The sequence below is a fragment of the Kineococcus vitellinus genome, from assembly GCF_009906315.1.
Lineage (GTDB): Bacteria > Actinomycetota > Actinomycetes > Actinomycetales > Kineococcaceae > Kineococcus > Kineococcus vitellinus.
Genome location: NZ_JAAALL010000003.1, coordinates 1 through 43,462, shown reverse-complemented (window position 1 = coordinate 43,462; position 43,462 = coordinate 1). Strand labels below are relative to the sequence as shown.

Genomic DNA, 43,462 nt, shown 5'->3' with positions numbered 1-43,462 from the left:
GGGTAGAACCGCCGCGGGTCGGCGTGAGGAGCCGGGCGTCGGCCCAGTCGCCGTGGTCGCCGGTCTTGCCGTTGCCGGCGTCGGTGACGACGAGGCGGATCTCGGTGGCGCCGGAGACGTCGACGCTGAGGGCCTTCGCGGCCTGCCCACCGCGCAGCACGCCGCTGTCGGCGAGCTTGGTGGTGCCGTTCCAGACCTGGAAGACGACCGAGCCGCTGGTGCCCACCTCGTTGTCGACGCCGACCTTCGCGGTGAAGGTCTTCGCGCCGCGGGTGGGGACGACGACCTCGGAGCCGGCGTGCACGCCCAGGCCCTTGGCGTAGGTGATGGCGCCGACCTTCAGCTGGCGGCCGTCGCCGGCCGCGATGTCGCCGTTGCTGCGGTCGCGCTCGACCGGGCCCCAGCCGTTGCGCACGGTGCGGAACTCGGCGTCGGAGACGTAGGTGACGTCCATGTCGTCGGGGTCGTGGTCGGTCCAGACCCCGCCCGCGCTGCCGTCGAGGACCTCGGGCTTGCCGTGGTCCTTGGGCAGCGCCTGCAGGGAGGCCCACGGGAAGCCCTTCATGATCGAGTAGCTGGGGGTGCTGCCCATGAGCGCCTTCCACGGGTCGACGCCGGTGGTGGCGATCGCGGCGGCGGGGCTCTCGGCGACGACGGCGGTGCAGCCGGCCTTGTCGGTGACGATGAAGCCGTACTTCTGCGCGGCCTTGGCGACCATCTTCGCGATGGGGTGCATCTTCAGGGCGTCCACGTCGATGCTCGGGTCCAGGCGCAGGCGGGTTCCTTCCGGAACCCTGTTCTCCGAGGTGTCGAACCCGTCGCTGCGCTGGGCGGGGTAGCTGAACTCGTCGGCACGCCCGGGTGCCTGCAGGTGCAGGGCGAGGGCGTGGTCGATGACACCGGACTGCACGTCCTCGATGCCGATGGTGCCGCCGGCCAGGGCCAGGCCGCTGGCGCTGGCGCCGAAGCTCCCGGCGAAGTACCCGTGGCTCTTGGAGACCTCGTCGATGCGCCCGCCCCAGCAGGCGCTCCAGGCGCCGTCGACCTTCTTGGTGACCCAGAACTCCCACAGCTGGTCGGTGGCGGGGGAGTAGATGGTCAGCTGGCTGTCGGTGCCCTTGGCGGGCACGGCGTCGGCGGGGATCGGCACCTGGGTGAACTGCCCGCCCTCGCCGAGCAGGCCGGGCGGCGTGGACGCCTTGCCCTGGCAGTTGTTCCACTGCACGTCGACGCGGGGCTGGTCCGCCGGGACGGTGTAGAAGCTGGTGCTGTACTGGTAGGCGTTGAAGGCCGCGACCCCGTCGTACTGGGCGGCGGTCTGCTGGGCGACGTTGCTCACCATTCCGGCACTGTTGGCGTGCAGCGGAGCAGAGCTCACGTCGAGCTTCCACGCCGTCCCGCTGGTGAAAACGCCACCGGCGGGCATCCCGATCTCCACCGCCGACGGCGCGACGGTGCTGCTCGTGGCGGACGAAGCGGTCACTGCTGCGGCGGTTCCGGTGCCCGTGACGGGCACGGCGCAGGCGGTGGTGATGAGGAGGGCGGCGGTGAGGCGCTTGCGGATCACGAGGGCTCCAGGTGACGAGTTCTCTTCGACACCCGACCCATCGGGCCCGCCACCACCCCGCCTTCAACTCCGCGCCGCGGGTTCACCCGGCTGCGGGGTTTGGCGCAGCCGATGTCACGCGCCGTCCCCCGGGACCGGGGGGACGGCCGTCCCAGGCCCCCACTCCTTCGGGTGAGCCGTAGTCGTCGCCCAGCGTGACCGTGCGCCCGAACGCCCGGACTCCTGCCGCAGACCCCTCGCGCTGGGTGATCTGCACCTGTTCCCGGGTCCCGCGGAAGGTTCCTGCGACGACATCGCCGGCCGGGGTGGAGGTGTTTCACACCGCGTCCCGATCGGGCGCGCGCGGGCTCTCGCAGCCCCGGCCGCCGGCCTCAGCCGGGGGCGAGCAGGCGGGTGCGGACCTCCTCGAGCACCTGCGGGTCGGCGTCGAGGTCGAACTTGCGGGCGAAGAACGCGTCCGCCCGCGCCAGCGCTGCGACGTCGGCCGTCGTGAGCGTGTCCGGGCTGAGCCGGTCCGACGAGGTCCAGCGCGTGTACGTCAGGCCGGGGCGCACGTCCCAGTCCGTCGGCAGGGCCTTCACGACCGTCTGGAAGAAGACCTCGTCGGGCACCCGGACGTGGTGGAAGAAGCGCACGAACCGGGGGGAGGCGTCGACGAAGTCGAGCACCTGCTCGGCGCACCCGTGCGGCATCGACCACCACTGCGAGCCCGCGTGCGGGCGGGCCGGGCCCAGGGCCGCGGCGACGTCGCGCCGCGGCAGCCGCTCCAGCAGCCGGTTCAGCCGGGCCGCGACCCTGCTGCCCCGGTGCCGGGGTGCGACGTACCAGCGCTCCAGGCGCGACATCGGCTTGCCGCGCCGCTCGTCCGGCATCGGCCAGCAGTTCATCCGCACCTGACCGGCGGCCAGTTCGCGGTGCAGGGCCGCGATCGGCTTGATCGGCAGGTCGACACCGCTGAGGAGCACGTAGTGGTCCGCCGGGACGGAGCGCACGGCCTGCCGCAGCGCGCTCAGCGTGGCGGCGACCATCCCGAACCCGCCCCAGCGCACCCGGTGCCGGGCGGTGGTGAGGACGGCCGAGGGGCCGAGGTCCGCGGTGGCGCGGCGGAAGGGGGCGTCGTCGACGTTCGCGTCGACGTGGACGACCGCCCGGTCCCCCTCGGCCAGCAGCAGGTGCAGCAGGGACGCCAGCTGCTGCGGCTTGTGGTGGGCCAGCACCAGGTAGGTCACCCGCATGCCGGTGATCCTGGCACGCCGGGCGTGGCGGCAGCCACGACCGCCGCCGGCGGGCCGGGCCTAGACCCAGCTGGGCAGCCACATCCGGCGCTGCCAGCTCTCGTACGGGATCACCTGTGCCGTGTAGACCGGCCAGAAGAAGGCGAAGCAGGCCACGCACGCCACGACGACCGCGCCGGCGACCAGGGCCCCCCGGCGCCGGCGCCGCACGGTGGCCTCGAGGCGGACCCCGCCGCGCAGGGCTACCGAGCGCGGGTCCGGGCCCAGCACGAGCCCCAGCACGTGCACGAGGGCCAGCACGACGAAGGGGGCGAGCACGACGGCGTAGAAGGTGAAGATCGTGCGGTGCTGGTACTGGAACCAGGGCAGGTAGGTCGCCGCGTACCCGGCCAGCACGGCGCCGGCCCGCCAGTCGCGCACGAGCGCCCAGCGGACCAGGACGACCAGCAGCGCCAGCGCGGCCGCCCACCACAGCACCGGGGTGCCCAGCGAGGTGATCGCCTTCGCGCAGTCGGCGACGTCGCAGCCCTCCTGGCCCTGCGCCTTCGACTCGTAGAAGAAGGACGTCGGGCGGCCCTGCACGAGCCAGGACCACGGGTTGGCCGAGTAGGGGTGGGGGCTGTCGAGGCCGACGTGGAAGGCGTACGCCTGCTGGTGGTAGTGCCACAGGCTGCGCAGCGCGTCCGGCACGAGGCGGCCGGCGCCGTCGGCGGGGTGCTCGGCGCCCCAGGAGCGGTCCCAGCCGGCGTCGGAGGCGAACCAGCCCGCCCAGGTGCCGACGTAGACGACCACGGCGGTCGGCACGAGCGCGACGAAGGCGGGCAGGCCGTCGCGCCAGGCCGCGGCGGGCAGCCAGGCCCGCACGCCGGCCGCGCGCCGGGCGCCGGCGTCCCACAGCACCGTCAGCAGCCCGAAGACGGCCACCACGTACAGGCCCGACCACTTCACCCCGCACGCCAGGCCGAGGCTGACCCCGGCCGCCAGCCGCCAGCCGCGGAAGCCCAGCCGGGGGCCGAGCCCGTCCACCGGGCCGGAGGCCACCGCCCGGGCCAGCCGCTCGCGCGCCCGGTCGCGGTCGACCAGCAGGCAGGCGAAGGCCACCAGCACCCAGAACATGAGGAAGACGTCGAGCAGGCTCGTGCGGCTCTCCACGAAGTGCTGGCCGTCGACCGAGAGCAGGACGGCGGCGGTGACCCCCAGCAGCGTCGAGCGGAACATGCGGCGCGCGACGCGGCCGATGAGCAGGATCGACAGGGTCCCCACGACGGCGGCGGAGAAGCGCCAGCCGAAGGAGGAGTCGACCCCGAAGATCCACTGGCCGACGGCGATCATCCACTTGCCCACGGGCGGGTGGACGACGAAGTCGCCGGCGGTGTCGAAGACGTCGGGGGTGCCGGCGGTGAACAGGGCGTCCGGGGTGCTGCCCAGCGCGGGGTCGTTGCGCAGCTCGACGCCGTGCTGCAGCAGCGACCACGCCTGCTTGACGTAGTACGTCTCGTCGAAGACGAGCTGGTGGGGGCGGCCGAGCTGGAAGAAGCGCAGGAAGCCGCCGATCGCGGTGACGAGCAGCAGCGGGAGCCAGCCGCGCCGCCAGGACTCCCCGTCGATCTCCGAGGGCCCGCCCAGCAGCCGCTCGCGCAGGTCCTCGGCCGGCGGGGACGGGGCGCGCAGGGTGGTGCTCACCCTCGGCATCGTAGGTGCGGCTCCTGGCGCCCGGTCGGTGCACGGCCGGCAGCGGCCTCGCTGTTTGCCACCGAGCGTGCACGTGCGGTTGCATGGCTGCGCCGACCAGGGGTGACAATGCCGTCCGTCCGGTCCATCAGGTCGGTCCGCCGCCCACCGGGTGGCGGAGTCAGCACGGACGGAAGGCAGTCACCTCGGATGCACGTGCACATCCTCGGCCTCGTCTCGCTCAACGGCGGCGACGCGGCCATCCTGGTCGCACAGCGCCGAGTGCTGCAGCGGCAGTGGCCCGGTGCCCGCGTCTCGGTGTCCGACACCCACCCCGGGCCGGCGGCGACGTACCTGCCGGACGTCCCGTTCGCGCCCTTCCTGCTGCCCTCGCTGGCGCCGGGCGGCCGGCTGCCGACGAGGGTGCGCGCCCTGCTCCACCGGGTGCGCTGCGCACGGGTCAAGGCGGCGGCCTCGCTGCTCGGCCGCGGGGTGGGCGCGCCGGCCGCGCTCCTAGTGCCGGCGGCCGCGGCGCCCGCCTTTCGGGAGATGGCCCGGGCGGACGTCATCGCCTACACCGGGGGCACGACGCTCACGGACAACTACAACTTGACCGACAAGGTCTTCGACCTCGACGTGGCGCGCCGGCTGCGCAAGCCGCTCGTCTTCCTCCCGCAGTCGGCCGGTCCCTTCCGCAAGCCGGAGAACCGGCAGGCCCTGCGGCCCGTGCTGGAGACGGCCGACCTGGTGCTGCTGCGCGACGAGCGCTCGCTGCAGCACGTCGTCGAGATCGGCGCCGACCCCGCCCGCTGCCGCGTCGTCCCCGACGTCGTCTTCGCCCTGGCCCGCCCGGAGCTCCTGGCCGCCGAGCGCGCCGAGGGCGCCGGGCCGCCGCGGCTGGCCGTCAGCGTGCGGGACTGGGCCTTCTTCCGCGACAAGGACCGCGAGCGCGGCATGGCCGACTACGCCGAGGCCCTGCGCGCGGCGGTGACCAGCGCGGTGCGCGAGCGCGGCGCCGAGGTGACCTTCGTCTCGACCTGCCAGGGGCGGCCGGAGTACGTGCGCGACGACTCCGAGTTCGCCCTGCGGGTGGCCGAGGGTCTGCCCGACGACGTCCGCGAGCACGTCGTCGTCGACCGCGCCGCGCACCACCCCGAGGAGCTCATCGACCTGCTGGGCACCTTCGACGCCATGCTGTCCACCCGCCTGCACGGCGCCATCAGCGCCGTGTGCACCGGGGTCCCCACGCTGACGATCGCCTACGAGTACAAGACGAGCGAGGTGTGGGGGCAGCTGGGCCTGCCGGAGTGGACCGTCGACATCGACGACGTCACGCCGCAGGTGCTGAGCGAGCGCGTCCTCGCCCTGCTCGACGAGGCCCCGCGCGTGCGCGAGCAGGTGGCCGCCGCGGTGCCGGCGATGGCGGCGGGTGCCGAGGAGGTCGGCGCCCTCGTGGCGGGCGTCCTGCAGCGGAGGCCCGCGTGACGCACGGCGTGGAGCCCGCGGCGGGCGAGCAGGCGGCGGGCGAGCAGGCCGCCGCCGCCGACGAGCGCACTGCGGCGGCCGCGGCGGCCGCGACGGTGGACACCTCCGGCTCCATGAAGGGCGCGGTCGTCTCCGGCGCCAAGTGGGCGGGGATGAGCAAGCTCGGCACCCAGGGCCTGCAGTTCCTGGCCGGTCTGGTGCTGGCCCGGCTGCTGGCACCGGCGGACTTCGGCCTGCTGGCCAGCATCTACGTCGTCACGGGCTTCGCCACGCTGTTCTTCGAGATGGGGCTCGGGGCCGCCCTGGTGCACCAGCGCTCGCCCAGCGAGCGCGACCTGTCGACGGTCTTCTGGATCAACGCCGTGAGCGGTGTCCTCTACGCCGGCCTCATGTGGGCGATCTCACCGTTGATCGCCGAGTTCTTCGACGCCCCCCGGATGACGAGCCTCATGCCGTTCGTCGCGCTGGCGTTCACGCTGTCCCTCGGCGTGGTGCACTACTCGATCCTGCAGCGGCAGCTGCGCTTCCGCACGATCGCGGCCGTCGACCTGTCGTCGGCCCTGGTGGGGCACGTCACCACCGTGGTCGCGGCCCTGCTGGGCGCGGGGACCTTCGCGCTGGTCTCCGGGCCGCTGGTGTCGACCGCGCTCACCTCCGTCGTGCTGTTCTGCGTGGTCCGCTGGCGGCCCCGCCACTTCGTCGACCGCAGGAGCCTGCGGGAGCTGTGGCGCTTCTCCGGCGGCATGCTCGGCTTCAACGTCGTGAACTACTGGGGCCGGAACGCGGACAACCTGCTCATCGGGCGCTTCCTCGGGGCCGCCCCGCTCGGCCTCTACGGGCGCGGGTACAACCTCATGCTGCTGCCGGTCACGCAGATCACCGGGACGCTGGGGCGGGTGATGTTCCCCGCCCTGGCCGCCGTGCGCGACGACCACCCGCGGGTGCGCTCGATGTACCTGCGCTCGCTGGGGACCATCAACTTCGTCACCATCCCGGTGCTCGTCGGCCTGGCCGCCACCGCGGAGGGCCTCGTGCCCCTGCTGTGGGGCGAGCAGTGGACCGCGGTGGTGCCGGTCCTGCAGGTGCTGTGCATCGCGGGCGTCCCGCAGTGCGTCAGCACGAGCGTGGGCTGGCTGTACCAGTCGCAGGGGCGCACGACCACCATGTTCGTCATGGGGATCGTCGGCTCCGTCGTGGGCGTGGTCGCCATGGCCGTCGGCCTGCGTTGGGGGATCGTCGGCGTCGCCTGGGGGGTCCTGGTGAAGTCCTGGGTGATGGCGCCGGTCGCCCTGCACGTCTCCGGCCGCGTCGTCGGCCTGCGCGTCACCCAGACCCTGCGCGGTGCCGCGCCGACCCTGCTGACCGCCGCGGTGATGGGCGTCCTGGTCTGGTACCTGCCGCGCGTGCTCGGCTGGGACCCGGCGTCGAGCGGGACGGTCCTGGTCCAGGTGGCGCTCGGCGTGCTCCTCTACGGCGCCGGCTCGCTGCTGCTGCAGCGCCCCCGGCTGCTGGAGACGCTGCGGCTCGCCCGGCGCCGCCGCGGCTGAGGCGCGGACCTCAGGTCTGCGCGGGAGGACGTTCCAGCACGCGGGCCGGCGGCGAGACGACGGTCGCGCCGGCCGCCACGTCCTTGACGACGACGGCGTTCGCACCGATCTTGCAGCCCGGCCCCAGGTCGACGGGCCCCAGCACGGCCGACCCGGCGCCCAGGTAGACGCCGTCGGCGATGTGCGGGGGACGGGCGTTGTTGCGCACGCCGATCGTCACCCGGTGGTGCAGCGTCACGTTGGCGCCGATGCGCGCCTCCGGGTGCACGATGACCCCGCGTCCGGCGTGCGGCAGCTTCATCGCGGGACCGACGACGACGCTGCGGGGCAGTTCGGCACCGATGGTGTTGCGCACCCACAGCTGGTCGACGACCCCGTGGACGCGGCGCAGCGCGAACGCGACCGCACCCGGGCGGTCGTGCAGGACCTGCCCGAAGCGCCAGATCGCCATCGTCGCGATGGACTCGCGGGAGGGGCGGTTCAGCGGCAGGTCGCTGCGGGTCAGGTCCAGCCACTCGCGCCACCACGATCTGCTCACGGGTGTCCTCCCGCTCGATGTCACCGTCGAGCGGGAGGTTACCGCGCGTCCGCAGTGGAGTCACCGACCGTCAGGACGGCTCCCGCGACCCGTCAGCGCTTCGGCGAGGACGGCTTGCCCCAGTCCTTCGGCAGCGCCTGCAGCTTCCCCCAGGGGAAGCCCTCCATGATCCGGTAGTCCGGCTTGCCCTGCATGAGCGCCTTCCACGGGTCGACGCCGGTGGCGGCGATCGTGGCGGCCGGGCTCTCCGCCGTCACCGCGACGCACCCGGCCTTGTCGGTGACGATGAAGCCGTACTTCTGCGCGGCCTTGGCGACCATCGTCGCGATGGGCGTCAGCTTGAGGCTGTCCACGTCGATCGAGGGGTCCAGGCGCAGGCGAGTGCCCTCGGGGACCCGGCCGGCGGACTTGTCGTAGCCGTCGCTGCGCTGGGCCGGCCAGCTGAACTCGTTCCAGTTGCCCGGCGCCGGGATCGCCAGCGCGAGGGCGTGGTCGATGCGACCGGCCTGGGCCTCCTTGATGCCGATCGTGCCGCCCACGATGGCCAGACCGCTGGCGCTGGCGCCGAAACCGCCGGAGAAGTACCCCGGGTCGCTCGACACGCGGTCGATGCGACCGCCCCAGCACGCCTGCCAGGTGCCACCCACCTTCTTCGCCTGCCAGAACTCCCACAGCTGGTCCGTGCCGGGGGAGTAGATCGTCAGCTCGCCGTCGGTGCCGGGGGAGGGCACGGCGTCGTCGGGGACCGGGACCTGGGTGAACTGCCCGCCCGGACCGGTGAGCCCGCCGGGGGTGTAGGTCTTCTTCTGGCAGTTGTCCCAGCGGACGTCCACCTTCGGCGTGCTCGCCGAGACGGTGTAGACGCTCGTGTTGTAGCGGTAGGCGTTGAAGGCCGCGATGCCGCCGTAGTACTTCGCGGCCTGGTCGGCGACGTTGCTCACCATCGCGGCCGAGGAGGCGTGCAGCGGAGCGCCGCTGACGTCCTGCTTCCACACGCTGACCGCGCTGAACGGGGTCCCCGCGGGACCCCGGAAGTCGGCCATCAGGTTCTGCCCGGCCGTGGCCGAGACGCTGCGGCGGCCCGGGGACACGTGCACGTCGGCGGCTTGCGCGGCCGCGCCGGTCGAGACGACGCCGCCGGCCAGGACGGCCGTGGCGGCGAACGCCGCGGCCAGGCGGCGGGACGTGCGGGACATCGGAGCTCCTCGTGCGTCGGGTGCGTGCCGAGCGGGGCGTCGGCTCGCACTCCAGAGATCGGTGCCGGCGGCACCGGCTCAAGCCGCACCGGCAGATCCTCCGCCGCGCTCACCCGTACGGAAGTTGCGCGCCGCACCAGGTGCCACGGTGCGTAGTCACCGTCGGGCTCTCGGCCCGGTCGGCTGTCACCCGGTTGCCCGTCCGGTGAGCCTCACCGTCCGTGGTCTACTGGCGCGGGGTTGCGCCGTTCGGGGCGCCCCCGGCCCACCGCCGCCACGACCGGTGACACCGGTCGCACTCGAGGAGGACCGTGACCTCGCCCACCGCCCCCCGCAGGAGCCGCCGCAGGCTCGCCGCGCTGGTCGCTGCGGCGGTCGTCCTGCTGCTCCTGCTCGCCCTCGCGGTGCATCGGCTCACCACCGAGGAACCCGATCCGCAGCCCGGTCCCGCCCGGGTCGCCGCCGACTACCCGTTCGGGCCGCGCAGCGTCTGGCGCACCAGCGTGCGCGAGGCCCCGGTGCACGAGGACTCGGCCGCGATGGTCGACGGACTGGTGGAGCAGGTCAGCGAGCACTGGGGGGGTGTCGCCTCCTTCAACGTCGACCAGTTCACCGCCAGCTGGTACACCGTGGACGCCGACCAGCCGACCGTCGACGTGGCGTGGACCAACTGCCAGGACAAGGACTGGACCCCGGACGGCCTGCTCGGCGAGGGAGGCCAGTTCACCGACGTCCCGATCCCCGACGACGCCCGCCCGTCCCCGGGCAGCGACGGGCAGCTGACGATCTACTCACCCGCCACGGACCGGCTCTGGGAGTTCTGGCGCGTGGAGCGCGACGACGACGGCTGGAGCGCCTGCTGGGGCGGCCGCATCGACGACGCGTCGAAGAGCCGCGGATACTTCCGCAACGGGTTCGGGGCCAGCGGCAGCGGGCTGGCGATGTCCGCGGGCACGGTGTGGGTCGACGACGTCCGCCGCGGGCGCATCGACCACGCGCTCGGCCTGGCGGTCATGTGGCCGGCGAAGTGGGACCGGGTGAGCTGGCCGGCGCAGCGCAGCGACGGGAACAACGACGACGAGCACGCGCTGCCGGAAGGCGTCCGGCTGCGCCTGCCGGCGGACGTCGACGTCGACGAGCTGGAGCTGACCCCGCTCGCCTCGATGATCGCCGAGGCGGCGCAGGAGTACGGGTTCATCGTCACCGACCAGGCCGGCGCGGTGAACGTCGGCGGCCAGATCGGGCAGCCGGTGGCCGACGACCCGGGCTTCTGGGAGCGCGAGATGGACGGGGTGCCGCCGTACCAGGTGCTGGAGGGGTTCCCCTGGGACCGCCTGGAGGTCCTGCCCGAGGACTGGGGCAAGCCCGCCCCGAAGCCCAGCCCGTCGGGGTCCGGCCCGTCGGGGTCCCGCTCCTCGGGGAGCTGATCCCGGCGCGCCACCGTGCGCGCCGGGGAGGGTCAGCGGCGCAGCAGGCGCGCGGCGCGGGTGCCCAGCGCCAGGCGCTCGCGCGTGGACGCGACGCCGGTGCGCAGGGCGTCCGGCCAGCCGCGCGGTCCCGGTGCCCGCTCGTAGGGCAGGTCCGCCAGCTCCGGCCAGTTGAGCCGGATCGCCGGGGGGTGGGGGCGCTGCTGCACGCGCAGGGCCGGCGGCAGCCGCAGCATCGCGGTGAAGACGGAGCGCTGGGCGACCGGCATCGTGCTGAGCGCGAACGGCGCCGCCCCGTAGAGCTGGGGGCTGGCCCAGCAGCCCACGCGCAGCTCCAGGTAGGCCAGGTCCAGCAGCTCGAGCACGTCCTGGTGCGGTGCCGCCGCCCGCCAGGCCGCCAGCGCCTCGATGTGCGCCGGCTCGTGCGGCAGGCGGATCAGCTGCAGCAGCTCCTCGGCGGTCGGCTCCGGGGGGATCACCGACGCCTTCCAGTACGCCCCGCGGCCGACCTCGCCGGCGAAGCCGGTCAGCCAGGCGTGGTCCAGCGGCAGGGCGCGGGCCGCCAGGTCGAAGTCGCCGGCCTTGCCCTCGTTGGCGTCGTAGCCGACGCGCTCGAGGTAGGAGCGGGCGGCCGCCTCGTCGACCTCCCGCAGCGGCAGCACCTGCAGGCGCAGGCCGAAGCGGCGGGCCACCTCGCGGGCGTAGGCCACGTCGGCGCGGCGCTCGTCCTCGTAGGCGAAGACGGCGAAGGTGCAGCGGTCCAGCACCCGGCGGGCCGCGGCCATGAGCATCCGGCTGTCGCGGCCGGCGGTCAGCGGCAGCACGAGCCGGTGGCGGGCGGCCAGGGCCTCCACGTGCTCGCGCAGGCCCGCGGCGATCACCTCCTGGCACTCCTGCAGCCCCGCCGCGTCGGCCGCGTCCACGCGCTGCACCGGTCCCGGCGGCCAGTGCCGCACCGCCTCCCAGGTGCCGAGGTCCAGGCGGTGGTTCGGCAGCAGGCGCCGCGCCTTGGGGTCGCTGGTGATCCCGGCGGGGTGGTACTGGCCGGGACCGAGCACGCGCTGCGCGTAGCGGTCCTCGCGCGCGGCGTCGCCGAAGGAGAGCGCGGTCGTGGTGGAGGCCAGCGCCTGCTCCTGCTCGGAGTAGACGGCGGCCAGCGAGCCGGCGGGGTCGAGGTGGACGCGGGGCCGGTCCCCGAGCAGCACGCACGCCCAGCGGCCGGAGAAGCGGTACAGCCGCTCCTCGACGTCCCCGCCGGGATCCTCGACGGCCTCCAGCGCCAGCTCCGCGCGCTCGTGCAGCAGCTCGCCGCCCGGAGCGACGACCCAGCCCAGCAGCCAGCCCGCGAGCCCGCCGTCCCCGCTCCGCAGCGGGGTCACCGGCAGCGTCGGGCTGGTGGCCAGGACCCACGGGCCGCTGCTCCGCTCCGCCCAGCCGGAGGGGTGCGGGCGCGAACCCCGCGAGAGCACGAACTGGTCGTAGAGCTCCACGCGCCGGACGTTAACAGCGTGTTACGCGGCGTGTCTGCCCCCGGGGCGGGCCCCGTCGCCGCCGACCGCACCCGGCCCGGGCGGCCGCGGCCGCGCCGCTGAGGCATCATCGGAGCCCGTGACCGCCTCGGAGGACGCGTCCGGCGTCCTGCTCATCGCCGCGACCCCCATCGGCAACCCCGGTGACGCCTCCACCCGGCTCGTCGAGGCGCTCGGCAGCGCCGACCTCGTGGCGGCCGAGGACACCCGCCGCCTGCACCGGCTGTGCCAGGCCCTGGGCGTCACTCCCCGCGGCCGGGTCGTCAGCTGCTACGAGCACAACGAGGAGGCGCGCGCCGCCGAGGTCGTCGAAGCGGTCGCGGCCGGGCGCACGGTCGTGCTCGTCTCCGACGCCGGCATGCCGTCGGTGTCGGACCCGGGCTACCGGCTGGTGCGCGCCTGCGTGGCCGAGGGGCTGCGCGTCACCGTGCTGCCCGGCCCCTCGGCGGTGCTCAGCGCGCTGGCGCTGTCCGGGCTGCCCACCGACCGCTTCGCCTTCGAGGGCTTCCCGCCGCGCAAGCCCGGCGAGCGCGCCCGCTCCTTCGCGGCGCTGGCCGCCGAGCCGCGCACGACGGTCTTCTTCGAGTCCCCGCACCGCACGGCCGCGACGCTGGCGGCGATGCGCGACGCCCTGGGGGCCGAGCGCCCCGCGGCCGTGTGCCGGGAGCTGACCAAGACCTACGAGGAGGTCGTGCGGGGTCCGCTGGCCGAGCTGGTCGCCTGGGCGGAGCAGGGCGAGGTGCGGGGGGAGGTGTGCATCGTCGTCGGCGGCGCCCCGCCCGCGCCGGCCGCTGACCTGGGCCGGCTGGTCGCCGAGGTCCACGAGCAGGTGGCCGCCGGCGGCCGGCTGAAGACGGTCGCCGGCGAGGTCGCCCAGCGCGGCGGGGTCAGCCGCAAGCTGCTCTACGACGCCGTCCTCGCCAGCCGCGGTTGAGCGCACCGCACCGTCCTGGTCACCCCTCGTGGTCCTCGTGTACGGTCCACGCGGAGCGGCGAGGGCGCCCGAACGGAGTTCGAGAACGAACCGACGGGGAGGCGTCCGTGGCAGCCGACGGGCAGGTGCGCGGGTTCGCGCGGCGCCTCGCGTCCCCACCGGGACGCGACTCCTCCATCGACACCCTGCGCGGCCTGGCCTGCCTGCTCGTGGTGCTCTACCACGTGCGCGGCGGTGGACCCGGTGACGGGCTGCGCCTGGACCGGGGCAACCCCTGGTCGTACCTGGTCGACTCCCTGGTCTACCTGCGGATGCCGCTGTTCAGCTTCCTGTCCGGCTACGTGTACGCGCTGCGGCCGCTGCGCGAGCGCTGGCCGCGCTTCGCGCAGGGCAAGGTCCGCCGCCTGCTCGTGCCGATGCTCGTCGTCGGCACGGCGTTCGCCCTCGTGCGCGCCTCGGCCGGCGGCGTGGCCAACGGCGGCGAGCAGACCCCCTGGTACCTGTGGCACGTCTTCCCGGTCGCCCACTTCTGGTTCCTCGAGGCGGTCTTCTGGGTCTTCCTGCTCGTCGGCCTGGCCGACCGCTTCCGCCTGCTGGAGCGCGGGTCCGCGGTCGTGCCGCTGATCGCCCTCGCGGTCGTGGCCGACGAGCTCGTGCCCACCCCGACGAACGTCCTGGCGCTGCGCGACGCCCTGTTCCTGCTGCCGTTCTTCCTCTCCGGCCTGGCGGCCCGGCGCTTCGAGTGGCGGGCGGCCCCCCGCGCCGCCCGCGGCGCGGTCGTCCTCGCGGCCCTGCTGCTGGCGCTGTGGTCCCAGCTCGGCCTGCAGGGCGTCGTGGCCCGCCTGCCCGAGCGCCACGACGCCGTGGCCGCGCTGCTCGGCGTGACCGCCTGCCTGAGCCTGCTGCTGGTGCGCCGCACCTGGCGCCCCCTGGCCGTGGTCGGCGGGTTCTCGTTCTCGATCTACACCTGCCACGTCTTCGGGACCTCCGCCGCCCGGATCGTCCTGGAGCGCCTGGGCTTGTCGTCGGTGACGCTCAACGTGCTCGCCGGGCTGCTGGCGGGCATCGCCGTCGGCGTCCTCGTCGAGCTGGTGGCCCGCCGCTCGGCGTGGGGGCGCGCGCTCGTGCTGGGCGGGCGCTGGCCCCGCCGCGCGAGGCCGGGCGCGCCGCGCCCGGCGACCTCACCGGCGACCTGAGCGGCGTCCGCCACCATCGAGGCGTGAGCCCCACCCCCCGCGCCGCCCGCCTGGCGCGCACCGCGCTGCAGCAGGGCGTCGCCGCGGTCCGCCGCCCGCAGGGCCTGGACCGCTACCGCCCGCCCGGCACCCGCCGCCGCTACCGCGCCCTGGCCGTGGCCGACGTGGACCTCGACACCGCCACGGCCGTCCTGCGCGCCCCGCTGACGCCTCCCGAGCACGAGGCCGAGGGGGTGCACGCCCTGGTGTGGCTGCACGGCGTGCCGGTCGGCGACCTCACCGTCCCGGGCCCGCCGGACGTGGTGCTCGGCGCCCTGCCCGCCCGCGCGGCCCGCGAGCTGGAGCAGCAGGTCCTGGAGCACCTGCTGCTGGACGCCCTGCTCGTGCCCGGCGGGCTGCGGGCGGCGCTGGCGGAGGGCCTGGAGCACGTGCCGCACCCCGCGCCCCCGGCCGACCCGCCGACGCTGACGGTGGCCGTCTGCACCCGCGACCGCCCCGAGGACCTGCGCCGCTGCCTGGCCTCGATCGCCCGGCTGCAGGGGCCGGTGGCCGAGGTCCTCGTCGTCGACAACGCCTCCCGCGACGAGCGGACGCGGCTGGTCGCCGAGGAGTTCGGCGCCCGGTACGTGCGCGAACCGCGCGCCGGGCTGGACTGGGCCCGCAACCGCGCGCTGCTGGAGGCCCGCGCGGAGGTCGTGGCCTTCGCCGACGACGACGTCCTCGTGCACCCGCGCTGGGCGGCCGAGCTGGCCCGCACGTTCGCCGAGGAGCCCGACGCCGTCGTCGTCACCGGCCTCGTCGCCCCGGCGGAGTTCAGCACGCCCGCGCAGGTCCTCTTCGAGGCCGTGGGCGGCTTCGGCCGCGGCTACCGGCGGCGGTGGTTCTCCGCGGCGGTCGACAGCGGGGAGGTGGCCGCCCGCCGCCACCCCGGCACCGGCGGCGCGGGCACCGGGGCCAGCACGGCGCTGCGGCGCGAGCGGGCCCTGGCCCTCGGCGGCTTCGACACCGCCCTCGACGTGGGCACGCCCACCGGTGGCGGCGGCGACCTGGAGGTGTACTTCCGCGTGTTGGCCGCCGGCGGGCTCGTCGTCTACGAGCCCGCGGCCGTGGTGCTGCACCGCCACCGCACCGGGATGGACCAGCTCGCCCGCCAGCTGCGGGGCAACGGCACGGGCGCCTACAGCATCTTCGCGGGGGCGTCGGGCAACTACGGCGGCGTGCAGGCCGCCGAGCTGGGGGCCTTCGCCGCCCGCTGGTTCGTGCGCCAGCACGCGCGCGCCCACCTCCGCAGCCTCGTGTGGCCGCAGCTGTACCCGCCCGAGCTCACCCGCGCCGACACCCGCGGCGCGGTGGACGCCGTGCTGGGCCGCTACTACCGCGCCGCCCGGCGGCAGGCCGCCGCCGAGGCCGCCCGCCACCCCGGCGAACCGCCGGCGCCCGCGCTGGTGCACCGCCCCGCGGAGCGCCGCCGCCCGCGCCGGGCCGACCCGGTCGTGCGGGTGGACCTGCTGGAGGGCGGGCCGGCGGCCGCGCGGCTGCCGGACGGCCCGCCCTCGCCGGGGCAGCGCCGGCTGCGGGTGCTCGTCGAGCGGGCCGGCGCGCCGCAGGCGGCGTTCGCCGTCGCCGCCGACGGCTCCCGCGTCGGCACCGCCCGGCTGGCCCGCGAGCTCGTCGACCGGCTGGGGCCGGCGCTGCTGCGCCCCGGCACCTCCTGGCACGACCTGGCCGCCGCCGGCGGCGGGGGAGCGCGCCCGCTGGCGGCGGCGCTGCGGACCGCGCTGGCCGCGGCGCCCGAGCGGCTGCCCGCCGAGGTGCCCGTGAGCGTGCTCATGGCCACCCGCGACCGGCCCCGGGAGCTGCGGCGCAGCCTGCAGGCGCTGCTGGCGAGCACCGCGCGCCCGCTGCAGGTTGTCGTCGTGGACAACTCGCCCGACCCGTCGGCGACCCGGGCGGTGGCGGCGGGGCTGCCGGGGGTCCAGGTCGTCCACGAGCCCTGGCCGGGGCTGTCCCCGGCGCGCAACGCGGGCCTGGCGCACCTGCGCGGCGACGTCGTCGTCCTCGTCGACGACGACGTCGAGACCACCGCCGGCTGGCTGGAGGAGCTGCTGGCCCCCTTCGCCGACCCCGCCGTCGGCGCGGTGACCGGCAACGTCGTCCCCGCCAACCTCGACCTGCTCGACCCGCAGGTGTTCGAGGACTACGGCGGTCTCGGCCGGGGCCCGCACCGGCGGACCTACGACCGCTCCTGGCTGGTGGGCTCGCGCGGCCCGGCGCCCACCTGGCAGATCGGCGCCACGGCCAACGCGGCGGTGCGCCGCGACGTGCTCGCCGGTCTCGGCCCCTTCGACGAGACCCTCGGGCCGGGCCGGCCCTCCGGGGTGGGCGAGGACACCGAGTACTTCTACCGGGTGCTGCGCTCGGGCTGGACGATCGTCTACCAGCCCACCGCGGTCGTGCGCCACCACCACCGCGCGGACCGGCCGGGGCTGCGCCGGCAGGTGCGGGCCTACTCCAGCGGCCACGTCGCCTACCACCTGCAGGTCGCGGCCCGCCACGGCGACGTCCGCGGCCTGGGCCGGGTCGCGGTCGGGGTGCCGCGGCACCTGGCGCGCCGCGCGGTGCAGGTGGCCCGCGGTCGCGACGACTACCCGGCCGACGTGCTGGCCACCGAGGTCCGCGGTCTGCTGGAGGGGCCGTCGGCGTGGTGGCGCTCGCGGCGCAGCGCGCAGGAGGCGGGCCGCCCGGTCCCGGACTGACGTCCGGGGCCGGGCGGCCCGCCCGCGGGGTCCCGGGGTCAGGAGGAGAAGCCGGCGTCCGCCCAGTCGGCGTGGTCACCGGCGGTGCCGTTGCCGCCGTCGGTGACCACGAGGCGGATCTCGGTCCTGCCGCTGACGGGGGCGACGATGGTCCTGGCCACCTCGCCGCCGCGCACGAGCCCGCTGTCGGCCAGCTTGGTGCCGCCGGCCCACACCTGGAACTGCACGGCGCCCTTGGCGCCGACCTCGGCGTCGATGCCGACCTTCGCGGAGAACGTGCGCGCCCCGTTGACGGGGACGACGACCTCCGAGGCCGCGTGCACGCCGAAGCCCTTGGCGTACGTGGTGCCGGCGATCTTCAGCGCCTTGCCGTCGCCGGCGGCCAGCTCACCGTTGCTGCGGTCCTTCTCGGCCGGGCCCCAGCCGTTGCGCAGCACGCGGTACTGCGTGTCCGAGGCGAACTTCGCGATCGGGCCGACCGGCGTGGTCGGCACGGTCACCACCTCGCCGCCGGCGGTGGAACCGGGGACCGGCTTGCCGTGGTCCCTGGGCAGCGCCTGGAGCTTGCCCCAGGGGAAGCCCTTCATCACCGAGTAGCTGGGGGTGCTGCCCAGCAGCGCCTTCCACGGGTCGACGCCGGTGGCGGCGATCGCGGCGGCGGGGCTCTCGGCGACGACGGCGGTGCAGCCGGCCTTGTCGGTGACGATGAAGCCGTACTTCTGCGCGGCCTTGGCGACCATCTTCGCGATGGGGTGCATCTTCAGCGCGTCCACGTCGATGCTCGGGTCCAGGCGCAGCCGCGTGCCCTCGGGGACGCGGTTGGCGGAGGTGTCGTAGCCGTCGCTGCGCTGGGCGGGGTAGCTGAACTCCTTCCACGTCCCGGGTGCCTGCAGGTGCAGGGCGAGGGCGTGGTCGATGACACCGGACTGCACGTCCTTGATGCCGATGGTGCCGCCGGCCAGGGCCAGGCCGCTGGCGCTGGCGCCGAACCCGTCGTGGAAGTAGCCCTGGCTGTAGGAGACGCCGTCGATGCGCCCGCCCCAGCAGGCGCTCCAGACGCCGTTCGCCTTCTTGGCGACCCAGAACTCCCACAGCTGGTCGGTGGCGGGGGAGTAGATGGTCAGCTGGCTGTCGGTGCCCGTCGCGGGCACGGCGTCGGCGGGGATCGGCACCTGGGTGAACTGCCCACCCGGGCCGAGCAGGCCCGCCGGGGTCCAGGTCTTCCCCTGGCAGTTGTTCCACTTCACGTCCACCTTCGGCGTGCTGGCCGAGACGGTGTAGACGCTGGTGCTGTACTGGTAGGCGTTGAAGGCCGCGACCCCGCCGTACTGGGCGGCGGTCTGGTCGGCCACGTTCTTGACCATGCCGGCGGAGTTGGCGTGCTTGGGGGCCTTGCTGACGTCCAGCTTCCACGCGGTCCCCGCGCTGAAGACGCCACCGGCGGGCATGGTCCGCGAGATCACCGAGTCGGCGCTCGCGGCTGTAACGGCGGCGGCCGGTGCGGCGATGGCCTGGGCGGAGGCACCCGCGGTCAGGGCGACGAGGGCGGAGGCGGTGGCGGCGAGGGTGGCGGACAGGCGGCGGCGGAGCATGGGGGGTCCTCCGGGTGGCGATGGGTGCACGGCGTTGGTGAACCCATCGGGTCGACCCGGCCCCGTCCTTCAGCGCGCCCGCGCCCAATCACCCGTGTGCGGTGTGGTTCCTTCGAGGCATCACGCTGCGTAGTTGATGCACGTGGCAGGGCCCCGCACCGCCGGAGCGGTGCGGGGCCCTGCCGCGTGGGTCCGCGGGTCAGCGGTGCCTGCTCAGTGCTGCACGGCCTTCTCCGCCCCGGCGCCGGTGAGGCTGCGGACCTCCATCTCCGCGGCCCGCTTCTCGTTGCCGTGCTCACGCCCGGTCACCGAACCGAGCCAGCCCAGGAAGAAAGCCAGCGGGATCGTGACCAGCCCGGGGTTCTCCAGCGGGAACCAGGAGAAGTCGACGCCCGTGTCGGTGATCATCGACAGCGAGGCGCCGGTCACCGGGTCCGTCTTGCCGGAGACGACGGGGGAGAAGGTGATGAGCACCAGGCAGGAGACCAGCCCGCCGTAGGTGCTCCACAGCGCCCCGCGGGTGGTGAAGCGCTGCCAGAACAGCGAGTAGATGATCGTCGGCAGGTTCGCGCTGGCCGCGACGGCGAACGCCAGGGCCACGAGGAAGGCGACGTTCTGGCCGTTGGCGAAGATGCCGCCGACGATGGCGACCGCGCCGATGACGACGATCGTCAGCCGGGCCACCCGGACCTCGGCGTTGGCGGACACCTGGCCCTTCTTGATGACGCTGGCGTAGATGTCGTGGGCGAAGGACGCGCTGGCGGTGATGGCCAGCCCGGCGACGACGGCGAGGATCGTCGCGAAGGCGACGGCCGCGATGATCCCCAGCAGGATCGTGCCGCCGAGCTCGTAGGCCAGCAGCGGCGCCGCCGAGTTCGCCTTGCCGGGAGCCGCCCTGATGGCGTCCGGGCCGACGATCGCGGCCGCGCCGTAGCCGATGACGAGGGTGAACAGGTAGAAGATCCCGATGATCCAGATCGCCCACACGACGCTGCGGCGGGCCTCCTTGGAACTGGGCACGGTGTAGAAGCGCATGAGGACGTGCGGCAGCCCCGCCGTCCCGAGCACCAGGGCCAGCGCCAGCGACAGGAAGTTCAGCTTGGAGACCTCGGTGGCGCCGTACTGCGCACCCGGCCCCAGCAGCGCCTCACCGGCGGAACCGGGGGCGCTGACCGCGCCGCCGAGCAGGTCGGAGAGGTTGAAGCCGTAGCGCGCGAGCACCCACGCCGTCATGACCGCCGCCCCGGCGACGAGCAGGCAGGCCTTGATGATCTGCACCCACGTCGTCCCCTTCATGCCGCCGACGAGGACGTAGAGCACCATGAGGGCGCCCACGACGGCGATGACGACGTTCTGCCCGGCGCGCGAGTCGATGCCCAGCAGCAGCGCGACCAGACCGCCCGCGCCGGCCATCTGCGCCAGCAGGTAGAAGAAGGACACCGCGAGCGTCGAGATGGCCGCGGCCGTGCGCACCGGCCGCTCGCGCAGCCGGAAGCTGAGGACGTCGGCCATCGTGAAGCGGCCGGTGTTGCGCAGCAGCTCGGCGACCAGCAGCAGCGCCACCAGCCAGGCGACGAGGAAGCCGATGGAGTACAGGAACCCGTCGTAGCCGTAGATCGCGATCGCCCCGGCGATGCCGAGGAAGCTGGCGGCCGACAGGTAGTCGCCGGCGATGGCGATGCCGTTCTGCGGGCCCGTGAACGAGCGGCCACCGGCGTAGAAGTCCGCCGCCGTCCGGTTGCTGCGGCTGGCCCGCAGCACGACGACGAGGGTCACCACCACGAAGGCGGTGAAGATGGCGATGTTGACGACGGGGTCGCCGATGTCCGTCGTCTGCGCCGCAGCGGCGCTCACAGCGGTCCTCACCGCGGGTCCTCCTGGTTCCGCGCGGGGGCGCTGCTCGCGAGCGGTCCCTCGATCCGCTCGCGCAGCTCCTCCGCGGCCGGGTCGAAGTGCTTGTTGGCCCAGCGCACGTAGGCGGTGGTGATGGCGAAGGTGGAGACGAACTGGCCGAGCCCGAACAGCAGGCCGACGGTGATGTTCGAACCGCCGACCCGGGTGCTCATGAACCCGTGGGCGTAGTCGGCCAGCAGCACGTAGGTGGCGTACCAGACCAGGAACAGGGCCGAGACCGGCAGCACGAACCGCCGGAACCGGCGCCGCAGCGCCTGGAACTCGGGGGAGGCTCGGACCTCCTCGTACGCGTCCTCGCGGGGGGTGTGCATTCGTGACCTCCTCGTCGACGAGGTCGTCACGCTATCCGCCGCCGGGTCCGCGCGCAGGCGACAGGCCGCATCGTGACCCGCCCGCGATCACCGCCGCGGCTCCGGTTGTCGCCCGCCCGCGCAGCCGCCATCATCGGTGCGCGCGCCCGACCGGGTCAGCGCGTCCGTCGTGGAGGGTGGTGCCGTGGGAAAGCGGAAGTCGGGTGCCCGGGGCAAGGTCCTCGTGGTGACGGTGCTCCTGGGGGCGGGTGCGGCGGCCTTCGCGGCGCTGCGCGGCCGGCTGGGGGGCGGTGAGGCCGCGCCGGCGTCGTCGCCGACCCCGTGGACCCCCGCGCCGGCGCCCTCGTCGAGCTCCGCGCCGGCACCGTCGCCGACCCCCGCGCCGGCGGCGTCGGCCCCCGCCGCGCCGGCCGCTGCACCGGTCTCCGACCACGAGCCGATCCCGGCCTCCGCCGGTGAGGTCGCCGACGAGGAGCCCTCGAACGCGGTGCGGATCTTCGAGGAGGCCACCGCGCCGGTGGAGGAGACCGACCGCTGACCTCGCGGCGCCGCCGCCCCGCTCACCCGGGGCGGCGGCGCTGCGCGTTCAGGGCTCCCGCGTCTCCGGAGCGGCGGTGAGCGCCGCCCACGAGCGCATCCAGAACCAGGCGGTCCAGCAGCAGATGGCGGCCGCCTTCGTGGCCTCCTCGTGGAGGAGCAGGCCGCCGACCTCGTCGGCCACCAGCGAGTGGCCGAACCAGAGCGCGGCGAGCACCAGCAGCACGGCGGGCGCCCCCCGCAGCAGGTCCCGGGCGTAGCTGAGCCCCCACGTCAGCGCGGCGAGCCCCAGGACGCCCATCGTGACCTGCTCCGGCACGCCCAGGCGCAGGAGCGCGCTGTCGTGGAACATCATCAGGTCGTCGACGCCCATCGCGGCGGAGACCAGCCCGCCGAGGACCAGCAGGTTCCCCTCGCGCCGCCTCCCGCTGCTGCGCGCGACGCTCCCGGCGAGGATCCCTGCGGCCGCTGCGCAGATCCAGCCGAAGACGCCGACCTGCGTGACCCACCCGGTGTAGAAGACGAGCGGGTCGCCGGCCGTGGCGACCGCGAGCACGTCGCGCACGGCGGTCCCGAAGTAGACGGGGTTGCGCGCCACCAGCAGCGTCAGGCCCACCGCGACCAGCGCGCTGAGCACGGCGGTGGCCGCCACCGCGACCCGCTGCGCCCGGCTGGACGGCCGCACCCCGACGGCGTGCGGCCGCGGGCGCGCCGGCGGCCGACGGGTGACGAACAGGTGACGGGAGAGTGAACTGTGGGCCACCGCGCGATGCTCGCAGGTCGACGGCAGCTGCGCCCGGCGGAGCCGGCCCTCCGGGGGCGGACCGGTGCGCGCGACCGGGCGCGCCCGCGCTGCCACAGTGACCGCGTGCCCGCACCCCCGCCCGCCCGCAGCGCCGCCGTCGTCGGCGGCACCCTCCTGACCCTCACCCCGGACTGGCGCGGGGAGCGCCGGCCCGGGACGGTCGTCGTGCGCGACGGGGTGATCGAAGCCGTCGGTGACGTCGCCGTCCCCGCCGACCTGCCCGTCGTCGACGCCACCGGCTGCCTGGTGCTGCCCGGCTTCGTCGACCCGCACACCCACCTCGGCGTGCACGCCGAGGGCGAGGGCTGGCACGGCGCCGACGTCAACGAGAAGGGCGAGCCGCGCGGTGCCCGGCTGCGCTCCTGGGACGGGGTCGACCCCGCCGACCGCGGCTTCGCCGACGCGCTGTCCGCCGGGGTCACGACCGTCGCCGTCCTGCCCGGCTCCGCCAACGTCGTCGGCGGCCAGACCGCCGCGCTCAAGACGTGGGGCACCACCGTCGAGCAGATGCTGCTGCGCGCCCCGCTGGGGGTGAAGAGCGCGCTGGGGGAGAACCCCCGCAAGGGCTCCAGCGGGCCGTCGACCCGCATGGGGGTGGCCGCCGCGCTGCGCGACGCCTTCGCCGCCGCCGCCCGCTTCGCCGCCCAGCGCGAGCGCGCCCGCGCCGCCGGCGACCCGCTGGACCCGCCGACCGGCGCCGAGCGCGACGCCGAGGTCCTGGCCCGCGTCCTGACCGGCGAGCTGCTGTGGCACCAGCACGCCCACCGCGCCGACGACATCGCCACCGCCGTGCGCCTGGCCGACGAGTTCGGCTACCGCCTCGTGCTCAACCACGTCACCGAGGGCCACCGCGTGCTGGACCTGCTGGCCGAGCGCCGGCTGCCCGCCGTCGTGGGGCCGCTGCTCACCTCCCGCTCCAAGCCCGAGCTGCGCCACCGCTCGATGGCCGTCCCGGGCCTGCTCGCCGCCGCCGGCGTGCCGGTCGCCCTCACCACCGACCACCCCGTCGTGCCCGTGCAGCTGCTGCCCGTCTCGGCGGCGCTGGCGGTCAAGGAGGGCCTGGACCGCGACGAGGCGCTGCGCGCGCTGACGCTGAACCCGGCGCGCATCCTCGGCCTGGACGACCGCGTCGGCTCGCTGGCCCCCGGCCTGGACGGCGACCTCGTGCTCTGGTCCGGCGACCCGCTGGAGCTCATGAGCCGGGCCGTGCGCGTCCTGCTGGGCGGCCGCCCGGTCTACCGCTGGGCCGACGGCGCCGGCGAGGTCGCCGAGCAGGACGGCACCTGGCGGCGGCTGTGAGGGGGGTGTGCGTGCCCGCCGGTCCGGCACCGGGGCGGCGGGCGGGGCGTTGAGCGGTCCGTGAGCGAGAACGAGTACCTGGCCGTCGTCAACGCCGGCGCCGGTTCGGCGCGCGCGGAGGCCGTCGCGGCCGTCGTGGGGGAGCTGGGCCGCACCGGCGACGTGGAGCTGCGCCGCACCCGCGGCCTGGAGGACCTGCGCGAGGCGCTGCTGGGTGCCGACGGCCGCCGGGTCGTGCTGCTCGGCGGCGACGGCAGCCTGCACGCGGCGCTGCAGCTGCTGTGGGCGGCCGGGGCCACCCGCGACGTCGGGCCGCTGGGCATCGTGCCGCTGGGCACCGGCAACGACCTCGCCCGCTCGCTGCGCCTGCCGCTGGACCCCGTGGCCGCGGCCCGCGTCGTCGCCACCGGCCGCCCGCGCGGGCTGGAGCTGCTCGTCGACAGCCGCGAGCGCATCACGGTCAACACCGTCCACGTCGGGATCGGCGCCTCGGCCACCGCCAAGGCGCAGCGCCTCAAGCCCACCCTCAAGGCCGGCGCCTACCCGGTGGGGGCGGTGTGGGCCGGGCTGAGCGCGGGCAAGGGCTTCCGCCTGCGCGTCGAGGTCGACGGCGAGGTCGTCGCCTCCGGTCACGACCCGGTCCTCATGGTGGGCATCGGCATCGGCGGCACCATCGGCGGCGGCGCGCGGCTGGTTCCCGGCGCCGACCCGCACGACGGGGTCGCCGACGTCGTCGTGTCCACCTCCACCGGGCCGCTGGCCCGGCTCGGCTTCGCCGCCGGCCTGCGGCGCGGGGTGCACGTGGCGCGCCAGGACGTGGCGACCGCCACCGGCAAGGTCGTCGAGGTGCGGGCGCTGTCGGGGGACTTCCGGCTGAACTCCGACGGCGAGGTCAGCGACCCGCTGACGGCCGAGCGCTTCGAGATGCACGCCGACGTCTGGCAGGCCGTCTGCCCCTGAGCCCGGAACCCCTCAGGGCGTGATCTTCCACGGTGCACCGTGGAAGATCACGCCCTGAGGGGTGGGGCGGGTTCGCGGGGTCAGCGGCGCAGGACGCCGCGGGCGATGCGGTTGCCGATGAGCTGGCCCACCTGCACGATCACCACGATCGCGGCCACGCTGACGTAGACGATGCCCCAGTCGTAGCGCTGGGAGCCGTAGGTGATGGCGTAGTCGCCCAGCCCGCCGCCGCCGACGAGGCCGGCCTGGGCGGACATGTCGACGATCCCCACGAAGATGAACGTGTAGCCCAGCACCAGCGGGCCCAGGCCCTCGGGCACCACGACCGTGAACAGGATCGCCGTGCGCGAGGCGCCCACCGCGCGGGCGGCCTCCACCACCCCGGGGTCCACGCCCACCAGGCTCTGCTCGACGATGCGCGAGACGGCGAACGCGGCCGCCAGCGAGATCGCGAACGTCACCGCGTTCGTGCCGATCGTCGAGCCGACGACGGCCCGCTGCAGGGGCCCGATCGCGGCCAGGAAGATGATGAAGGGGATCGGGCGCACGAGGTTCACCACGAACCCCAGGACCCCGAACACCAGGCGGTTGCCGAAGAGGTTGCCGGGCCGCGTCGCGTACAGCGCGATCCCCAGCGCGAGGCCGATCAGGCCGGCCGCGACGATCGAGACCAGCGCCATGAACAGCGTCTGCCAGATCGCCGTCAGGAAGACGTCGGTCGTGCCGAGGAACCCGTCGAAGAAACCGTCCTCGCCCATCTCAGACCTCCTCCTCGGCGTGCACGCCGGCGCTGCGCAGCGCCGCCAGCGCCGCGTCCACCCCGGTGCCGCCGAGCTCGTAGGTGAGCGAACCGGTCCGCCGCTCGCGGATCTCCGACACGCCGCCGTAGACGAGTTCCGCGCTCGTGCCGGTGTCCCGGAACGCCGCGTCGATCAGCTGCTGGATCTTCGGCTCGTCGGTGATGCGCACGCTCACCAGCCGCCCGGGGTGGTGGGTGCGCAACCGCGCCAGCGTGCCCGCCGACGGGCGGTCGTGGGTGGCGCTGCGCACGAAGCGCTGCGCCGCAGGGGTCTGCGGGTCGGAGAAGACGTCGTAGACGTCGCCGACCTCGACGACCCGGCCGGCCTCCATGACCGCGACCCGGTCGGCCACCAGCCGCACCGCGTCCATCTCGTGGGTGATGACGACGATGGTCACGCCGAGCTCGGTGTTCACCCGGCGCAGCAGCGAGAGCACCTCGGCCGTGGTGTCCGGGTCCAGCGCGCTCGTCGCCTCGTCCGCCAGCAGCAGCGGGGGGTTGGTGGCCAGCGCGCGGGCGATGCCGACGCGCTGCTTCTGCCCGCCGGACAGCTGCTCGGGGTGGGCGTGCGCGCGGTCGAGCAGGCCGACGAAGTCCAGCAGCTCCGCCGTCCGCGCCTCGCGCTGCGCCTTGGCCACGCCCGCCACCCGCAGCGGGTAGGCGACGTTGCCGGCGACGGTGCGCGAGCGGAACAGGTTGAACTGCTGGAAGATCATGCCGATCCTGGAGCGCGCCTGGCGCAGCTCGCGCTCGGACAGGGCCGTCAGGTCCTGCCCGCCGACGCGGACGGTCCCCGACGTCGGGCGCTCCAGGGCGTTGACCAGCCGCACGAGCGTCGACTTGCCGGCACCGGAGTAGCCGATGACGGCGAGCACCTCGCCCTCGCGGACCTCCAGGCTGACGTCGTCGACCGCCGCGACGGACGTGCCGTCGCGGCGGTCGTAGCGCTTGGAGACGTTCTCCAGCGAGACGAGCGTGCTCACGCGCCCGCAGCCGCCCGGGCGTCGTCCTCGACCTCGGCCAGGTCCGCCTGCAGCTGCGCGGCGTCCGGGGCCTCCACGACCGCGTTCGGGTAGGCCTGCGTGAAGACCTCCTGGACGGCCGGGTCCTGGAACAGCTTCGCGAGCTCCAGGTACGTCTCGTTCCCCGCGTCCTCCTTGCGGGCGGCGAAGATGTTGACGTACGGCGCGGCCGAGGCCTGCGAGGGGTCGTCCTGGGCGATGACGTCGTCCTCGGGCAGGCCGGCGCTGGTGGCGTAGTTCACGTTGACGATGGCCGCGGCCACCGACCCGCTCTGCAGCGCGTTCGCGGTCTGCGAGGCGTCGATGGGTGTCACCTCGACCTTGGAGCTCTCGACGTCCTCGACCGAGGAGAAGGCGTTGCCGCCGCCGGCCAGCGTCAGCAGGCCCGCGGACTGCAGCACCAGCAGGCCGCGGGCCTCGTTGATGGCGTCGTTGGGGATGGCGACCTTGGCGCCCTGCGGCAGCGCGGCCGGGTCGTCGACGGTCGTGGAGTACAGCGGCAGCGGGTAGATCGCGGTCGCGCCGATGGGCTGGATGTCGTCGTCGGCGGTGACGTTGTAGTTCGCCAGGTACTGGATGTGCTGGAACTGGTTGAGGTCGACCTCGCCCTCGGCCAGCGCCGGGTTCGGCAGGCTGTAGTCGGAGAAGTTGACCAGCTCGACGGTCACGCCGAGCTGCGACTGCGCCAGGTCGACGTAGGTCTTCCAGTAGTCCAGCGACTTGTCCGCGACGCCGATCTTCACGGTCTCGCCGCTGCCGCCGTCCGCGGCCGCGGTGGTCGTGGTGTCGTCGCCGCGGGTGGCCAGCACGATCGCCACGACGGCGATGAGCACGACGACGGCGGCGGCGACCGCCGCGATGAGGGGGCCGCGACGCTTCGGCTTGTCGGGCAGGGCGGGAGCGGGGCTGGACAAGGCGTTCTCCGGGTGCTCGACGGCGCAGCGGACTGCGCCGGGGTGGCCTGGCGGTCACCGGTGGCTGGACGCGACGGACGAGGGGTTCAGCGCTCGCCGTGCACGGTCAGCTCCTCGTGGTCCGCACTTGCCGGACGCCATCCGTCCGGCCGGGTCGTCACCTGGGGCACCCCGCCACGGGGGAGGGTTGCCGGACAGCGAGCCAGGGCTTGTCGCTGTCACTCATGACCTGGGAGAAGCTTGAAGCAGCGGGCGCGACCCTGTCAAACCGCGTGCGCGGCGCAGAACGCGAGCACCGCCGCGGTGCGCCGCTCGCGCCCGGCCGGCGGCAGGGGCTGCACCGGCACGTGCTCCGGCGGTGCCGGCAGGCCGAGCTCGGCGGGGTCCACCACGTCGCCCACGAGACCGGCGACCGCGCGCTCCAGCGCGACGGACTGCGCGACCTGCCCGCCGACGCCGAGGCCGACGAGCAGGAAGCCGTCCGGCAGCGCGGCCAGCGCGCGCAGCGCCTGCCGCTGGCGCGCGACCTGCCCGGTGCCGGGGGCGGTGTCCACGACGAGGGCCCGGTGACCGGCCGCCCGCAGCCTGGCGGCGAGCAGCGTGACCTCGGCGTCCACGCCGTGCTGCGGCGGCAGCAGGACGACGGTGCCCGCGCCCACCGCGCCGCTCAGAGCGCGCGCGCGGCGGCGGCGGGCAGCACGACGGCCTGGGCGGCCACGACGGCGCCGTCCACGCTCGTCAGCGCGGGGCTGCCGTGCAGCACGTAGCCCTCGGCCAGGGCCCTGGAGACCTTCTCGCAGAAGGATCGGTCGTCCGGGCCGGTCAGCAGCCGGTACGCCAGCCGCTCGGGGAGGCGCTCGGGGCCGTCGGCGTCGCTCACGGCGCCAACCTACCCCGCGCGTCCAGCAGCTCCAGGTAGCCCAGCGCGGCCTCCGAGAGGGCGTCGGCGCGCGCCAGCGGCGACCCCGGCTCCCACCGGTGGGCGGCGTAGTCGGCGCCGGTGCGCCGCAGCTGCGCCAGCGCGAGCTCCAGCTCGGCCTCCAGCCGGGCGGCGAGCTCGGCCGGGGCGGGAGCGGGCGGGCGCAGCCGCTCGCCGTCCCCGGCGCGCACGGCCGCCAGCACCGCCTCGTCGGTGCCCTGCGCGGCCGACCAGAAGCGCACCGGCCGCCGCACGGCGTGGTTCCAGACGGGCGCCCCGGCCGGGCGCAGCACGAGCTCCACCGGCCGGCGCGCCAGCCCGGAGGCGGCCAGCCACTGGCCGGCGCCGGGGGGCCGGCTGCGCCACGCGCACGCGGCGGGGGGCACGTCGGCCACCAGGGCCACGGCCACCCCGCCCTCGTCGGGCACCTCCTGCGCGCGGGGGCCGAGCAGCGCGCCGTGCACCCAGGCCTCCACCACCCGCAGCGGCACGATCGCGGCCGGCTGCGCGTCCACGTGCGCGCAGCGCTGCGCGACCTCCTCCAGCACGCGCACGGCGGTGGTCCACTTCACGCCGGGGAGTCTGGCGGAGGTTGCGGGGTGCGGCGCGCGGGGGCCTAAGCTCGCCCGGTGGATTCGACCGAGCTCAGGGCGCTGCAGAAGCCGTTGAAGGACGCCTACCGCGAGGACCCGGCGCGCGCGCTGGTCCCGGCCCGCGCCGTGGCGGTGCTCGACGGGCAGTCGATCGGCGTCTCCGTCGACGGCTTCGCCGGCACCACCCGCGCCGGGCTGCACCCGGCCGCCGGTGGCGACGGCACCGAGGCGTGCTCGGCGGACATGCTCTGCGAGGCCGTCGCGGCCTGCGCCGGGGTGACGCTGCGCAGCGTGGCCACGGCCATGGGCGTGGAGCTGCGCAACGCCTCGGTGGCGGTGGACGCCCACTGGGACGCCCGCGGCACCCTCGGCGTGGCGCGCGAGGTGCCGATCGGCATCACCGACGTCACGATCACCTTCGACTTCAGCTCCGACGCCGACGAGGCGACCGAGGCGAAGATGGTCTCGCTGGCCGAGCGCTACTGCGTCATCGCCCAGACGCTGCAGACCCCGCCGAAGGTCACCGTCCAGCGCGCCTGAGCCGCCCGGGCGCGGGGCGTCAGCGGCGGCCCTCCTGCCGCGCGACCGCCCCGCGCCCGCCCAGCAGGACGGCGAGGAAGCCGAGGGCGAAGGCGACGACGACGCCGAGGCCGGCGTAGGCCCAGTTGCCGTCCCAGTAGCCCGCCTCCCCGCCGGCCGGCGGGACCCAGCTCGCCAGGCCCAGCGGCTCGAACAGGTAGCCCTGCCAGGTCAGCCAGTCGGCGCCGGAGTTCGACACCAGGCCCCAGCCGACCGCCGTCGCCACCACCATGGCCGCGACCGGCAGCGCCCGCACCGAGCCGTAGCGCCCGCGCGGGTCGAGCAGCTCCTGCTCGGCGTAGTCGCCCCTGCGCAGCGACAGGTCGGCCAGGAAGATCCCGGCCCAGGCCGCGATCGGCACGCCCAGGGTGATGAGGAACCCCTGGAAGGGGGTGAGGAAGTCCGCGGAGAAGAAGGCGATGTAGACCGCGCCGGCGACCATGAGGGCGCCGTCGACGAGGACGGCCACCGGGCGCGGCACCCGCAGGCCGACGTTGAGCAGCGCCAGCCCCGAGGAGTAGATGTCCATGACCGCGCCGCCGACGAGGCCGAGGACGGCGACGACGACGAACGGGACGAGGAACCACGTCGGCAGGATGTCGGTGAGCGCCCCCACCGGGTCGGCGGCGATCCGCCCGCTGAGGTCCTGCGAGGAGCCCGCGATCAGCGCGCCGAAGACGAGCAGGACGCCCGGCCCCAGCGAGCAGCCCAGCGTCGTCCAGAGCACGACCCCGCGGCTGGAGGCCTCCCGCGGCAGGTAGCGGGAGTAGTCGGCCGCCGCGTTGGCCCAGCCCAGCCCGAACCCCGTCATCACCAGCACCAGGGCGCCCACGACCGCGGCCGCGTCCCCGGCCGGCACCGCGCGCACCGCGGCCAGGTCGATCGAGCCGGCGGCGAAGGCGATGTAGAGCACCGTGAGGACCGCGGTGACGACGGTGATCCAGCGCTGCATGCGCATGATGACCCTGAAGCCCAGCGTGCCGCCCAGGACGATGAGCGCCACGACGACGACGAGCGCGACGAGCTTGGTGCCCGTCCCGCCGCCCGCGCCGAGGCGGTCCAGGACGGTCGCGGTCGCCAGGACCGCGACCGCGGCCAGCGACGTCTCCCAGCCCAGCGTCAGCAGCCACGACACCAGCGAGGGCAGCCGGTTGCCGTTCACCCCGAACGCCGCGCGCGAGAGCGTCATCGTCGGCGCGGACCCCCGCTTGCCGGCGGTGGCGACGAGCCCGACGACCAGGTAGGACAGCACGACGCCGGCCACCGAGACGGCGGTGGCCTGCCAGAAGGAGATGCCGAACCCCAGGACGAACGAGCCGTAGCTGACGGCGAGCACCGAGACGTTCGCGGCGAACCACGGCCAGAACAGGTCGCGCGGCCTGCCGTGGCGCTCCTCGGCCGCGACGGAGTTGATGCCGTTGAGCTCCACGTCGACGCCGCCGACGCGGGTCTGCGGCGCGGGCGGTACCTGGCTCATCGGGGCTCCTCGCTGTCGTGGCCGTGCGGGGTTCAGCGGTCCCGCGCGCGGCGGTGCCGGGCCGCGGGGTGGTCGTCCGGCAGCTTCGCACGACCCTCCCCGAACAGGACCTCGCGCAGCGTGCGACCCGCCGCCGCCGCGTCCGCGGGCGGGCGCAGGCCGCGCCGGCGCAGCTGCGGGACGACGTGCTCGCAGAACTCCTCGTAGGAGCCGGGCACGACGAAGGGGGTGTAGTTGAACCCGTCGACGCCGGTCTCCTCCAGCAGCTGCTCCATCTCGTCGACGACCTGCTCGGCGGTGCCGGTCAGGATGAACTCGCGCATGCCGTGGCGCAGGAAGTCCGCGCGCGCGGTGGCCACCGCCTGCCCGCGGTAGCGCTCCACCTGGGTGCGCCCGCCCTCGGTGCGCACGGCGTCGAAGGCGGCGTCGGCCTCCAGCGCCGCCAGGTCGACGCCGGTCATCGAGGCGAAGTAGGCGCGGGCGGCGTCCGGGACGACCCACGACAGGTACTCCTCCAGCCGCGCCCGCGCGTGCTCGCGGTCGCGGCCCAGCACCACCGACAGCCCCACCAGCGTCCGCAGCGAGCCGGGTGCGCGCCCGTGCCGGGCCGCCCGCGCGTGCAGGTCCCGCACCTGCTCGCGCAGGCCCGCCGCGTCGCGGCCCTGCACGAAGACCACCTCGGCGTGGGTGGCGGCGAACTCGCGGCCGCGCTCGCTGGCGCCGGCCTGGAAGAGCACCGGCGTGCGCTGCGGCGAGGGCTCGACCTTGAAGTAGCCGTGGCTGGAGAACCGCCGGCCCTCGTGGTGCACCTCGTGCACGCGCGCGGGGTCGGCGTAGCGGCGGGCGGCCTTGTCGGCCAGCACCGCGCCGTCCTCCCAGCCGCCCTCCAGCAGCGCGTAGCTCAGCTGCAGGTGCTCGTCGGCGACCGCGTAGCGCTCGTCGTGCGCGGGCAGCGGCGGGGTGCCGTGCAGCGCGGCGACCACCGGCGAGGAGGTCGTCACCACGTTCCAGCCGATGCGCCCGCCGGTGAGGTGGTCCAGCGTCGCGAACCGGCGGGCGTTGGGGTACGGCGCCTCGAAGGTCGTGGAGGCGGTCACCGCGAACCCCAGCCGGCGGGTGACGGCCGCCATCGCCGGCACCAGCAGCAGCGGGTCGTTGGTCGGCATCTCCACGGCCTGCTCGAACGCCACGTCGGGGACGGCGCCGCCCAGGACGGGGTAGCCGGGGGAGTCGGCCAGGAAGAGCAGGTCGAAGCCCCCGTCCTCCAGCAGCCGGGCCAGCCGCAGCCAGTGCGCGAGGTCGGTGTAGCGCACCGACTGCTGCTGCGGGTGCGCCCACAGGCCCTGGCTGGTGAGGTTCGGCGCGTTGATCTCGAAGGCGCTCAGCAGCACCGGCCGCCGCGCCCCCGCGTCCGTCCCCGCGCTCACCGCGGCCGCTCCAGCCAGCTCGCCAGCCCCGCCGCCAGCCGCTGCCGGGTGGCCGGGCTCATGCCCGCCACCCGCAGCCCGTGCCCGGCCAGGGCGGCCAGCTCGGTGTCCGGCAGGCCCCACACCTCCCGGGCGATCGCGTACTGCGCGCTCACCCCCCGCCCGAACCACAGCTGGTCGTCGGCGTTGAGGGTGACGCCCACGCCGGCGGCGTGCAGCAGCGGCGCGGGGTGCGCGGCGAGGTCGGGCACCACGCCCAGCGCCACGTTGGAGACGGGGGCGACGTCGCAGAGCACGCCCTCCTCGGCCAGGCGCCGCACGAGGCCGGCGTCCTCCACCGAGCGCACCCCGTGCGAGATGCGGGTGGCCCCCAGCACGTCCAGCGCCTCGGCGACGCACTCCCAGCCGCCGGTCTGGCCCGCGTGCGCCACGACCGGCAGCCCCGCCGCGCGGGCCGTGGCCGCCGCGGCGGCGAAGCGGTGCAGGCCGGAGGGCTCCTCGAAGCCCGCGGTGCCGAACGCGGTGACCCCGCGCCCGGCGTGCTCGGCGGCGAGCGCGGCCAGCTCGGCGGCGATCGGCTCGTCGGTGTCGGTGTTGACCGTCACCAGCGCCCCCACCTCGACGCCGAACTCGCCGCCCGCGGCGCCCAGGGCCTCGAGCACGACGCGGGTGACCTCCCGCAGGCCGCCCAGCCGGGGGGCGTACAGCTGCGGCTCCACCGCCGGCTCGAAGTAGACGACGCCCTCGGCGGCCTCCTGCTCGACGAGCGCGCGGCACAGCCCGGCGAGGTCGTCGAGGGAGCCCACGAGCGCCGGCACCCGCCCGTAGGCCTCGAAGAACTCCCACACGTCGCCCCAGCCCTCGCCGCGGGAGGCCGGGCCGCCGCGCACGGGCAGGTCGACCTCGACGCCGCGGCGGCGGGCCAGGGCCAGCACGGCCTCGCGCGGGTAGGAACCGTCGAGGTGCGCGTGCACGTGCACCTTGGGCAGCTCGAGCAGTGGACGCACCCCTGGGAACGTAGTGAAGATCGCCCCCCGTGTCGCAGAAGGACGGGTTCTGCGACCATCCGGGACGTGGATGGGCGTTCCGCGGCGCGTGCCGGCGGCGAGCTGGACGTGCGCTCGCTGCGATACCTGCTGGCCGTCGCGCGCGAGCGCGGCTTCACGGCGGCCGCCGTCTCCCTGCAGGTCTCCCAGCCCGCGCTGAGCCAGGCCATCGCGCGCCTGGAGCAGCTCGTGGGCGGGCGCCTGGTCGTGCGCGACGCGCGCGGGGTGGCCCGCGAGGGGCCCGCGCTGACCCCGGCGGGGCAGTCGCTGGCCGCCGACGCGGCCCGCGTGGTCGAGCAGCTGGACCGGGCCCTGGTGCGCGCGCGCCGGCTGGCCACCGAGGTCGGGCGCCAGCGGGTGACCGTCGGGATCGGCACCTCCACCCCGCGGTGGGTCTCCACCCGCCTGGTGAAGGCCTCGCAGGACTCCCCGGACCTCGACGTCGTGCTGCGGCACGTGCCGTGGGGGCGCGAGCTGGCCAGCCTGGGCGACGGCACCGTCGACGTCGTCTTCCGCCACGCCGCGCGCGGGGAGGAGCTCGACCCGCGGCTGCGCGTCGCCGAGGTCGCCGACGCGCCGCGGGTGGCGGTGTTCGCCGCCCACCACCCGCTCGCCGGGCGCGCCGGCATCGGCATCGGCGAGCTCGACGAGGAGCCGATCCTCGACGCGGGCAGCGACCGGGAGACCTGGCTGGTGCAGCCCCGCCCCTCCGGTGCGCTGCCGGTGGTCGTCGGCCCGCCGGCGCAGACGGTGGAGGAGATGCTGGCCGTCGTCGCCTCCGGGCGGGCGATGGCCATCACCTCCGAGGCCGTGGCGGCCGCCCACCGCTCCGCCGACCTGGCGTTCGTGCCCCTGGTGGACCTGGAACCGCTGCGCCTGCTGCTGCTGGCCCTGGCCGACGACGAGCGGCCCGCCGTCGCGGACCTGCTCGCCGCCTTCTGAGCGCCCCGCCGGCCGGGGCGCTCGGGCCGGGGCGCTCAAGGGTGGGCGCTCCGCCCGGGGACGCCTCAGGCGGGGGAGAAGGTGAACACGGTCGTGGAGGCGAACTCCTCGCCCGGGCGCAGCACGGAGGAGCCGAGGGCGGCGAACTCCGCCGAGCGCGCGGCCTGGTTCACCGCGTCCGGCAGCAGCTGGGTCTCCAGGCAGACCGCGTCGCCCTGGCGCACCTGGCGGCCCTCGGGGGTGCGCCAGGAGCCGTCGAGGAAGTTGCCGGAGTACAGCTGCAGCCCCGGCAGGTCGGTCTCCACGTCCAGCCGGCGCCCGGTGCGCGGGGCCGTCGCGGTCAGCACCCGGCGCAGCGCACCGGGCTCGTCGAGCACGAGGCAGTGGTCGTAGCCGCCGGCCAGCCGCAGCTGCTCGTGGCCCTCGCGCAGCCGCTCGCCCAGGCGGACGGGGGTGCCGAAGTCGAACGGGGTGCCCGCCACCGGGGCCAGCTCGCCGGTGGGCACGAGGTCGGCGTCCACCGGCAGGTAGCGCGAGGCGCGCAGCTGCACGACGTGGTCCTCGACGGTGCCGCCGCCGTCGAGGTTGAGGTAGGCGTGGTTGGTGAGGTTGACCGGCGTCGGCGCGCTCGTGCCCGCCCGGTAGTCCAGGCGCAGCGCGACGCGGCCGTCGGCCTCCGAGAGCGCGTAGGTCACCGAGGCCCGCAGCTCGCCGGGGAAGCCCATGTCGCCGTCGGGGCTGAGCAGCGACAGCCGCAGCGCGGGCCCGTCGGGACCGGCGACCTCCTCGGCGCTCCAGACGCGCTGGTCGAAGCCCTCGGCGCCGCCGTGCAGGGCGTTGGGGCCGTCGTTGCGCGGCACCGCGTGCTCGGTGCCGTCGAGGGTGAAGCGCCCGCCGGCGATGCGGTTGGCGACGCGGCCCACGACGGCGCCGGGGTAGCCCTCGGCGGCCTCGTAGGCGGCCACGTCGCCCAGGCCGACGACGACGTCGCCCAGCCGGCCGCCGGCGTCGGGCACCCGGACCTGCTGCAGCGTCGCGCCGCGCGTGAGCACCGCGGCGCTCGCCCCCGAGGGCAGCCGCAGCTCCCAGCGCTCGACGGGCTCCCCGCGGCGGGTGCGGCCGAAGGCGGTGCTGTGCAGCGTCGCAGTCATGCGCGGCATCGTGCCGCACCCGCCCGCGCCGCCGGGCCCCGGCTTCCCCCGGCCACCTCCCCGGCTCGGCCGCGGCTCACCCCAGGCTCACCCCAGGCGCCAGTCGACCCCCTCGCCGCCGGCCGCGCGCAGCAGCTCGTCGACGCGGCTGAAGGGGCGGGAGCCGAAGAAGCCGCGCGAGGCCGACAGCGGGCTGGGGTGCACGCCCGCCACGACGGGCACGTCGCCGAGCAGCGGGGTCACCGTCTGCGCGTCCTTGCCCCACAGCAGCGCCACCAGCGGGCCGCCGCGCGCGGCCAGCGCGCGCACCGCTGCGTCGGTGACGGCCTCCCAGCCGGTGCGCCGGTGCGAGCCGGGCGCCCCCGGGCGCACGGTGAGGACCCGGTTGAGCAGCAGCACCCCCGCCCGGCTCCAGGCGGACAGGTCCCCGTGCGCCGGCGGCTCGACGCCGGTGTCGGCGCGCAGCTCCTTGTAGACGTTGACCAGGCTGCGCGGCAGCGGGCGCACGTGCGGCTCGACGGCGAAGCTGAGCCCGATCGGGTGGCCGGGCGTGGGGTAGGGGTCCTGCCCCAGGAGCAGCACGCGCACCTGCTCGAAGGGCTGGCGGAAGGCGCGCAGCACGTGCCCGGGGGCGGGCAGCCAGGGCCCGGGCTCGGCCGCCAGCCGCGCCGAGAGCTGCTCCAGCTGCGGGCGCACGCCCGCCAGCGCGCGCGCCCAGCCGGGGTCGAGCTCGTCCAGGCCGAGGCCGGCGGGGTCGGCGGGGGTGGCCGGGAAGCTCGCGGAGGAGGCGCTCGTGTCGGGCACGGTGCGACGCTACCGGGGGTGCGCGGAGGCGGCCCGGCGGTCGCGGACGCGCCCGCGGGGGTGAATGACACCGGTGTCGTCCGTACCTAGACTCGCCGCGGTCACCAGCACGGCGGGCGGTGGAAGGGGTTGGACGTGGAGCGGTCGCAGGCATCGGCGCGCACGGGGCAGGAGCACGAGCAGGAGGCGCGCAGCGGCGGTCTGGGCCGCCGCGACGCGGAGATCCTCGCCTTCGAGCGGCAGTGGTGGAAGTACGCCGGCGCCAAGGAGCAGGCGGTCCGCGAGCTGTTCGACCTCTCGCCCACGCGCTACTACCAGCTGCTCAACGCCCTGATCGACACCCCGGCCGCGCTCGCCCACGACCCGATGCTCGTCAAGCGGCTGCGCCGCATGCGCTCCAGCCGCCAGCGCGCCCGCTCGGCGCGGCGCCTGGGCGTGCAGCCCTGAGCCGCGGCGCCGCACCGCGCCAGCTGGCCGTCCGCCGCGGCGCCCACCGCACCCGCCGCGGCCCGGCGGGGGTGCTGCTGGTCGTGCTGGCCTGGCTGCTGCTGGCCTGCGCGGTGGTCGCCGGGCTGGTGCTCGCGGTGCGCCGGGTGGCCGGCCCGTTGCTGGACGTCGTCGGCGGGGTGTGAGCCCCGTGACCGGTTCGTGAAGACGGAGATCGTCGAACCTTGTCCCACCGGCCCCTCGCCCCACTAACCTGAGCAGCGGTCGATCAGTTCGATGAGCACGTCCTCTCGGGGAGCGCACGTCGGGCGTCGCCCACGGCCTCACCGCCGCGGGCAGCGTGAGACCCGCGTCCGGCGAGGGCCGGGGGCGTCTTCCGCTCGCTGCAGCACCAGGAGAGAGCAATGGCCCAGGGCACCGTGAAGTGGTTCAACTCCGAGAAGGGCTACGGCTTCATCACCGTCGACGACGGTGGCGCCGACGTGTTCGTCCACTACTCCGCGATCGTCGCGGACGGCTACCGCTCCCTCGAGGAGGGCCAGCGGGTCGAGTTCGAGGTCGGGCAGGGGCAGAAGGGCCCCCAGGCCGAGAGCGTCCGCGCCGTCTGAGACCGCCGGCCGCCGCCCCCGCGGCTCAGCCCCGCGGGGCCGGCGTCGCCGAGACCTCGAACTCCAGCGGCACCGTCTCGGAGACGAGCACGCCCCCGGTCTCCAGGGCCGCGTTCCACACCACCCCGTAGTCGGTGCGCTTGATCGTCGTCGCCCCCTCGAAGCCGAGGCGGGTGGTGCCGAAGGGGTCCTTCGCCGCCCCCGTGTGCTCGAAGTCCACCGCCACGGCGCGGGTCGTGCCCTTGATGGTGAGGTCGCCGTCGACGCGGTAGGTGCGCGGGCCCACCTGCTGCACGCCGCGCGAGGAGAACGTGGTGCGGGGGTGCCGCGGGGCGTCGAAGAAGTCGTTGGTGCGCAGGTGCGCGTCCCGGCCCGGGTCGCGGGTGTCGATGCTGGCGACCTCGATGCTCAGCTCCACCCAGGAGGCGCCCGGGTCGGCGAAGTCCAGGTGCGCGCGGCCGGTGAAGTCGTTGAACTGCCCGCGCACGCGGGTGACCATCGCGTGCCGGGTGACGAAGCCGATGCGGCTGTGGGTCGGGTCGAGCACGTAGTCGCCGGACAGCTCCTCGGTGCGCCGCGTCCGCAGGGCCTGGATGCGCAGGGGCAGGGTCTCCACGTGGGGCTCCTCGTGACGTCGGGTGCAGGATCGGTCGCTGTCCGTTGCAAGAGTGCACTGGTGGAGCGTTCAACGGCACCCGGTGCCACCCGGGTGGAGCACCGGCCCGCCCGTCCGGGCACCCCGCCGCGGCGACGAGGGGGGGTTTGCACTCGGGAGGGGAGAGTGCCAACATTGGCGTTGGCACTCTCGAGTCGGGAGTGACAGCACCAGCAGCACCTCGACCCGGGAGCGAAAGCTCCCGGCCGACCCGGTGAGGCCGGTGGCGCAGGGGGACGTGACCCCGGGGCCGCCGTCCGTCCGTCGCGGGCACCGAGCCGGCCGTCCACCGCCCGCCTTCTGGGAGGAACACCAGGCATGAGCAAGATCATCGCCTTCGACGAAGAGGCCCGCCGCGGTCTCGAGCGCGGGATGAACCAGCTCGCCGACGCTGTCAAGGTGACGCTCGGCCCCAAGGGCCGCAACGTCGTCCTGGAGAAGAAGTGGGGCGCGCCCACCATCACCAACGACGGTGTGAGCATCGCCAAGGAGATCGAGCTCGAGGACCCGTACGAGAAGATCGGGGCCGAGCTCGTCAAGGAAGTCGCCAAGAAGACCGACGACGTGGCCGGCGACGGCACCACGACCGCGACGGTCCTCGCCCAGGCGCTCGTGCGCGAGGGCCTGCGCAACGTGGCCGCGGGTGCGAACCCGATGGGCCTCAAGCGCGGCATCGAGAAGGCCGTCGAGGCCGTGACCGAGCAGCTGCTCGGCGCCGCCAAGGAGGTCACCACCAAGGAGCAGATCGCGGCCACCGCCGGGATCTCCGCCGGTGACGCCTCCATCGGCGAGCTCATCGCCGAGGCGCTCGACAAGGTCGGCAAGGAAGGCGTCATCACCGTCGAGGAGAGCAACACCTTCGGCCTCGAGCTCGAGCTCACCGAGGGCATGCGCTTCGACAAGGGCTACATCTCGCCCTACTTCGTCACCGACGCGGAGCGCCAGGAGACCGAGCTCGAGGACCCCTACGTCCTCATCCTCAACTCCAAGATCTCCACGGTGAAGGACCTGCTCCCGCTGCTGGAGAAGGTCATGCAGTCGGGCAAGCCGCTCGTCATCGTGGCCGAGGACGTCGAGGGCGAGGCCCTCGCGACCCTGGTCGTCAACAAGATCCGCGGCACCTTCAAGTCCGTCGCCGTCAAGGCCCCGGGCTTCGGCGACCGCCGCAAGGCCATGCTCGGCGACATCGCCATCCTCACCGGTGGCCAGGTCATCTCCGAGGAGGTCGGCCTCAAGCTCGACACCGCGGACCTCGACCTGCTGGGCCGCGCCCGCAAGGTCGTCGTCACCAAGGACGAGACCACGATCGTCGAGGGTGCCGGCGACGCCGACGCCATCGCCGGCCGCGTGTCCCAGATCCGCGCCGAGATCGAGCGCAGCGACTCCGACTACGACCGCGAGAAGCTGCAGGAGCGCCTCGCCAAGCTCGCCGGCGGCGTGGCCGTCATCAAGGCGGGCGCGGCCACCGAGGTCGAGCTCAAGGAGCGCAAGCACCGCATCGAGGACGCCGTCCGCAACGCGAAGGCCGCCGTCGAGGAGGGCATCGTCGCCGGTGGTGGCGTGGCCCTCATCCAGGCCGGCACCGCGGCGTTCGAGAAGCTGGACCTCGTCGGTGACGAGGCCACGGGCGCGAACATCGTCAAGGTCGCCGTCGAGGCCCCGCTGAAGCAGATCGCCATCAACGCCGGCCTCGAGGGCGGCGTCGTGGCGGAGAAGGTCCGCAACCTGCCCACCGGTCACGGCCTCAACGCCGCCACCGGCGAGTACGTGGACCTGCTCGACGCGGGCATCAACGACCCGGTCAAGGTGACGCGCTCCGCGCTGCAGAACGCCGCCTCCATCGCGGCGCTGTTCCTGACCACCGAGGCCGTCATCGCCGACAAGCCGGAGAAGGCCGCTGCGGCCCCGGCCGGTGGCGACGGCGGCATGGGCGGCATGGACTTCTGATCCGCTGAGCCCAGCACCACCCAGCACCACCCGCGAGGGCGGTCCTCCCATCGGGGGGCCGCCCTCGCGGCGTGTGTACGGTGCGCCGGTGAGCACCTCGACGACGCCGTCCACCGCCGCACCGGGCGCCAACTGGGCGCGCAACTACCGCTACAGCGCGGGGACGCTGCACCTGCCGGGCACCGTCGAGGAGCTGCAGCACCTGGTGGCCGCCACCCCCCGGCTGCGCGCGCTGGGCACCCGGCACTGCTTCAACGACGTGGCCGACTCCCCGGGCGACCTCGTCGACCTGCAGCGGCTGCCCACCGAGGTCGAGGTGGACGCCGGCGCCCGCACCGTCCGCGTCAGCGCCGCCACCAGCTACGGCGTGCTCGCCGAGCACCTGCACCGCGCCGGCTGGGCGCTGGAGGCGATGGCCTCGCTGCCGCACATCAGCGTCGCCGGCGGGGTGGCCACCGGCACCCACGGCTCCGGCGACCGCACGCGCACCCTGTCCGCCGCCGTGCGGGCCCTGGAGCTCGTCGGCGCCGACGGCGAGCGCCGCCGCGTCGAGCGCGGCGAGGACGGGTTCGCCGGCAGCGTCGTCGCCCTCGGCCTGCTCGGGATCGTCACCCACCTGGAGCTGGACGTCGTGCCGACCTACCAGGTGCGCCAGGACGTCTACTCGGGGTTGTCCTTCGCGGCGCTGCTGGAGCACTTCGACGAGATCACCTCCGCCGCGCACAGCGTCAGCGTCTACACCGACTGGGTCGGCGACGACACCCGGCAGGTGTGGCTGAAGACCCGCACCGACGAGCGCCCCGACGCCCCCGAGGAGCTGTTCGGCGCCACCCGGGCGAGCGAGCCGCTGCACCCGCTGCCGGAGGTGGACGTGCGCAACGCCACCGAGCAGCTGGGCGTGCCGGGCCCCTGGCACGAGCGGCTGCCGCACTTCCGCGCCAGCTACGCCCCCAGCAACGGCGTGGAGCTGCAGGCGGAGTACCTGGTGCCCCGCGAGCACGCCCTCGCGAGCACCGCCGCGCTGCGCGAGCTCGGGCCGTCCATCGCGCCGCTGCTGCACATGTGCGAGATCCGCACCGTCGCCGCCGACGACCTGTGGCTGTCGGGCGCCTCCGGGCGCGACAGCGTCGCCTTCCACTTCACCTTCAAGCAGGAGCAGCTGGAGGTCATCGCGGCGCTGGCCGAGATCGAGGCCGCGCTCGCCGGCGCCGCCGCCCGCCCGCACTGGGGCAAGCTGTCCACCGCCGACGCCGACCGCCTGGCGCGGCTGTACCCGCGCTGGGACGACTTCCGGGCCCTCGTGGCCCGCCACGACCCGCAGCGCGTGTTCGCCAACGCGTTCACCGACCGGCTGGGCCTCACCGGCTGAGCGAGGGGCTGTGCCGGTCGGCGCCGGCGGGTAGCGTCGCGGCGTGGACCTCGACGACGTGGCACGCCTGGCGGGCGCCCTGCCCGAGGTCACCGAGGCCGTGCGGCGCGGCGGGCGGGCCTGGTCGGTGCGCGGCAGGGCCTTCGCCTGGGAGCGGCCGTTCACGGGAGCGGACCTGCGGCGCTTCGCCGCGGAGGAACCCCCGCGCGAGCCGCCGTCGGGGCCGTTGCTCGGCGTCGCCGTCGACGACCTCGGCGAGAAGGAGGCCGTGCTCGCGGCCGGGGAGCCCGGGGTGTTCACGATCCCGCACTTCGACGGGTACGCCGCGCTGCTGGTCCAGCTGGACGTCGTCCCGGAGGACGTCCTGCGCGCCCGGCTGGAGGACGCCTGGGCGGCGAAGGCGCCGCGCGGGCTCGGCGGCTGACCCGGCCGGAGCGGCCTCAGAGCACGCTCGCCCGGTGCACGTCGGTGAAGGCGACCTCGGCGGCCACGAACCGGTCCTCCAGCGCGTCCAGTCCGTGCTCGCGCAGGAAGAGGCGTTCCGCCTCGTGGACCGGCACGGCGTGCAGCCAGTGCACGTCCGTGCCGCCCTGCAGCTTGTCCGCCTCCAGGTGGTAGCGCGACAGGCGCGGGAAGGTGCCCGCCCCGGTGAGCAGCAGGTGCGGTGCGCTGCCGCCGAGCAGGTCGGCGACGATGCCCGGGAAGACGGTGCCGGGGCTCAGCGGCCACGGCTCGCCGACGGCCGCGAACGCCGAGGCCACGAGCAGCCCGGTCACCAGCCGCTCCTCGACGTCCTCCAGGACGGTGACCAGCTCAACGCGCACGTCGGTGCCGCCCACGAGGTTCGGGTAGCGGTGCAGCGACAGGGTCGTCGCGGTGGTGAACCCCGCCGCCGGCGCCTGCGGGCAGGTCATCACGTCCAGCGAGAGCGTCTCGTCGCGGTTGAGGAGCTCCTGGACCTCCGTGCGCGCGTCGGGGGCCAGCTGCTCGGCGGCGAAGCGGGCCATCCGCACCTCGGCGTCGGTGGGCGGTGGCGGCTGCGCGCTCACGCGGCGGCCCGCCCGAGCGGGCGGGCGGACTCCAGCGCCAGCCCGGTGGCGGGGTCGGCCAGCGCGGCCACGGCCGCGTGCAGCCCGGCGTCGATCCAGCGCTCGCTGCCGCTCAGCGCGTCGAGCACGAAGCGGGGGTGGGCGGTGAGGCGCTCGGCCAGGCGGAAGCCCGCCGCGGCCGTCGTGGCGGCCAGGTCGTCCAGCTGCGGCCAGGGCCGCTCGGGGTTGACGTGGTCCGGCGTCAGCGGCGAGACCCCGCCCCAGTCGTCGACGCCGGCGGCCAGCAGCTGCTCGCGCTGGCCGGGGTCGGACAGGTTCGGCGGCGCCTGCAGCGAGACGCCCGCGCCCAGCAGCAGGCGCGAGACGGCGATCGTCGCCAGGTACTCCTCGTGCTCCAGGTCGTCGGCGCCGCGCATCGCGGTGTCGTCCTTGGCGCGGAAGTTCTGCACGATGACCTCCTGGACGCCGTCGAACTCCGCGGCGACGTCCCGGAGGGCCAGGATCGACTCGACCCGCTCGGCGGGGCTCTCCCCGATGCCCACGAGGATCCCGCTGGTGAACGGCACGCGGGCGCGGCCGGCGTCGCGCAGCACCCGCAGCCGCAGCGCCGGGTCCTTGTCGGGGGAGCCGTAGTGCACCCCGCCCGGCTCGCTCCACAGCCTGCTCGCGGTCGTCTCCAGCATCATGCCCATCGAGGGGGCCAGCGGCCGGGACGCCCGCAGGGCCTCCAGCGTCATCACGCCGGGGTTCAGGTGCGGCAGCAGCCCGGTCTCGTCGAGCACCCGGCGCGCCAGGTGCTGCACGTAGGCCAGGGTGGACTCGAAGCCCCGCGCCGCCAGCCACGCGCGAGCCGCCGGCCAGCGGTCCTCGGGGGCGTCGCCGAGGGTGAACAGCGCCTCCTTGCAGCCCATCGCCGCGCCCTCGCGCGCGATCGCCAGGACGTCCTCCTCGGACAGGTACAGCACCGGCAGCCGGCCCGGCACGGTGGCGAAGGTGCAGTAGTGGCAGCGGTCCCGGCACAGCCGGGTCACCGGGACGAACACCTTGCGCGAGTAGGTGACCGTGCCGGCCCGGCCGGCCAGCTCCATCGCGGCGTCGCGCACCGGGCGCGCCAGCGCGCACAGCCGCCGCAGGTCCTGCCCGCGCGCGTGCAGCAGCACCTCGGCGCTGCCCGCGTCGAGCGGTCCGGCGGCGGCGGCCGCCAGCGCCCCGCGC

Annotated in this window: 38 protein-coding genes, 2 pseudogenes and 1 riboswitch; of the genes and pseudogenes, 16 read left to right on the top strand and 24 right to left on the bottom strand. The window is 75.3% G+C overall.

Annotated features, from left to right (window positions below; genetic code table 11):
• From GTQ99_RS26505 to GTQ99_RS01020, 3 genes are all read right to left on the bottom strand, one after another.
• On the bottom strand, nucleotides 1–1,567 hold a 1,567-nt coding region (locus GTQ99_RS26505; RefSeq protein WP_205706560.1), incomplete at its 3' end, for an NPCBM/NEW2 domain-containing protein.
• Between the two features lie 371 nt (nucleotides 1,568–1,938).
• Nucleotides 1,939–2,802: a beta-1,6-N-acetylglucosaminyltransferase gene (locus GTQ99_RS01025; RefSeq protein WP_166613888.1), complete on the bottom strand. Its 864-nt coding sequence runs from the start codon at nucleotides 2,800–2,802 to the stop codon at nucleotides 1,939–1,941.
• Nucleotides 2,803–2,862: 60 nt separating this feature from the next.
• On the bottom strand, nucleotides 2,863–4,494 hold the full coding sequence (locus GTQ99_RS01020; RefSeq protein ID WP_166613887.1) for a dolichyl-phosphate-mannose--protein mannosyltransferase: 1,632 nt from the start codon (nucleotides 4,492–4,494) through the stop codon (nucleotides 2,863–2,865).
• A 189-nt stretch (nucleotides 4,495–4,683) separates the two neighbouring features.
• Between GTQ99_RS01020 and GTQ99_RS01015 the strand changes: the two genes are divergently transcribed.
• Entirely contained in the window at nucleotides 4,684–5,958 is a 1,275-nt protein-coding gene (locus GTQ99_RS01015; protein WP_166613886.1) for a polysaccharide pyruvyl transferase family protein, read from the top strand.
• On the top strand, nucleotides 5,955–7,505 hold the full coding sequence (locus tag GTQ99_RS01010) for an MOP flippase family protein (protein WP_166613885.1): 1,551 nt from the start codon (nucleotides 5,955–5,957) through the stop codon (nucleotides 7,503–7,505). Before GTQ99_RS01015 ends, GTQ99_RS01010 begins: the two co-directional genes overlap by 4 nt.
• Before the next feature lie 10 nt (nucleotides 7,506–7,515).
• Here GTQ99_RS01010 and GTQ99_RS01005 read toward each other — a convergent pair whose 3' ends face one another.
• The gene (locus GTQ99_RS01005; RefSeq protein WP_166613884.1) at nucleotides 7,516–8,043 is read right to left on the bottom strand and encodes an LbetaH domain-containing protein; all 528 of its coding nucleotides are present in this window, start codon (nucleotides 8,041–8,043) and stop codon (nucleotides 7,516–7,518) included.
• 92 nt (nucleotides 8,044–8,135) lie between these two features.
• Nucleotides 8,136–9,239 (bottom strand): DUF4124 domain-containing protein, encoded by a 1,104-nt coding sequence (locus GTQ99_RS01000; RefSeq protein ID WP_166613883.1) that lies wholly within the window; start codon nucleotides 9,237–9,239, stop codon nucleotides 8,136–8,138.
• Between the two features lie 311 nt (nucleotides 9,240–9,550).
• On the opposite strand from GTQ99_RS01000, the gene GTQ99_RS00995 reads away from it, so the two are divergent.
• On the top strand, nucleotides 9,551–10,666 hold the full coding sequence (locus GTQ99_RS00995) for a hypothetical protein (protein ID WP_166613882.1): 1,116 nt from the start codon (nucleotides 9,551–9,553) through the stop codon (nucleotides 10,664–10,666).
• Nucleotides 10,667–10,698: 32 nt separating this feature from the next.
• Here the strand turns inward: GTQ99_RS00995 and GTQ99_RS00990 are convergent, their stop codons facing one another.
• Nucleotides 10,699–12,156 (bottom strand): asparagine synthetase B family protein, encoded by a 1,458-nt coding sequence (locus tag GTQ99_RS00990; protein WP_166613881.1) that lies wholly within the window; start codon nucleotides 12,154–12,156, stop codon nucleotides 10,699–10,701.
• A 118-nt stretch (nucleotides 12,157–12,274) separates the two neighbouring features.
• Here GTQ99_RS00990 and rsmI point away from each other — a divergent pair, with 118 nt between their 5' ends.
• The 3 genes from rsmI to GTQ99_RS00975 all read left to right on the top strand — a co-directional run bounded on the left by rsmI (nucleotide 12,275) and on the right by GTQ99_RS00975 (nucleotide 17,081).
• Nucleotides 12,275–13,129 (top strand): 16S rRNA (cytidine(1402)-2'-O)-methyltransferase, encoded by an 855-nt coding sequence (rsmI, locus tag GTQ99_RS00985; protein WP_166613880.1) that lies wholly within the window; start codon nucleotides 12,275–12,277, stop codon nucleotides 13,127–13,129.
• Between the two features lie 107 nt (nucleotides 13,130–13,236).
• Nucleotides 13,237–14,325, top strand: coding sequence for an acyltransferase family protein (locus GTQ99_RS00980; RefSeq protein ID WP_166613879.1), 1,089 nt, complete (start codon nucleotides 13,237–13,239; stop codon nucleotides 14,323–14,325).
• 23 nt (nucleotides 14,326–14,348) lie between these two features.
• Entirely contained in the window at nucleotides 14,349–17,081 is a 2,733-nt protein-coding gene (locus GTQ99_RS00975; protein ID WP_166613878.1) for a glycosyltransferase, read from the top strand.
• Nucleotides 17,082–17,119: 38 nt separating this feature from the next.
• Here GTQ99_RS00975 and GTQ99_RS25785 read toward each other — a convergent pair whose 3' ends face one another.
• From GTQ99_RS25785 to GTQ99_RS00960, 3 genes are all read right to left on the bottom strand, one after another.
• Nucleotides 17,120–18,673, bottom strand: a complete 1,554-nt coding sequence (locus tag GTQ99_RS25785) for an NPCBM/NEW2 domain-containing protein (protein WP_166613877.1) — start codon at nucleotides 18,671–18,673, stop codon at nucleotides 17,120–17,122.
• Nucleotides 18,674–18,886: 213 nt separating this feature from the next.
• On the bottom strand, nucleotides 18,887–20,527 hold the full coding sequence (locus GTQ99_RS00965) for a sodium:solute symporter family transporter (RefSeq protein ID WP_166613876.1): 1,641 nt from the start codon (nucleotides 20,525–20,527) through the stop codon (nucleotides 18,887–18,889).
• Nucleotides 20,528–20,535: 8 nt separating this feature from the next.
• Complete coding sequence (locus tag GTQ99_RS00960; RefSeq protein ID WP_166613875.1) at nucleotides 20,536–20,898, bottom strand: DUF485 domain-containing protein; 363 nt, start codon at nucleotides 20,896–20,898, stop codon at nucleotides 20,536–20,538.
• 184 nt (nucleotides 20,899–21,082) lie between these two features.
• Here GTQ99_RS00960 and GTQ99_RS00955 point away from each other — a divergent pair, with 184 nt between their 5' ends.
• Nucleotides 21,083–21,436 carry a hypothetical protein gene (locus tag GTQ99_RS00955; RefSeq protein WP_166613874.1) on the top strand — a complete coding sequence of 118 codons (354 nt, stop codon included), beginning with the start codon at nucleotides 21,083–21,085 and terminating at the stop codon, nucleotides 21,434–21,436.
• A gap of 48 nt (nucleotides 21,437–21,484) precedes the next feature.
• On the opposite strand, the gene GTQ99_RS00950 is transcribed toward GTQ99_RS00955, so the two are convergent.
• Nucleotides 21,485–22,198, bottom strand: a complete 714-nt coding sequence (locus GTQ99_RS00950) for a hypothetical protein (RefSeq protein ID WP_166613873.1) — start codon at nucleotides 22,196–22,198, stop codon at nucleotides 21,485–21,487.
• 156 nt (nucleotides 22,199–22,354) lie between these two features.
• Here GTQ99_RS00950 and GTQ99_RS00945 point away from each other — a divergent pair, with 156 nt between their 5' ends.
• Nucleotides 22,355–23,539: an amidohydrolase gene (locus GTQ99_RS00945; RefSeq protein ID WP_166613890.1), complete on the top strand. Its 1,185-nt coding sequence runs from the start codon at nucleotides 22,355–22,357 to the stop codon at nucleotides 23,537–23,539.
• Between the two features lie 60 nt (nucleotides 23,540–23,599).
• The gene (locus GTQ99_RS00940) at nucleotides 23,600–24,499 is read left to right on the top strand and encodes a diacylglycerol kinase family protein (RefSeq protein WP_166613872.1); all 900 of its coding nucleotides are present in this window, start codon (nucleotides 23,600–23,602) and stop codon (nucleotides 24,497–24,499) included.
• Nucleotides 24,500–24,579: 80 nt separating this feature from the next.
• On the opposite strand, the gene GTQ99_RS00935 is transcribed toward GTQ99_RS00940, so the two are convergent.
• The 6 genes and pseudogenes from GTQ99_RS00935 to GTQ99_RS00910 all read right to left on the bottom strand — a co-directional run bounded on the left by GTQ99_RS00935 (nucleotide 24,580) and on the right by GTQ99_RS00910 (nucleotide 28,725).
• Complete coding sequence (locus GTQ99_RS00935; RefSeq protein ID WP_166613871.1) at nucleotides 24,580–25,257, bottom strand: methionine ABC transporter permease; 678 nt, start codon at nucleotides 25,255–25,257, stop codon at nucleotides 24,580–24,582.
• Between the two features lies 1 nt (nucleotide 25,258).
• Nucleotides 25,259–26,281, bottom strand: a complete 1,023-nt coding sequence (locus GTQ99_RS00930) for an ATP-binding cassette domain-containing protein (protein WP_166613870.1) — start codon at nucleotides 26,279–26,281, stop codon at nucleotides 25,259–25,261.
• Complete coding sequence (locus GTQ99_RS00925; RefSeq protein WP_166613869.1) at nucleotides 26,278–27,234, bottom strand: MetQ/NlpA family ABC transporter substrate-binding protein; 957 nt, start codon at nucleotides 27,232–27,234, stop codon at nucleotides 26,278–26,280. Before GTQ99_RS00925 ends, GTQ99_RS00930 begins: the two co-directional genes overlap by 4 nt.
• A 118-nt stretch (nucleotides 27,235–27,352) precedes the next feature.
• A riboswitch (SAM riboswitch) is annotated at nucleotides 27,353–27,464 on the bottom strand.
• Between the two features lie 33 nt (nucleotides 27,465–27,497).
• The gene (locus tag GTQ99_RS00920) at nucleotides 27,498–27,893 is read right to left on the bottom strand and encodes a hypothetical protein (protein WP_166613868.1); all 396 of its coding nucleotides are present in this window, start codon (nucleotides 27,891–27,893) and stop codon (nucleotides 27,498–27,500) included.
• Between the two features lie 14 nt (nucleotides 27,894–27,907).
• Nucleotides 27,908–28,114 (bottom strand): annotated as a pseudogene (locus GTQ99_RS00915) (DUF1737 domain-containing protein); the annotation flags it as partial.
• Complete coding sequence (locus GTQ99_RS00910) at nucleotides 28,111–28,725, bottom strand: DUF7711 family protein (RefSeq protein WP_166613866.1); 615 nt, start codon at nucleotides 28,723–28,725, stop codon at nucleotides 28,111–28,113. The gene GTQ99_RS00910 and the pseudogene GTQ99_RS00915, both read right to left, overlap by 4 nt.
• A 57-nt stretch (nucleotides 28,726–28,782) precedes the next feature.
• On the opposite strand from GTQ99_RS00910, the gene GTQ99_RS00905 reads away from it, so the two are divergent.
• Nucleotides 28,783–29,286, top strand: a complete 504-nt coding sequence (locus GTQ99_RS00905) for an OsmC family protein (protein WP_166613865.1) — start codon at nucleotides 28,783–28,785, stop codon at nucleotides 29,284–29,286.
• A 19-nt stretch (nucleotides 29,287–29,305) separates the two neighbouring features.
• Here the strand turns inward: GTQ99_RS00905 and GTQ99_RS00900 are convergent, their stop codons facing one another.
• From GTQ99_RS00900 to add, 3 genes are read right to left on the bottom strand one after another with little or no spacing between them, the layout of a single operon-like run.
• The gene (locus GTQ99_RS00900) at nucleotides 29,306–30,802 is read right to left on the bottom strand and encodes a purine-cytosine permease family protein (protein ID WP_166613864.1); all 1,497 of its coding nucleotides are present in this window, start codon (nucleotides 30,800–30,802) and stop codon (nucleotides 29,306–29,308) included.
• Nucleotides 30,803–30,834: 32 nt separating this feature from the next.
• Nucleotides 30,835–32,229: an NtaA/DmoA family FMN-dependent monooxygenase gene (locus tag GTQ99_RS00895; protein WP_166613863.1), complete on the bottom strand. Its 1,395-nt coding sequence runs from the start codon at nucleotides 32,227–32,229 to the stop codon at nucleotides 30,835–30,837.
• Complete coding sequence (add, locus tag GTQ99_RS00890) at nucleotides 32,226–33,236, bottom strand: adenosine deaminase (RefSeq protein WP_166613862.1); 1,011 nt, start codon at nucleotides 33,234–33,236, stop codon at nucleotides 32,226–32,228. Before add ends, GTQ99_RS00895 begins: the two co-directional genes overlap by 4 nt.
• A gap of 66 nt (nucleotides 33,237–33,302) precedes the next feature.
• On the opposite strand from add, the gene GTQ99_RS00885 reads away from it, so the two are divergent.
• Complete coding sequence (locus GTQ99_RS00885; protein ID WP_166613861.1) at nucleotides 33,303–34,217, top strand: LysR family transcriptional regulator; 915 nt, start codon at nucleotides 33,303–33,305, stop codon at nucleotides 34,215–34,217.
• Nucleotides 34,218–34,282: 65 nt separating this feature from the next.
• On the opposite strand, the gene GTQ99_RS00880 is transcribed toward GTQ99_RS00885, so the two are convergent.
• Nucleotides 34,283–35,368: an aldose epimerase family protein gene (locus tag GTQ99_RS00880; RefSeq protein WP_166613860.1), complete on the bottom strand. Its 1,086-nt coding sequence runs from the start codon at nucleotides 35,366–35,368 to the stop codon at nucleotides 34,283–34,285.
• A gap of 87 nt (nucleotides 35,369–35,455) precedes the next feature.
• The gene (locus GTQ99_RS00875) at nucleotides 35,456–36,172 is read right to left on the bottom strand and encodes a uracil-DNA glycosylase (RefSeq protein ID WP_166613859.1); all 717 of its coding nucleotides are present in this window, start codon (nucleotides 36,170–36,172) and stop codon (nucleotides 35,456–35,458) included.
• A 201-nt stretch (nucleotides 36,173–36,373) separates the two neighbouring features.
• On the opposite strand from GTQ99_RS00875, the gene GTQ99_RS00870 reads away from it, so the two are divergent.
• Nucleotides 36,374–36,619, top strand: a complete 246-nt coding sequence (locus GTQ99_RS00870; RefSeq protein WP_420814496.1) for a DUF3263 domain-containing protein — start codon at nucleotides 36,374–36,376, stop codon at nucleotides 36,617–36,619.
• 404 nt (nucleotides 36,620–37,023) lie between these two features.
• Nucleotides 37,024–37,227 (top strand): cold-shock protein, encoded by a 204-nt coding sequence (locus GTQ99_RS00865; protein WP_166613857.1) that lies wholly within the window; start codon nucleotides 37,024–37,026, stop codon nucleotides 37,225–37,227.
• A 25-nt stretch (nucleotides 37,228–37,252) separates the two neighbouring features.
• On the opposite strand, the gene GTQ99_RS00860 is transcribed toward GTQ99_RS00865, so the two are convergent.
• The gene (locus GTQ99_RS00860) at nucleotides 37,253–37,843 is read right to left on the bottom strand and encodes a YceI family protein (protein ID WP_338074630.1); all 591 of its coding nucleotides are present in this window, start codon (nucleotides 37,841–37,843) and stop codon (nucleotides 37,253–37,255) included.
• A gap of 357 nt (nucleotides 37,844–38,200) precedes the next feature.
• On the opposite strand from GTQ99_RS00860, the gene groL reads away from it, so the two are divergent.
• The 3 genes from groL to GTQ99_RS00845 all read left to right on the top strand — a co-directional run bounded on the left by groL (nucleotide 38,201) and on the right by GTQ99_RS00845 (nucleotide 41,622).
• Nucleotides 38,201–39,829 (top strand): chaperonin GroEL, encoded by a 1,629-nt coding sequence (groL, locus tag GTQ99_RS00855; RefSeq protein WP_166613856.1) that lies wholly within the window; start codon nucleotides 38,201–38,203, stop codon nucleotides 39,827–39,829.
• 88 nt (nucleotides 39,830–39,917) lie between these two features.
• Nucleotides 39,918–41,198, top strand: coding sequence for a D-arabinono-1,4-lactone oxidase (locus tag GTQ99_RS00850; RefSeq protein WP_166613855.1), 1,281 nt, complete (start codon nucleotides 39,918–39,920; stop codon nucleotides 41,196–41,198).
• A 43-nt stretch (nucleotides 41,199–41,241) separates the two neighbouring features.
• A complete protein-coding gene (locus GTQ99_RS00845) occupies nucleotides 41,242–41,622 on the top strand; it encodes an MmcQ/YjbR family DNA-binding protein (RefSeq protein WP_166613854.1) in 381 nt (126 codons plus the stop codon).
• A gap of 16 nt (nucleotides 41,623–41,638) precedes the next feature.
• Here GTQ99_RS00845 and GTQ99_RS00840 read toward each other — a convergent pair whose 3' ends face one another.
• Nucleotides 41,639–42,247: a suppressor of fused domain protein gene (locus GTQ99_RS00840; protein WP_166613853.1), complete on the bottom strand. Its 609-nt coding sequence runs from the start codon at nucleotides 42,245–42,247 to the stop codon at nucleotides 41,639–41,641.
• An 8-nt stretch (nucleotides 42,248–42,255) separates the two neighbouring features.
• Nucleotides 42,256–43,462 (bottom strand): annotated as a pseudogene (cofG, locus tag GTQ99_RS00835) (7,8-didemethyl-8-hydroxy-5-deazariboflavin synthase CofG); the annotation flags it as partial.

Excerpts from the sequence above, each read along its gene's own strand:
- GTQ99_RS01000 (WP_166613883.1), bottom strand. The coding sequence starts at position 9,239 with ATGTCCCGCACGTCCCGCCGCCTGGCCGCGGCGTTCGCCGCCACGGCC.
- GTQ99_RS00900 (WP_166613864.1), bottom strand. The coding sequence starts at position 30,802 with ATGAGCCAGGTACCGCCCGCGCCGCAGACCCGCGTCGGCGGCGTCGAC.
- groL (WP_166613856.1), top strand. The coding sequence starts at position 38,201 with ATGAGCAAGATCATCGCCTTCGACGAAGAGGCCCGCCGCGGTCTCGAG.
- GTQ99_RS00935 (WP_166613871.1), bottom strand. The coding sequence starts at position 25,257 with ATGGGCGAGGACGGTTTCTTCGACGGGTTCCTCGGCACGACCGACGTC.
- GTQ99_RS00960 (WP_166613875.1), bottom strand. The coding sequence starts at position 20,898 with ATGCACACCCCCCGCGAGGACGCGTACGAGGAGGTCCGAGCCTCCCCC.
- GTQ99_RS00880 (WP_166613860.1), bottom strand. The coding sequence starts at position 35,368 with ATGACTGCGACGCTGCACAGCACCGCCTTCGGCCGCACCCGCCGCGGG.
- GTQ99_RS01020 (WP_166613887.1), bottom strand. The coding sequence starts at position 4,494 with ATGCCGAGGGTGAGCACCACCCTGCGCGCCCCGTCCCCGCCGGCCGAG.
- GTQ99_RS00865 (WP_166613857.1), top strand. The coding sequence starts at position 37,024 with ATGGCCCAGGGCACCGTGAAGTGGTTCAACTCCGAGAAGGGCTACGGC.
- GTQ99_RS25785 (WP_166613877.1), bottom strand. The coding sequence starts at position 18,673 with ATGCTCCGCCGCCGCCTGTCCGCCACCCTCGCCGCCACCGCCTCCGCC.
- GTQ99_RS01025 (WP_166613888.1), bottom strand. The coding sequence starts at position 2,802 with ATGCGGGTGACCTACCTGGTGCTGGCCCACCACAAGCCGCAGCAGCTG.
- GTQ99_RS01015 (WP_166613886.1), top strand. The coding sequence starts at position 4,684 with ATGCACGTGCACATCCTCGGCCTCGTCTCGCTCAACGGCGGCGACGCG.